This window comes from Rhizobium aethiopicum (genome assembly GCF_014197535.1).
GTDB lineage: Bacteria > Pseudomonadota > Alphaproteobacteria > Rhizobiales > Rhizobiaceae > Rhizobium > Rhizobium aethiopicum_A.
Map to the genome: position 1 here is coordinate 342,465 of NZ_JACIFV010000003.1, position 57,210 is coordinate 399,674.

A 57,210-nucleotide genomic window follows, 5' to 3' on the forward strand; every position below is an offset into this window, starting at 1 on the left:
GTGACGGCGCCTATGAACTGCGTTTTACGCCGCTGAATTCTCCCTCGGCTGCCGCCAGCAACCAGTTCAAGGTCAATGCGCTCAAGACATCCGTCGTCATGGAAGGCTACGTGATGCCATCGGAAGATCCGGTGCGGGCGATCGGCGTCCTGATGTTCAACTGCCCGGAGGGAGACGCGACCGGCGCCGACCTCGATGCATGCACCATCTGGCAGGGCGCCGTCTACAGTATGAATGCCAAGGGCGAGATGGACAATCTGCAGCCGGAGGGTGCGGCGGCGGCCGAAAAGATCGTGCTTCCCGGCCTTGGTCCCGCCATTCGTGAATCGAGCGCCTGGGGCGAGGGCAAGGTTTCGGTGGCGCCCTGGGATGTGCTGACTTTCAAGGAGTGTGCGACATGAGTGATGCACCTGTTGTTCTCGTAACCGGCGGAAGCCGAGGTATTGGCGCCGCGGTCTGCCGGCTCGCCGCGCGCCAGGGCTGGCGCGTCGCCGTGAATTACGCCTCCAGCCGACAGGCGGCGGAGGCTGTCGTTGCGGCGATCACTGAGGCCGGCGGCGAGGCCGTGGCGATCCAGGGCGATGTCGGCACGGCTGCCGATATCGTCGCGATGTTTGCCGCGGTCGATCGCCATTTCGGCCGGCTCGACGGGCTGGTCAACAATGCCGGCATTGTCGATTATCCCCAGAGGGTCGACGAGATGGCGATCGAGCGGATCGAAAGGATGCTGCGCGTCAATGTGACCGGCTCCATTCTGTGCGCGGGAGAGGCCGTTCGCCGCATGTCGAGCCGTTACAGTGGGCGGGGCGGGGCGATCGTCAACGTTTCGTCGATGGCGGCAATCCTCGGCTCGGCGACGCAGTATGTCGATTATGCGGCCTCGAAGGCGGCGATCGATACCTTCACCATCGGGCTCGCGCGTGAGGTCGCAGCGGAGGGTATTCGTGTGAATGCCGTCAGACCCGGCATCATCGAAACCGATCTTCATGCTTCGGGCGGGCTGCCGGACCGGGCGCGCGAAATGGCGCCGTCGGTGCCGATGCAGCGTCCAGGCACCGCCGAGGAGGTGGCGGACGCTATCCTCTATCTTCTTTCTCCTTCCGCCTCCTATGTCACGGGCGCGATCCTCAATGTGAGCGGCGGCCGCTAGAAGGACGGGGCAAAACACAGCATGCAGTATATTCTCGAATTCCTCGGCCTGATGGCCGTCTTCTCGATCTTCCTCGTCGTGTCGGGCGCCGATTTCGCCGCCATCATGACCCGCCTCGGCATGGGCTGGTTTGCCGGCGTCTCCTATTTCTTCACGGTCAAGACGATCCGTGACCGCTTCATTGCCAGCGGCAAATGGTTCAACCGCATTACCGGAGCGGCACTCGTCGCCTTCGGCTTCCGCCTGGCGCTATCGCGCGCAGCCGACTAAACGAAAAATTCAAAGGGAAAGAAGCAATGTCTTATGATGTGATCATTATCGGAACCGGCCCGGGCGGCTACGTCTGCGCGGTCAAGGCAGCCCAGCTCGGCCTCAAGGTCGCCGTCGTCGAAAAGCGCGCGACCTATGGCGGCACCTGCCTGAACGTCGGCTGCATTCCGTCGAAGGCGCTGCTGCATGCTTCCGAAATGTTCCATCAGGCCGGCCACGGATTAAGCGCGCTTGGCATCGACGTGCCGGCGCCGACGCTCAACCTCGGCAATATGATGGCTCATAAGGATGCGACGGTGAAGTCGAACGTCGACGGCGTCGCCTTCCTGTTCAAGAAGAACAAGATCGACGCTTTCCAAGGTACCGGCAAGGTCGTTTCGGCCGGCAGGGTTTCCGTCACCGCCGAGGATGGGACGGCGCAGGAAATCGAAGGCAAGAACATCGTCATCGCCACCGGCTCCGACGTCGCCGGCATTCCCGGCGTGCAGGTCGAAATCGATGAAAAGACCATCATCTCGTCGACAGGCGGCATTGCGTTGGAAAAGGTGCCGGAAACGCTGATCGTCGTCGGCGGCGGCGTCATCGGCCTCGAACTCGGCTCGGTGTGGTCGCGCCTCGGCGCCAAGGTCACCGTCGTCGAATATCTCGACACCATTCTCGGCGGCATGGACGGCGAGGTCTCCAAGCAGTTCCAGCGCATGCTCGCCAAGCAGGGCATCGATTTCAACCTCAGCGCCAAGGTCACCGGCGTCGAGAAGGGCGGCAAGGGCGCCAAGGTCACGTTCGAGCCGGTCAAGGGCGGTGACGCGGTGACGCTCGACGCTGAAGTCGTGCTGATCGCCACCGGCCGCAAGCCCTACACCGCAGGCCTCGGCCTGGAAGAGGCAGGCGTGGCCCTCGACAATCGCGGCCGCGTCGAGATCGACGGACACTTCAAGACCAATGTCGCCGGCATCTATGCGATCGGTGACGTGGTGAAGGGTCCGATGCTGGCGCACAAGGCGGAAGACGAGGGTGTGGCGCTCGCCGAAATCCTCGCCGGTCAGCATGGCCACGTCAATTATGAGGTCATTCCGAGCGTCGTCTACACCCAGCCGGAAATCGCTTCGGTCGGCAAGACCGAGGACGAGCTGAAGGCGGCGGGCGTTGCATACAAAGTCGGCAAGTTCCCGTTCACGGCAAACGGCCGCGCCCGCGCGATGCTGGCGACCGACGGCTTCGTCAAGATCCTCGCGGACAAGGAGACGGACCGCGTGCTCGGCGGCCATATCGTCGGCTTCGGCGCTGGCGAGATGATCCACGAGATCGCCGTGCTGATGGAATTCGGCGGCTCGTCGGAAGATCTCGGCCGGACCTGCCATGCACATCCGACGATGTCCGAAGCGGTCAAGGAGGCTGCACTCGCGACCTTCTTCAAGCCGATCCATATGTAATCTTACATCTTCGTAATGAAGCGCGCAGCCGCTTGCCGAGAGGCAAGCGGCTGTTTTAGTTGTCTCATATCGCAGAGTTCGAGCATCCGGGGGAGATCAGGAATGCAGCAGCCGTCCATCCTGAGTTACAGTCTCAGCCAACGTTTCCTCCACTGGGCGGTGGCGTTGCTGATCTTCTTCAATCTGCGGTTTCCCGACGGGATGAATATCTGGCACCATCTCGTTCGCAGGGGCGAGGTGCCGACGCCCGAGCAGATTGCCTCGGCGAATATTCATGCCTATGTCGGCATCGCCATTCTGCTGCTTGCCGTCCTCAGGCTCTGCCTGCGTTTTATGCAGGGTGTGCCGCCCGAAGTTTCGCAGGAGCCGGCGATCTTTCGTCTCGGGGCAAAGTCCGCCCATGCCGGGCTTTATATCCTGCTCTTCGCGCTGCCGCTTTCCGGCATCGCCGCTTACTATTTCGGCATCAATCCCGCCGGCTTCGTTCACGCGGATGTCTTGAAGGTCATTCTTTGGGGGCTGATCGCTGCCCACGTCGCAGGCGCGCTCGTCCATCAGTTCTATTGGAAAAGCAATGTGCTGCGCCGCATGACCCTCGGCTGACGAAAACGAGTTCAGTTCACGGCGGTGACGGTGAAGCCCTGCTTGCGCAGTAATTCGATGACGCCGTCCTTGCCGGGCAGATGCAGGGCGCCGACGGCCATGAAGACGTTGCCGCCGTCGAGAATGGGGGCGGCGCGTTCCGCCATCACCCTGTTTCGATCGAGGATGACCCGCTGTTCGAAGGTGGCATAGTCGCTGCTTTCGCCTTCGTTCTCCGGTGTCACTGTCTTCAGCATCGGCATGGTCATGCCGATATCGCCGGAGAGGTAGAGATCGGTCATCGTTTCGACGACATCATTCATCTTGGCTCCGAGTTCCAGCGTCTCGATCAGCGACTTCATATGGAATTCGACCGGCAGATCGGCCATGGCCTGGATCTGCTCCGCAAGGGTTTCCAGCCCCTTGACCTCTTTGCCTTCGGCAACGGCGTCGCTGGCGATTTTCTGGTCGAGAAACTGCACGCCTCTGGCCTTGCGGGCGAGTTCGCAGACCGGAAGGGCGACGGCGCTGGAGATCATCCATGGCCGCATGCGGGAGACGGCGCTGAGCGGGATGCCGCGCTGCTTGAGGCCGGCTTCCAGGCGCTTGTAGTCCTCGGCAGAGAGCAGCTTATCGATCGTCGTGCCGTCGGTGAACATCGTCAGTTCCGGCCGTGCGAGCAGGGCGGCGGTCGCCTTGCGCTCATCGAGGATCTCGTCGGATTCGATGATGATCGTCTTGGCTGCGTCGTGGGCCGCCTGGGCGCGCGGCGGCAGGGCAAGCACGCGGGGATCGGTCACATGCATGCTGCCAAGCAGCCATGAGGGGGCAAGTCCGGGCTTTTCGATCTTCCAGAAGATGCCCTTGCCGTTCGGCGTTGCCTCGGCTTCCTTGACCGCCGCAGCATATCGGGCGGGGTCGCTCTGCTGCAAGTCGACTATGAGATTGCGGCCGGTGCAGGCTGTGTCTTCGGCCGCCGCCGGCCTTGCGGCGAGGAGGGCGACAAACAGAGCCGCAACAAGCAGCATGTGGAAGGCTGCAATCAGCCAGAGCAGCAGATTGCCCGGTGCTGCGAGGAAAAAAACCCGGCGGTTGATCGAAGTCGTCATCATGGTGTTCCCCACATGCCCTATCGCTTCTGCTCTACGCTCGGCTTGCGCATAATCCTTTAAGAGATTGCGTTAACGAAAACTTAGCGCATCGCTTCAGGCGGATTCATGGGCGCTAAGCTTGTCGACAATATGGGATGCCGTCGTCACAAGCGCTGCGCGTTTTGGACGACATCCATCAAGCGCGCGGATGGGCTCGATCATACACCTCAAGCAACCGCGATGCATCGACGCCGGTATAGACCTGTGTTGTCGAAAGGCTGGCGTGGCCGAGCAGTTCCTGGATGGTGCGCAGATCGCCGCCGCCGGCAAGCAGATGGGTGGCGAAAGAGTGACGGAGCGCATGCGGCGTCGCCGTCTCCGGCAGGCCGAAGGCGCCGCGGAGCTTCTGCATGGCCCGCTGGATGATCGCCGCCTGCAGCTTGCCGCCGCGGGCACCGCGAAACAGCGGCTCACCGCTTTCGAGATGATAGGGGCAGAGCGCGCGATATTTCTCGACCGCATCGAAAACAACGGGCAGAAGCGGCACCAGCCGTGTCTTGTTGCCCTTGCCGGTGATGCGCAATGTCGTCGCGCCCTTTTGCAGGTCGGCGGGAACGAGAGCCAGCGCTTCGGAAATGCGCAGGCCGCAGCCGTAGAGCAGGGTCATGACAGCCGCATCGCGCGCGGCGATCCAGGGTTCGTCATGCAGTTGGGCTTCATCGCTGACGATGGTGATCGCCTGCGTGTCCGACAGCGGTTTGGGCAGCGACTTCGGCTGTTTCGGCGAACGGATCGCGCCGGCGCCGGCGGCATTGACCAGGCCCTTCTTTTCCAGGTGACGCAACAGCGAACGAAGGCCGGCGAGATTGCGGCCGAGCGAACGGGCGCCGGAGCCTTGCCTGCGCCGAGCAGCCAGGAAGGCGCGGAAATCGGCGGGGCGCAATTCCCTGATATCGCCGAGCGTTGCCGGGCCGGCGAGATGAACGGTCAGGAAGGTCAGAAACTGGCGGGTGTCGCGCTCATAGGCATCGAGCGTATGCTCGGAAAGACGGCGTTCACGAGCGAGGTTTTCGAGCCACGCAGCGCGTTCCGCCATCAGGCGCGGGTCGGCGATTACAAGCAGTTCATTCACGTTGCTGGCCTTGAATTTGCCTTTAAGTCCGCCAATTTGAAGCAGGAACGGTTATGGAATTGCTAATGCCGGCCAAGCCTTTGTCATCCTTCGATCATATTGTACTGCGATAGCTTACAGCCCATAGACAGGATCTTTCATGGCACGGCGCGATTCCATGACGGCTTTCGGACAACTCGCGGAAGCGATCGCTCTTGTTTCGCAGGGAAAGCCCGGTCACATCGTCGATACGCTGATTGCCGAACGCGGCCAAAGGATCGTGAAACATCCGCTTTGGCCGATCATGCGACCGTTCCTCTACACGCTTCTGCGCTACAACAAGGCGATCGAATTCGCCAATGCGGTTGCCAACATGCCGGGTTTCCAGTCGTTCGAATATCTGAGCGACGTGTTGAAGCTCGACATCGGCGTCGCCAACGGCGAACGCATTCCTGAGAGCGGCGGCTTCATCCTCGTCAGCAATCACCCCACAGGCATTGCCGATGGGGTTGCCGTATTCGACCTGCTGAAAACGCGCCGGCCCGATATGATGTTCTTTGCCAATCGCGATGCGATCCGCGTCAATCCGCGTTTTGCTGAAATGGTCATCCCCGTCGAATGGCGGGAGGAGCACAAGAGCAAGCTCAAGGCGCGCGAGACGCTGCAATTGACGAACCACGCAGTGCGGGAAGGCAAGGCCACCGTGCTCTTTCCATCGGGCCGCATCGCCTATTGGGCCAATGGCCGGCTCAATGAGCGCCCATGGAAAACGTCGGCGGTTGGGCTGGCGCGCAAATACAATCTGCCGATTCTTCCGGTCCACATGACGGCCCGCAATTCCGGCCTTTTTTATTGGCTGGCGAAGTGGTCGACGGAGCTGCGCGACATGACGGTTTTCCACGAACTCTTGAACAAGCGCGGCGACCGTTTCGATTTCGTGATCGGCAGTCTCATTCCCGCCGAACATCTCGATGGCGATGTCAACGAGGTGACGAAGGCGCTGGAGAAACATACGGTCCACGACATGGCCCGCGATGGGGACGCGACCTTCGTGCCGGTCGCCGGGCCGGCTGCGGCGATGCCGCGCGAGATGTCGGTTCTGGCCGTCTAGAACCGTGACGATCGACATTCGCATCTTCCGTGATCGTTTGCCGGAGGCGATGACGGGACTTGCGCACGACGCCCGGCAGGAAGGCCATCTCCATATAGGCCGGCTTATCGATGAGTGGGCAGCAGGCGACATCCGCTTCGCGCGTGACGGCGAAAGGCTGCTCGGCGCCTTTGCCGGCGAAACACTCGTTGGTGTTGGTGGCATGACCATCGAACCCGCCATGCCGGAAGCGTTGCGGATGCGGCGTTTCTACGTTCGCCCGGCGATGCGCGGTCGCGGCGTCGGCCGGATGCTTGCTCTGGCACTTCTGGATCACGCGCGACGCTTCTGCCGTTGTGTCACCGTGCATGCGGGAAACGACGGTGCGGCGAAATTTTGGGAGTCGCTCGAGTTTCGTCCCCTTGACCAGGATGGCTATACCCATGTTCTCGATCTGCGCGGTTGAGGCGAGATCGCACACCATCATGCGCCGATCTCCTGGAGGCGGACGGCCTGGCGGGCCAAAAGCCGCTCGACATCGGCAATGTCGAGCGCTGAAAGTCTAGGCCCCGGCTTGCGCAAGGCGGGGGACTTGATGACGCCGCGCTTGGCAAGCACGTATTTGCGGCAGGCAAGACCGATGCCTTGCTGCTGTTCATAGCGGGCGAGCGGCAGATAGGCATCGAAGATTTCGTGGGCGCGCTCGGGATTGCCGGCACTATAGGCTTCGACGACGCCGACCATCATCTCGGGATAGCAGAAGCCGGTCATAGCGCCATCGGCTCCGCGGCCCATCTCCTCCGGCAGAAAAAGCCCGCCATTGCCGCAGAGGATGGAGATGCGCCGCATACCGCCCTTGTCGCTGGCTGCGCGAAGCGCGGTGATTTTCGACAGGCCCGGCCAATCCTCGTGTTTGAGCATGACGCAATTGGGCACGTCCCTGACGATGCGCTCGATGACCGCGGGTGCGATCGTCACATTGGTGGTGAGCGGGTAGTCCTGCAGCACGAAGGGCGTATCACCCAGAGTTTCACCAACCGACTGGTAGAAGGCGAAGACCTGATCGTCGGTCCTGATGGTCCAGGGCGGCGCAACCATGACGCCGGCGGCACCTTCGCCCATGACGGCCTTGGCGAGCTCACTCATCGGGGCAAGTCCGGGCGCCGACACGCCGACGACCACCGGCAGGCGCCCGTCAAGGCGCTTCAGCACACGCTCGACCACGCGCCGCGATTCCTCAGCAGTCAGCTTCGGGGCCTCGCCGAGCTGGCCGAGCACCGTCAGGCCGGTGACGCCGGCGCCTTCATAGAAATCGACCATGCTGTCGATGCTTTCGAGATCGAGCGCGCCGTCGTCGGCGAAGGGAGTTACCGCGATAACGTAGACGCCTTTGGCATTCTCGGTCAGTCTGGCCATTCAGTCTCCGATTCAGCTGTCGAACAAATCTTCCGGCAATCTTGGCGGCCAATTGCTTGCCCCGCAACCTTTTCGTCAAGGCGCGGTCCGTCTTGGCGAGTCGTTATCCACGTTGTCGCTCGACGAACCATCGCGTCTTTGCGGTTCCAATTCCATCGATTTGCGGGCATGGTCTCGCGCGATGAGCATAGATTCGTCCGATCTCTTTGGCGCGCTTTTCGAAGCACCGCCCGTGAACCGAACGGTTCCGGTGCTGGTGCCGATGCCGGCGCCGAAACCCTATTCCTACTCGGTGCCTGAGGGCATGGCGATCGAGCCCGGCTCGGTCGTGCAGGTGCCACTCGGGCCGCGGCAGGTGATCGGCGTCGTCTGGGACGGCGGCGAAGATGGCGTTGATCCGAAGAAGCTGCGGCCGATCAGCCATGTCTTCGATTGCCCGCCGCTTTCCAAGGAGATGCGCGATTTCATCGATTGGGTGGCGAGCTACACGCTCTCCCCGCCCGGTCTCGTTGCGCGCATGGCGCTCAGGGCGCCGAACGCCTTCGAGCCGGAGCCGATGGTGGAGGGGCTGAAATTCGTCGGCGGCGAACCTGAGCGGATGACACCGGCGCGTGCGCGCGTGCTCGCGGCCGCTTCCGACGGCCTGTCCTGGACGCGCAGCGGTCTGGCGCATGCGGCCGGCGTTTCGACGAGCGTCGTCGATGGGCTGATCACGCTCGGCATTTTCGAAACGGTGTTCCTGCCGCCGCCGCCTGTTGTGGCGATGCCGGATCCCGATTTTGCCGCCGCGCGCCTCGAAGGGCCGCAGAAAGAGGCGGCCGTGGAAATCGTCTCCGACGTCTGCCGGGGCGAATTTTCGGTGTCGCTGATCGACGGCGTGACCGGCTCCGGCAAAACGGAAGTTTATTTCGAGGCGATCGCCGAGACGCTGAAACGCGGCAAGCAGGTGCTGATCCTGCTGCCGGAGATCGCGCTGACGGCCAGTTTCCTGGAGCGTTTTCAGGACCGCTTCGGGGCAAAGCCGGCCGAATGGCATTCCGATCTCGCCCCGCGCATGCGCGAAAAGGTCTGGCGCCAGGCGGTGACCGGCGAGGTGCGCGTCGTCGCCGGCGCCCGCTCGGCGCTCTTCCTGCCTTTCGAGGATCTCGGCCTCATCATCGTCGACGAGGAGCATGATCCCGCTTACAAGCAGGAGGATCGCGTCTTCTATAATGCTCGCGACATGGCCGTCGTGCGCGGCCGCATCGGCGATTTTCCCGTCATCCTGGTCTCTGCGACGCCGTCGGTCGAAAGCCAGGTCAACGGGCAGAACGGCCGCTACAGCACCGTCCACCTGCCCACGCGGTTCGGCGACGCGGCGCTGCCGGACCTGCATCTCATCGATATGCGCAGGCACGCGCCGGAGCGGGGCGGCTTCCTGTCGCCGGTGCTGATCCGGGCGATCGGCAAGACCGTGGAGAGGCGCGAACAGGCGCTGCTCTTTCTCAATCGGCGCGGTTATGCGCCGCTGACGCTCTGCCGGGTCTGCGGTCACCGCTTCCAATGCCCGCAATGTTCGAGCTGGCTGGTCGAGCATCGCTTCCGCAAGCAACTGCAATGCCATCAATGCGGCCATGCCGAGCGCACGCCCGAAGCATGCCCGGAATGCGGGACGCTCGATCATCTGGTCGCCTGCGGCCCCGGCGTCGAGCGCATCGCCGAAGAGGTGGAGCGACATTTCCCCGAGGCGCGGACGATCGTTCTCTCCTCGGACATGATGGGCGGGGTGAAGCGGCTGCGGCTGGAGCTTGATGCGATTGCCAAGGGTGAGGCCGATATCGTCATCGGCACACAGCTCGTCGCCAAGGGTCATAATTTTCCGCTGATGACGCTGGTCGGCATTGTCGACGCCGATCTCGGCCTTGCCAATGGCGATCCGCGTGCGGCCGAGCGCACCTTTCAGCTTCTGTCGCAGGTGACGGGGCGCGCGGGGCGCTCCGGCCTCAAGAGCCATGGGCTGCTGCAGACTTACCAGCCGCAGCATCCGGTCATGCAGGCTATTGTTTCCGCTGATTCCGATGCTTTTTACGAGCGCGAAATCACCGAGCGCGAACGCGCGGCATTGCCACCCTTCGGCCGGCTCGCCTCGATCATCGTTTCGGCCGAAACGCGCCATGACGCCGAGAATCATGCGCGCGGCATGCGCAACGCAGCACCCCAGGTCTCCGGCATCTCGGTGCTCGGCCCGGCGGAAGCGCCGCTTGCCCTGGTGCGCGGCCGCCATCGCTTCCGCCTTTTAGTCCACGGACGGCGCAACTCCGACATGCAGGGGTTTTTGCGGGCGATGCTGTCGCAGTCGCCGAAGGAGCGCGGATCGGTGCAGGTGCAGCTCGACATCGATCCCCAGAGTTTTCTTTAAAATAGTACACCGCCATTTCCTCCTTTTCCGGCCCATGCCATAAAACACCGAATCATCCGGGCGATTTGGGGCTGATGCATGGAATTCTATTTTCCGACCGAACTCGGCGAGCAACTCGCCTTCTGCTCTGCCGCTTTTACGGCGCTGGCTGGCTTCACCATGATGTTTGCGCCAGGCCATGCTTTTCGTCTTCTCGGCCTGCAGGTGCAGGAGGGGCGGTCTGAAGGATATGGCGAGGGACGCTCGATGGGCGGTTTCTATCTCGGCTTCGGACTCGCGGCGATCATGCTTGCCCAGACGACGATCTACATGGCCTTCGGCGCTTGCTTTGCGATGGCTGCCTTTGCGCGGATCATATCGATCCTGTCCGATAAGGGGAGCAATCTGGTCAACTATTTACTTCTGGTTGTGCAGATCGTGCTGGCTGCGCTGCCGCTGCTCTATGTATTCGGCTTCATTCAAACGTGAATTTCACCGCCGGCGGGCCGCCTTCGCGGCCTGTCCGCAAGCCTTTGCGCACTTTTGCGAACAGAAATTCATGCGAAAGGCGTATTCGGACGTTACGCGTGTTGCGAGTCCGAACATCCTATGTTAGACGGACCCCGAATTTCGGAAGAAGCAAGAGGCTTCTCTTGTGATTTCTGGGGGAAATCAAAACGAATTCAAGATCATAGGTTCGGCGCCCGCCGAGAGCCGGATTTTGGATTGAAATCAGGGAAATTTGTGCCAGTGGCAGACACGTCCCAGCTTACTTCTGGTGTTGCCGAGCGCTATGCCTCGTCGCTTTTCGAGCTGGCGCTCGAACAGGGCGTCGTCGACAGCGTAACCGCCGATCTCGACCGTTTCCAGGCGATGCTGGATGAAAGCGCCGAACTGAAGCGCTTCGTCGCGAGCCCGGTTTTCTCCGCCGAGGACCAGCTGAAGGCGATCATCGCCATCAGCGAGAGGGCCGGCATCAGCGGCTTCTTCGCCAATTTCTTGAAGGTCGTGGCGCGCAACCGCCGCCTGTTCGCCCTGCCGGGCATGATCAAGGCCTTCCGCGTCATCGCCGCGAATCACCGCGGTGAAATCTCCGCCGAGGTCACCTCGGCCCATGCTCTGACCGCAGAGCAGGAAAATGAATTGAAGGCGGCGCTGAAGGGCGTCACCGGCAAAGACGTGGCGATTGCCGTCACGGTTGATCCGTCAATTCTTGGTGGTCTGATCGTCAAGGTCGGGTCCCGTCAGATTGATACGTCTCTTCGTACCAAACTCTCTACCCTTAAGCTTGCATTGAAAGAGGTCGGCTGATGGATATCCGCGCCGCGGAAATTTCCGCAATTCTCAAAGACCAGATCAAAAATTTCGGCAAAGAGGCAGAAGTCTCGGAAGTCGGCCAGGTTCTCTCCGTCGGTGACGGTATTGCTCGCGTTTACGGTCTGGACAACGTCCAGGCCGGTGAAATGGTCGAGTTCCCCGGCGGCATCCGCGGCATGGCTCTGAACCTTGAATCTGACAACGTCGGTGTCGTTATTTTCGGCTCCGACCGCGACATCAAGGAAGGCGACACCGTCAAGCGGACCGGCGCCATCGTCGACGTTCCGGTCGGTCCGGAACTGCTCGGCCGCGTCGTCGACGCGCTCGGCAACCCGATCGACGGCAAAGGCCCGATCAACGCGACCCGCCGTTCGCGCGTCGACGTCAAGGCTCCCGGCATCATTCCGCGCAAGTCGGTTCATGAGCCGATGTCGACCGGCCTCAAGGCCATCGACGCCCTCATCCCGGTCGGCCGCGGCCAGCGCGAGCTCGTCATCGGCGACCGCCAGACCGGCAAGACCGCGATCCTGCTTGATGCCTTCCTCAACCAGAAGGCCATCCACGACAACGGTCCGGAAGGCGAGAAGCTTTACTGCGTCTACGTCGCCGTCGGCCAGAAGCGCTCCACCGTTGCCCAGTTCGTCAAGGTTCTCGAAGAGCGCGGCGCACTGAAGTATTCGATCATCGTTGCCGCGACCGCTTCCGACCCGGCGCCGATGCAGTTCCTCGCTCCGTTTGCCGGCTGCGCCATGGGCGAATATTTCCGCGACAACGGCATGCACGCGCTGATCGGTTACGACGACTTGTCGAAGCAGGCCGTATCCTATCGCCAGATGTCGCTGCTGCTGCGCCGTCCGCCGGGCCGCGAAGCCTATCCGGGCGACGTTTTCTACCTGCATTCGCGCCTGCTCGAGCGCGCTGCGAAGATGAACGACGACAAGGGCGCCGGTTCGCTGACCGCTCTGCCGGTTATCGAAACGCAGGGCAACGACGTGTCGGCCTTCATTCCGACCAACGTGATCTCGATCACGGACGGCCAGATCTTCCTCGAAACCGACCTGTTCTATCAGGGTATCCGTCCGGCCGTTAACGTCGGTCTCTCGGTTTCCCGCGTCGGCTCGTCGGCACAGATCAAGGCGATGAAGCAGGTCGCCGGCTCGATCAAGGGCGAACTTGCCCAGTATCGTGAAATGGCCGCCTTCGCCCAGTTTGGTTCTGACCTCGACGCTGCAACGCAGCGCCTCTTGAACCGCGGCGCACGCCTGACCGAACTCCTGAAGCAGCCGCAGTTCTCGCCGCTGAAGACGGAAGAGCAGGTCGCCGTGATCTTCGCCGGCGTCAACGGCTACCTCGACAAGCTGCCGGTCGCTCAGGTCGGCAAGTTCGAACAGGGCCTGTTGTCCTATCTGCGTTCGGAAGGCTCCGCCATCCTCGATGCGATCCGCACGGAAAAGGCTATCAGCGATGACACGAAGGGCAAGCTCGTTGCTGCTCTCGACAGCTTCGCCAAGTCTTTCCAGTAATCGGGCCCTAAGTTAGGACGGATCACGGATGCCTTCACTCAAGGATCTGAAAAACCGGATCGCCTCCGTCAAGGCGACGCAGAAGATCACCAAGGCGATGAAAATGGTCGCCGCGGCGAAGCTTCGGCGTGCGCAGGAGGCGGCCGAGGCCGCACGGCCTTATTCGCAGCGCATGGGTGCGGTTCTGGCGAACATCGCCAAGGCCGTCACCGATGCGGATGGCGCACCGGCGCTGATGACCGGCAGCGGCCAGGACAAGGTCCATCTTCTGGTGGTCTGCACGGCCGAACGCGGTCTCTGCGGCGGCTTCAATTCGCAGATTGCCCGCTTTGCACGCGACCATGTCCGCAAGCTGCTGGCCGAGGGCAAGACGGTGAAGATCTTCACCGTCGGCAAGAAGGGTTACGACATCCTTCGCCGCGAATTTGCGCCGTTGATCATCGAGCGCAAGGAACTGCGCGAAGTCAAGAAGATCGGTTTCGAGAATGCCGACCAGATCGGCAAGCGCATCATCGACATGTTTGCCGCCGGCGAGTTCGACGTCTGCACGCTGTTCTACTCCGAATTCAAGTCGGTCATCTCACAGGTTCCGACCGCGCAGCAACTGATCCCGGCCAAGGCTCCGGAAGCGGTCGCTGAAGATGCCGCTCATGCCGGCGCCGTCTATGAATATGAGCCGGATCCGGCGTCGATCCTCGACGATCTGATCCCGCGCAACATCTCCGTCCAGATCTTCCGCGCGCTTCTTGAGAACGTCGCAGGCGAGATGGGCGCCAAGATGAGCGCTATGGACAATGCCACGCGCAATGCCGGTGAGATGATCAACAAGCTGACGCTGAACTACAACCGTCAGCGTCAGGCTCAGATCACCAAGGAACTGATTGAAATCATTTCGGGCGCGGAAGCGCTCTGAATTAGGGAAAGAGGGTAAGAAAATGGCTGAGGCAGCTACCCGCTCTGTCGGCAAAATCACCCAGGTTATCGGCGCCGTCGTCGACGTTGCTTTCGAAGGCGAACTGCCGGCGATTTTGAACGCGCTTGAAACCGACAACAACGGCAACCGCCTGGTTCTCGAAGTCGCTCAGCATCTGGGCGAAAACGAAGTCCGCACGATCGCGATGGACTCGAGCGAAGGTCTCGTTCGCGGCCAGCAGGTCACCGATACCGGCGCTCCGATCATGGTTCCGGTCGGCAACGAAACGCTCGGCCGCATCATGAACGTCATCGGCGAGCCGGTCGACGAAGCAGGTCCGCTGGTCACCGCGCACAAGCGCGCCATCCACCAGGATGCGCCGGCATATGTCGATCAGTCAACGGAAGCACAGATCCTTGTCACCGGCATCAAGGTCGTCGACCTTCTGGCACCCTATGCGAGGGGCGGCAAGATCGGCCTGTTCGGCGGCGCTGGCGTCGGCAAGACCGTTCTGATCATGGAACTGATCAACAACGTTGCCAAGGCGCACGGTGGTTACTCGGTCTTCGCAGGCGTGGGTGAGCGTACCCGTGAAGGCAACGACCTTTACCATGAAATGATCGAATCGAACGTCAACAAGCATGGCGGCGGCGAAGGCTCCAAGGCCGCGCTGGTTTACGGGCAGATGAACGAACCGCCGGGCGCCCGCGCCCGCGTCGCTCTGACCGGCCTGACCGTCGCTGAACATTTCCGCGATCAGGGCCAGGACGTTCTGTTCTTCGTCGACAACATCTTCCGCTTCACCCAGGCTGGTTCGGAAGTGTCGGCTCTGCTCGGCCGTATTCCTTCGGCCGTGGGCTATCAGCCGACGCTGGCAACCGACATGGGTCAGATGCAGGAACGCATCACGACGACGACGACGGGCTCGATCACCTCGGTCCAGGCGATTTACGTTCCGGCCGACGACTTGACCGACCCGGCACCGGCAACCTCGTTCGCCCACCTGGACGCAACGACGGTTCTGTCGCGCTCCATTGCTGAAAAGGGCATTTATCCGGCCGTCGACCCGCTCGACTCCACCTCGCGCATGCTTGACCCAATGGTCGTCGGCGAAGAGCACTACGAAGTTGCCCGTAAGGTTCAGTCGACGCTGCAGCGCTACAAGGCCCTGCAGGACATCATCGCCATCCTGGGCATGGACGAACTGTCGGAAGAGGACAAGATTGCCGTCGCCCGCGCCCGCAAAATCGAGCGCTTCCTGTCGCAGCCGTTCTTCGTCGCAGAAGTCTTCACCGGTTCGCCGGGCAAGCTGGTTGCTCTCGAAGACACGATCAAGGGCTTCAAGGGTCTCGTCAACGGCGAATACGACAATCTGCCGGAAGCCGCTTTCTACATGGTCGGTTCGATGGACGAAGCTATCGAGAAGGCCAAGAAGCTCGCTGCTGCTTGATGAGCGACGCTCAGGACGAGATATTCTGCTGCGACTCCCTCAAAGGGGTCGTGGCGGAACTTCCGGAACCGGCCGCGCCGACTGTCTATCGTGCCGATAACGGCGTGCTGATGATGGTCGTCGGACTGGTTCAGACCGAGGAGGGCCTCGGATATCTCGACCAGGCCATACTGCACTGCCCGTTCTGCGGGACAAAATTGCAAGATGCAAAAGCCATAGCCGAGAAGGTAAGTCACTGATGGCTGACAATTTCAACTTTGAGCTCGTTTCGCCGGAGCGTCTGCTGCTGTCGGAGATGGTGACCGAGGTCGTCGTTCCCGCGACCGAGGGCGAGATGACCGTCATGGCGAACCACGCGCCGACGATGACGACGATCAAGCCGGGCGTGGTGAGCGTGCGTTCGGCGTCCGGCAAGAAGCAGGACTACGTGGTGTTCGGCGGTTTTGCCGATATTCTGCCGACGGGTTGCACACTGCTGGCCGAATCCGCCGTTCCGGTCGAGGAACTCCATAAGGACGAGCTGACCCGCCGCATCGAGGCTGCCCGCAAGGAGCTCGAACATGCCGAGCTGCACGAGCACAAGTCGAAGCTCGAGCACTTCATCATGGAACTGACGCATCTTCGCGGCATCGTCCAGGATTGATCACACCGACAGCATCACTGAAAGGCGGCCCTCGAAGGCCGCTTTTTTGTTTTTGCCGTCTTCGAGCGAAGAGCGAAGCCACATCATCGAAGAGCTTGAAAGAAAGAGTGGGCGTTCAAAACCGCTTTTGCCCGGCTTATAACGGAAAGGCCACACTTGCAGCGCCGTCCGCCCCCAAGGCGCGCAAAGGCGCTGCGGCCCTTAATAAACCCATAGTGTTTTTCTGATTTGGGTCGATGTGCTGAAGCACGTCGCGATCTTTCAGATTCGCTTGTCGCGCTTCAGCGTCTTGTTTTGCCATGTCGTTTTCGTGGCCGCACATCTTTGCGCGCCATGCTTTGAACCGGGTAGACTCTCACTAGAAGCCGGTGCCGCCGCGCAACTCGATGACCAGCGTCTTGAACAGAATTTTCAGGTCGAGCAGCAGGCTGAAATTCCTGACATAATAGATATCGCAGGCGATGCGAGCCCGGGCTTGCAGCGGGCGCGCCGTCGGTCCGCGCCAGCCGCGTGTCTGCGCGAGGCCGGTGATACCGGGGCGCATGATGTGGCGATGGTGGTAGTTCGGCACCAATTCTTCGTAGAGCCTGCCGGCTGCGCGCATGTTGATGGCATGACAGCGCGGACCGACCAGTGACATGTCGCCCCTGAGGACGTTCAGAAGCTGCGGCAGCTCATCAATGTTGGTCCTGCGGAGCAGAGCGCCGATGCCGGTCACCCGTCTGTCGCCCTTGACGGTCTGCTGGATGCCGCTGGGATCGCAAGCGTCGGTGTGCATCGAGCGGAACTTGAAGACGGTGATCTTCCGGCCGTTCAGGCCCCAACGGATCTGACGGAAGAATACGGGGCCACCATCGTCGAGTTTGATGAAAAGAGCGATTGCCAGGAAAAGCGGAGCCAGCACGAGGAGAGCGCTGGCCGACATGACGATGTCGATCAGCCGCTTTACCGCCAATCGCAGAGCGGCCTTTCTGTCGGAATCGAAAAAGCTCTCCGGCTGGCGAATGTTGGAGTTCGCTACAACCAGGGTCCGGATTTTGTTCTGACGCTGAGACGAATCGAAGCGTGAACTTATCTTCGAAGTAAAAGCATTCATTACTCAAAGCCCAGAAGTTTAGATGCGATACTGAACAGCGGGGAGACAGATACATGCTTACGTATGGTTTGTCATCGTTATAAATAAGAAATCGCTAAGCATAAAGACGCCAAAAATGGGAGTATTTCGCGTTAACCTTAATGCCTCTAGTTGAGTGGTGTTCGAAATTATACTTCTAAAGGAGTAGCCCGATTACGCGGGCGCGATGTCAGGCGGTTACCCAAATCGATTACCGGTCGTTCCAACAGATAATAACTGAGGCTTGCCACCAGAAGAACCAGCGCCGCCGTCAGTGTGCAGGATTGCAGCCAACCGGTGACCACATTCTCCGAGGAGGCCCCGAACGAGCCGGGGGCGAGTCTCTGAATCAATGTCAGGATGATCTCCTGCCAGATATAAATGCCGAAGGAGATCTTGGCGACGTAGCGGACAGGAGCGTTATCAAGCAGCCTGCCCAGACGCTGCGAATGGCTGAGTGAAATCAGCGTTGTTGCGACCGCCAGTGGAAAGACCGGAAATCCATAGGGGATGTCAAGCCAGCCGTAACCTTCGGGCGAGCCGCCGGGGGATATGAGAAGGCGGTAACCGGCAATCGCAAGGGCGAGGAGTGCCGCGGCGTCGAACCAGGGGGAGCGTCTTGCGGGCAACATCACTTCGATGCCCGCGGCAAGCGCGCCGAGCGCGAAGACGGCAAAGAAGCCGATCGGATTATATTTGGGCATCCATTCCTTCGCCCCACCCTGAAGGCCATTTGCCCAGCCGCGCCCGATATCGTCGAGCGCAAAGAGCCTCAGGATCGTCAGATGGGCAAGAAGGACGACGGCAATGAAGCAGAGCCAGGCGGCGCGGGCGAAGAACGGACGTTGCCGCAGCAGCGGCAAGCGAAACAGCAGGAAAAAGCCGACCGGCAGGAGCACATAGCTGGTCACCTCGAAGGGAATGGACCAGAGCGGCCCATCGGCTTCGACGGGAAAAAACGTGCGCCAATGCCACTGGCTCATGAACAGCAGTCCCGAGACGTAGCGGACGACGAGTTCCGGCGTCAGCGGCAGGGCAAGCAGCGTCAGGCTGAGGACGAAGCTGACGCTGGCGGCGAACCAGAAGCCCGGAGCGATGCGCGCCAACCTGCGGATGGCGTAGTGCCCAAGGCTCGGCATGGCGCCGCCGGCGTCGAGAGCATGCCAGAAGGGGCGGGCAAGGAGAAAGCCGCTGAGCACGAAGAAGATGGCGACGCCGAAATTGCCGAAGCGGAGGATGTTTGCCGTTGGCGCCAATTCATCCGGAATTCTGCGCATATCCAGCCGAAGCGCGAGATGATGCGCGAGCACCAACAAGCAGGCCATCGCGCGCAGAAAGTCGGCTCCGGCCAGTCTGTCCTGTGCTCGCATGTCGTTCCCCGCCCTGCCCGATTCGGCTCAAACCGCCAGGCTCGAAGCATTGCCGCGGAAGACCGCGTCGGCAAGGCCGGGGCGGGCTCATCCGAGGAGTTCGTTGGTATAATAGGTGGAAAAATCCGGCTTCTCCTTGAGCACGACGCCATTCGCATCGACGAGGATGCCGTTCTCGGCCAGGAAGCCGCCGATGGCATCGGCCTTTGCCGGGTCAAGCGTGCCGATCACGCCGGCCTCGGATCTCAGGAAATGGCCTTCGATCAACGCCTTCTGAGATGCTTTTACCAGTTCCGTGTTCATCAGCGCACCGTTGCTTCCTGATATCAGCAGGTCGCAGGCTTCGTCGGGATGGTCGATGGAGTAGACATAGCCTTGACGTGTGGCCTGGATGAAGGCGCGCGCGTGTTCTCGACTGGCCGAGAGATAGGCGTCGCTGGAAACGATGACCGTCGTCTGCTCGTCGGGAATGCCGTAATCGGAATAGTGGAAGCGGCTGATCTTCCGGTTTTCCAGCTCGGCGGCGATGCCCTCCCAGGTGTAGATCTCCAGCGTGAAGTCGATCGAGCCATTGTCCAGCGCCTCATAGGCGGAGGTGCCGAGGGTGACGGTCTTGACGTCGCCTTTGCCGCCGTCATTGCGGATCATCGCCGAGACCAGCGCGCTTTCCCAGGTGCCGCCGAAGCCGCCATAGGTCTTGCCGTCGAGATCTCTAGGGCTCTTGATGTCGTCGCGTCCGCCCTTGAAGATCAAGCGGGCGGTTTCCGTCTGGACGACGCCGTAGACCATCTTCACGTCACCGCCGCCAGCCCGCTGCGTGAGGGCCTCGATCTCGCTGCTGATGCCGAAGTCGGCGACCCCGTTCGACACCAGCGTGCCGGCGCTGGTGTCGGTAAAGGGTAGAATTTCGACGTCTAGGCCGGCGGCCGTGTAGAAGCCCTTCGCCTTGGCGACATAGATGCCGATATGGTTGGTGTTGGGCGTCCAGTCGAGCGCGATACGAACCTTTGCGGGGGCCGATTGGGCGAAGGCGGCGCGGCCGGCGAGGCTTGTTGCAATGGCGGCGAGGATCGTCTGGCGACGAGTGAGAAGCGGCATGGTGACCTCCTCAGGTCTTGAGAGCATGGCGCCGAAAAGTGTGAGCGTTTTCGCACGACATCAGGCTCTAACTCTTTAAATTGGAACAGGATTCGGATTTCAGGCCGGCCGGCCTAAAATCATCCTGTTCTTGCGGATGAAGCAGGGTTTGCAGGATTTCGGTCTCGATTGCCTGGGCCGCGGGTGAACCGAGATCGGCGATGCTTCTCGGGCGGGGCAGGGGAACGCGGAATTCGCGGATGACACGGGCCGGACGGGCAGACAGCACGTAGATCCGGTCGGAGAGGAAAACGGCCTCGCGAACATCGTGGGTGATCAGCAGCGCCGTCCAGCGATGTTCGGTCCACATGCCTTGCAGCCACTCCTGGATCTGCGTGCGGGTCAGCGCATCGAGAGCGCCGAAAGGCTCGTCGAGCAGCAGCATGTCCTGCTTCTGGATGACGGTGCGCAGCAGCGCAGCACGTTGGCGCATGCCGCCGGAAAGAAAGGCGGGGTAGTGATGCTCGAAGCCGGCGAGGCCGAACCGCTCGAAAAGGGGCGCGACAGCGGCGCGGGCCGCCCGACGGCCCATGCCCTTCACTTCCAGGCCGAGCGCGGCATTGTCGATGATCCGGCGCCAGGGCATCAGCGCATCACGTTGCGGCATGAAGGCAAAGGAATGCGGCGTCTGTTCCAGCGCTGCACCGTTGAAAAGCATGGCGCCGGAATCCGGCCGCAGCGCCTGTGTCAGCAGTCTCAGCACGGTCGATTTTCCGGAGCCGGATGGGCCGACGATCGATACGAACTCGCCGTTTGCGACGGTGAGTGAAATGTCGCTCAGAACCTTCATGCCTTCGAAGGACTTCGAGATGTTGCGCAGCTCAAGCATCTGACCGGTCATCGGCGCCGCTCCTGGGATGGCTGCCAGGGCATGACGAAATGCTGGATAACCAGCGTCAGCGCAAAGAGGCAGAGCGTCAACAGAGCGCTGACGATCACGGCGGCGAGCACGAGATCGGAACGGAAATTGTTCTTGGCGTTGAGGATGTAGATGCCGAGGCCGCTTGCTGCGCCGGCATATTCGGCAAAGATTGCGCCGACGACGGCATAGGTGATCGAGATTCGGAGGCCGGCGAAGAAATAGGGCAGCGACGAGGGAAACCGCGCCAGGCGGAAAATGCGCCAGCGGCTCGCCTTCATCGAATTCAAGAGCTCGGCAATGTCGCGATCGGTCGCCTCGTAACCCTGAAGCAGGGCGACGAGCAGCGGGAAGAAGGTGACGAGCGCCACCAGCAATATCTTGGGCACGAGGCCGAAACCGAACCAGAGAACGACGAGGGGTGCGATCGCCACCAGCGGCAAAGTCTGGCTGGCGATGAAGATCGGCAGCAGTGCCCGGCGCATGAAGGGCATGAAATCCATCAGGACCGAAGAGGCAAGGGCGAAGGCGAGCGACAGGGCGAAACCGCCGAGTGTGGCGCCGAGCGTAGGCCAGGTGTTTGATATCAGCCCCTCTCGGTTCAGCCAGCCCTGGACAAGGATGCGCGAAGGCGCCGGCAGAATGGACGGTTTGATGCCGGAAAGATCGACATAGAGTTCCCATGCCGCCAGAAAGGCAAAGCCTGCGAGCAAGGCTGGCATTGCCCGGTACACGGCGAGACAGAGCGTCGCAAAACGCGAATCCGATGGGCGTGGCGAAGTCATCGGCGTTCGATTTCAGGCTTTCTTCGGGCCGTTCGCGCAAACCTGTCGAGGGCATCGGTCTCGATGCCCAGCCTGCCGCGATTGGGGGCGATTGCCTTGACGGCATCGATAGGGATGCCGGCGGAATTGCCGGATGTCGGGTAGAGTGACACTTGCGCGCCGGAATGCATTTGGACCTCGCTCCGCTGGCATTACCCAGATCAGCTTAGAAGGGTCCGGAAGCTTGCGCCTCGCATCTCAGCCCCGGCGACACGGAGCTCCCCTGTTATTTCGGCGAAAACTATCATCGGGGTTTTCTTGCCGCAACCGCAAAATTGCAAAGCCGTCCGGCAGGTCGGGACGGGGCGCAGATGAAAAAACACCCGGACGGAGGTCCTGTCCGGGTGTTTTCCGAGGTTCCGTACCTGCCGGGAACGGAACCCGAGCGCTCGCCTCTCGGCGGCTATATCGGCGAGGGCGATCGGTACGGGGGCGGACGAGCGCCGATGCCATCATTCCAGCTTGTATCGGCCGGATACTCTCGCTGTCGCTTCTTCCTGCGCCTCGCGCTTTACGGCCGCGGGAGCAGGGGTTATAAAACCTCAACTAATATTGAGGTCAATAGGCGATGAATAGGATTTCTGCAGCGCCGCTCGGCAGGCTTCTGACGGTCGGCGAAGTGGCGCAACGCAGTGGCCTTGCCGTCTCGGCGCTGCATTTCTATGAGGCCAAGGGGCTGATCTCGAGTATCCGCACGCGCGGCAACCAGCGGCGCTACGGACGCGATGTGCTTCGCCGGCTCGGCATCATCAAGGTGGCGCAACGTGTCGGCATTCCACTTTCGGAAATCCAATCGGCATTTGCCTCCCTGCCGCAGGGACGCACGCCGACGATTGCCGACTGGCAGACGCTGTCGGCGCGCTGGAAGGATGAACTCGACACGCGAATCAGACGGCTGAGCCTACTGCGAGACCGCCTGACCGGCTGCATCGGCTGCGGCTGCCTGTCGATCGAAAGCTGTCCGTTGCGCAATCCCTTCGATCGGCTCGGCGAGGAAGGGCCAGGCGCACGGCTGCTGGAAAGCGAAATCGAAGTGTGAGCTTTCATGAAAAGCTCTAACCTCTCTGGGAAAGATGATGCCTCCTTTCTTTCGGCCGGCGCGCTCATATGTTAAGGGCGAATGGCGCAACAGGCGGCTTTGTCCGCGAGGAGGACGGCTTCGTGTTCCATCCGAGACTATTCGAAAATCGCAATGTCATCGTGACTGGCGCCGGGCGGGGCATTGGCCTCGAAGTGGCCCGGCAGTTCCTAGACTGCGGTGCGAAGGTGATCGTCCATACCGGACGCAAGCCAGGACGCGACCTGCCGGATTTTCTGCTGACGGCTGAATCCGAAAGGCGGGCGCTGCTGCTGCACGCCGATTTCACCGCCGCTGGCGGCGCTGCGCAATTTGCCGAAAATGCGCTCGCTTTCTTCGAGAAGGTGCATGTGCTCGTCAATAACGCCGGCACCATGCTCGGCCGTTTTCCTGCTGCCACACTGACCGACGCAGATTATGAGGCGATCGTGCGTTTGAACCAGACGTCGGTGGTGGCGCTGACGCGTGCGCTGCTGCCGGCCTTGAAGGCGGCGGAAGGTGCTGCCATCGTCAACACCGTTTCAATTTCCGCGCTGACCGGCGGCAGTCCCGGTTCTTCGATCTATTCCGCCGCGAAAGCCTTCGTTTCCACCTATTCCAAGGCGCTTGCCCGCGAGCTCGCGCCGGATGGCATCCGCGTCAATTGTGTCTCACCCGGAACGATCGAGACGGATTTCCATGAGCGCTATTCCTCCCGCGAAAAGCTGGAGCAGACGAGAAAGTCTATTCCCTTGCAGCGGCTGGGCACAGCGGAGGACTGCGCTCCAGCCTATCTGTTCTTGGCGGCACCCTCCCTCTCCGGATACACTACCGGCCAGGTCCTCGAGATCAATGGCGGCCAGCTTATTTGCTGATTTAGTTAGACCTTTTTTGACATTTCATCACTTTTGGCAAATTCGCGTGTGCGAATATGCTATTGTGCTGATCTGCCTTTTCGCTCCCCTTCCGAGATGTCGAATGCCATTGCCCAAGCCCGAACCGGGAATGTCCGGTCAGGAACTGCACAAACTCGCTGGAAACGCTCGTGAGGCGAGCGATCTGCTGAAGGCGCTGGCGCACCAGACCCGACTTCTGATTCTTTGCATACTCGCGAATGAGGAGCGGACGGTCGGTGAAATCGAAAACATCCTCGGCATTCAGCAGGCAATGGTCTCGCAGCAGCTCGCGCGTTTGAGGCTCGAAGGCCTCGTCAATACGCGCCGTCAGGGCAGGCTGGTCTATTACCGTATCGGCAATACGAGCGTGCTTGCCTTCCTCGAATCGCTGTTCGATCTTTTTCCGGCTGCAGAAAACAATTAGTACCCGCCCTTGCGGAGCACGGTTGCTGCGTCGAAGATAGGCTGATCCGGATGATTTCGCGCCGGATCGGGAGACCGGATGATCGACAAGCTGGAATTTTTCATTGCCCTTGCCAACGAAAAGCATTTCGGCCGCGCCGCCGAGGAGTGCGGGATCTCGCAGCCGACACTCTCGGCCGCCATCCGGCAGCTTGAAGATCAACTTGGCGTCATGCTGGTGCAGCGCGGCTCGCGGTTTCAGGGGCTGACGCCGGAGGGGCAGCGGGTGCTTGAATGGGCGCGGCGCATCGTCGGCGACGCCCGCACCATGCGCGAGGAGATGCGCGCGGCCCGCCGCGGCCTTTCCGGCCACATTCGCCTTGCCGCCATTCCGACGGCGCTCGCCATGCTTTCGCGCATCACCACGCCCTTTCAGGAACGGCATCCCGGCGTGACCTTCTCGATCGTCTCGCGTAATTCGCTGCAGGTGCTGAGCATGCTCGAAAATCTCGAAATCGATGCCGGCATCACCTATCTCGAAAACGAGCCGCTCGGCCGGGTCACCAGCGTTCCGCTCTACGCCGAGCGCTATCATCTGATTACGGCTGCAGGCAGCCCGCTGTCCGATCGCGACAATGTGACCTGGAAGGAGGTCGGCGATCTTAGGCTTTGTCTATTGACCGCCGACATGCAGAACCGGCGCATCATCAACCGGCATCTGACGGAAGCCGGCGCCACGGTGCATCCGACGCTCGAATCCAATTCGATGATCGTGCTGTTCTCGCATGTCAGGACCGGGCGCTGGGCGAGCATCATGCCGCGCAACGTCGCGAAATCGTTCGGTTTTCCAGTGGAAATCCGGATGATTCCGATCGTCGAGCCTGAGGCGCATCATCTGGTCGGTCTTGTCGCGCCTTATCGCGAGCCCTTCACCCCGCTCGTCTCGGCACTGCTGCACGAAGCGAGAGTGCTCGTGCGGGACGAGGAACTCTGATAGAAAAAACCTATCAATCCACGAGATAGCTTTATTGATTGTCGTCGGCTTCCCTGAGATGGTGTCTCGACGATGGCGCCGGCTGGGGGAGGCCTGCCATCCCGAAACGAGCGAGCCGCCGGGAGGGCTGCCTGATGACCATTCATATCGCCGCAGGCGATATCGCAGCGCGTACGCGTACCATCGTCGCCGACCTTCGCTTCCTTGAAGGACCGCTGCTTCCCATTCTTCACGAGGTTCAGCGAGAATTCGGTTATGTGCCGCAGGAAGCCCTGCCTGTGATCGCGGAAGAACTGAACCTCTCGCGCGCCGAAGTGCACGGGGTGATGACATTCTATCACGATTATCGCGACCATCCCGCCGGCCGCCATGTGCTGAAGCTCTGTCGCGCCGAGGCCTGCCAGTCGACGGGCGGCGACGCGCTGGCTGAACGCGTCAAGGCGCTGCTCGGTATCGATTTTCATCAGACGACGCTCGACGGCACCGTGACGCTGGAGCCGGTCTACTGTCTCGGCCTTTGTGCCTGCGCCCCGTCGGCGATGCTCGACGGCGAGGTTTATGGCCGGCTCGACGATCAGCTGGTCGCGGAACTCGTTGCGGAGACACGTCGATGACAGTCAAGATTTATGTTCCGCGCGATGCCGCTGCGCTGGCGCTTGGGGCCGAAAAGGTGGCAAAGGCGATTGCCCAGGAGATCGCCGCCCGCGGCTTCGATGCAGAGATCGTGCGCAACGGCTCGCGCGGAATGTTCTGGCTGGAGCCGCTGGTCGAAGTCGAGGCCGCCGGCAAGCGCATCGGCTACGGGCCGGTGAAGGCAAAGGATGTGCCTGCTCTGTTCGACGCCGGAATGATGAACAGCGGCGGACACCCGCTCTGTCTCGGGGAGGTTGAAGACCTCCCGTTTCTGAAGGAACAGACCCGCCTGACCTTCGCCCGCTGTGGCGTCACCGATCCGCTTTCGCTCGGCGATTACGAGGCGCATGGCGGCCTTGCCGGCCTTCGCCGCGCCGTTTCTATGACGCCCGCCGAAGTGGTCAAGGAAGTCACCGATTCCGGCCTGCGCGGACGCGGCGGTGCCGGTTTTCCCACCGGCATCAAGTGGAAGACCGTTCTCGATGCCAGCGGCGAACGCAAATATATCGTCTGCAACGCCGATGAGGGCGATAGCGGCACCTTTGCCGACAGGATGATCATGGAAGGCGATCCCTTCGTGCTGATCGAAGGCATGGCGATTGCGGGGCTTGCGACCGATGCGACGAAGGGGTTCGTCTACACCCGTTCGGAATATCCGCATGCGATCGCGGTGATGAGCGAGGCGATCGGCATCGCCAGACAGGCCGGCATTCTCGGCCCGTCGGTGCTTGGCTCGGGCCGCGCCTTCGATATTGAGGTGCGCACCGGCGCCGGCGCCTATGTCTGCGGTGAAGAAACGGCTCTCTTGAACAGTCTCGAAGGCAAGCGCGGGATCGTGCGCGCCAAGCCGCCGCTGCCGGCGCATAAGGGCCTGTTCGACTGCCCGACCGTCATCAACAATGTGATCTCGCTCGCATCGGTACCCGTCATCATGGAAAGGGGCGCCGCCTTCTACCGCGATTTCGGCATGGGCCGCTCGCGCGGCACCATTCCGCTGCAGATCGCCGGCAATGTCAGATATGGCGGTCTCTATGAGACCGCCTTCGGTCTTTCACTCGGTGAGATCGTCGACAGGATCGGCGGCGGCACGAGGAGTGGTCGGCCGGTCAAGGCGGTTCAGGTCGGCGGGCCGCTCGGCGCCTATTTCCCGCGGGCGCTGTTCGATACGCCTTTCGACTACGAGGCCTTCGCCGCCAAGGACGGGCTGATCGGCCACGCCGGCATCGTTGTCTTCGACGACACCGCCGACATGCTGAAACAGGCGCGTTTCGCCATGGAATTCTGTGCCGTCGAAAGCTGCGGCAAATGCACGCCCTGCCGCATCGGTTCGACGCGCGGCGTCGAGACGGTCGACAAGATCGCGCGCGGCATCGAGCCGGAGAAGAACCGGGTACTGCTTGGCGATCTCTGCAATACCATGAAATTCGGGTCGCTCTGTGCGCTTGGCGGCTTCACGCCCTATCCGGTGATGAGCGCCATGACGCATTTCCCGGAAGATTTTTCGCCGGCACCGGTCGTGGAGGCGGCTGAGTAATGGTTTTTTATTCGAAGTTGCCCCTCACCCTAACCCGCTCCTCGCCTGCGGGGAGAGGGGACGTGCCACGAGGGCGCGTATCGAGTGAAGGTGGTGCGGCATACCCCTTCGCCCCGCTTGCGGGGAGAAGGTGCCGGCAGGCGGATGAGCGGCATGCCTCAAGGCGCCCGATACTGAAATCTAGCGGAGGTGCAATCCATGTCTCTCATCCATGAAATCGACTACGGCACTCCCGCTTCGAAATCCGAAACCATGGTGACGCTCACCATTGACGGGCAGCAGATCAGCGTGCCGGAGGGCACCTCTATCATGCGGGCCTCGATGGAAGCCGGCATCGAGGTGCCGAAGCTCTGCGCCACCGACATGGTCGATGCCTTCGGCTCCTGCCGACTCTGTCTCGTCGAGATCGAGGGCCGCGCCGGCACGCCGGCCTCCTGCACGACGCCGGTGGCGGCAAACATGGTGGTTCACACGCAGACGGGACGATTGAAGGATATCCGCCGCGGTGTGATGGAGCTTTATATTTCCGATCATCCGCTCGACTGTCTCACCTGCGCTGCCAATGGCGATTGCCAGTTGCAGGATATGGCCGGTGCTGTCGGCCTGCGCGACGTGCGCTACGGCTATGAGGGCGACAATCACGTCCAGGCGCGCAGCAACGGCGACATTAATCTGAAATGGATGCCGAAGGACGAGTCCAATCCATATTTCACCTATGATCCCTCCAAATGCATTGTCTGTTCGCTTTGCGTGCGCGCCTGCGAGGAAGTGCAGGGCACCTTCGCGCTGACGATCGAAGGGCGTGGTTTTGGCTCCCGCGTGTCACCCGGCATGCATGAGAATTTCATGGATTCCGAATGTGTTTCCTGCGGCGCCTGCGTCCAGGCCTGTCCGACGGCGACGCTGACGGAGAAATCGGTGATCGAGATCGGCCAGCCGGAGCATTCGGCCGTCACCACCTGCGCCTATTGCGGTGTCGGCTGCTCCTTCAAGGCGGAGATGCGCGGGGAGGAACTGGTGCGCATGGTGCCGTGGAAGGACGGACAAGCCAATCGCGGCCATTCCTGCGTCAAAGGCCGCTTCGCCTACGGTTATTCCACACACAAGGACCGCATTCTCAACCCGATGATCCGCGAAAAGGTCAGCGATCCCTGGCGGGAGGTGAGCTGGGACGAGGCCTTCGCGCATGTGGCGTCGGAGTTCCGCCGCATTCAGTATCAATATGGGCGCGACGCGATCGGCGGCATTACCTCCTCGCGCTGCACCAATGAGGAAACCTATCTGGTGCAGAAGCTGGTCCGCGCCGGTTTCGGCAACAACAATGTCGATACCTGCGCCCGCGTCTGCCATTCCCCGACTGGCTACGGTCTCGGCCAGACATTCGGAACCTCGGCCGGCACACAGAATTTCGACAGCGTGGAACAATCCGATGTCGTCGTCATCATCGGCGCCAATCCGACGGACGGCCATCCGGTGTTCGGCTCGCGGCTGAAGAAGCGGCTGCGTCAGGGGGCGAAGCTCATCGTCATCGATCCGCGCCGCACTGATATCGTCCGGTCGCCACATGTCGAGGCTTCCTACCACCTGCCGCTGAAGCCGGGCACCAATGTCGCGGTCATGACGGCGTTGGCGCATGTGATCGTCACCGAAGGGCTCTACGACGAGGCATTCATCCGCGAGCGCTGCGACTGGTCGGAATTCGAGGACTGGGCGGCCTTCGTCGCCGAACCGCAACATAGTCCCGAAGCGACGGAGGTTTTCACCGGCGTGCCGGCGGCGGATCTGCGCGGTGCGGCAAGGCTCTATGCCAAGGGCGGCAATGGTGCGATCTATTACGGCCTCGGTGTCACCGAACACAGCCAGGGTTCGACGACGGTCATCGCGATTGCCAATCTGGCGATGGCGACCGGCAATATTGGCCGTCCCGGCGTCGGCGTGAACCCGCTGCGCGGCCAGAACAATGTGCAGGGCTCCTGCGATATGGGTTCCTTCCCGCACGAGCTGCCCGGCTACCGGCATATTTCCGACGATGCCACGCGCGACATCTTCGAAAAGCTCTGGGGTGTGAAGCTCAGCGACGAGCCGGGCCTGCGCATTCCGAATATGCTTGATGCGGCGGTCGACGGCTCCTTCAAAGGCCTTTACGTCCAGGGCGAGGACATTCTCCAATCCGATCCCGACACGAAACATGTCGCGGCAGGCCTTGCGGCAATGGAATGCGTCGTCGTGCAGGACCTGTTCCTCAACGAAACCGCCAACTACGCCCATGTCTTCCTGCCCGGTTCGACCTTCCTCGAGAAGGACGGCACATTCACCAATGCCGAGCGACGCATCAACCGCGTGCGCAAGGTAATGACGCCGCGCAACGGTTATGGCGATTGGGAGGTGACGCAGAAGCTTGCCCAGACCATGGGGCTCGACTGGAATTATGCCCATCCGTCCGAGATCATGGACGAGATTGCCGCGACGACGCCGAGTTTCGCGCTTGTGTCCTACGATTACCTCGACAAGATGGGCTCGGTGCAGTGGCCCTGCAACGAGAAGAACCCGCTCGGCTCGCCGATCATGCATGTCAACGGTTTCGTGCGCGGTAAGGGCAAGTTCATCCGCACTGAATATGTGGCGACCGACGAGCGCACCGGCCCGCGCTTCCCGCTGCTGCTCACCACGGGCCGCATCCTCAGCCAGTATAATGTCGGAGCGCAGACACGCCGGACGGAGAACGTCGTCTGGCACGCGGAAGACCGGCTGGAGATCCACCCGCACGATGCCGAACAGCGCGGCGTCCGCGATGGCGATTGGGTGAAGCTCGCCAGCCGCTCCGGCGACACCACGCTCCGGGCGTTGATCACCGATCGTGTCGCGCCCGGTGTCGTCTATACGACCTTCCATCATCCCAATACGCAGGCCAACGTCATCACCACCGACTTTTCCGATTGGGCGACCAACTGCCCGGAGTATAAGGTGACAGCGGTGCAGGTCTCGCCGTCGAACGGACCGAGCGAGTGGCAGCTCGAATATGACGAGCAGGCACGGCAATCGCGCCGCATCGCCGGCAAGCTCGAAGCGGCGGAGTGACGATGCCGGGGCGATTTGGCGTTGTCGGCGAGGTTCTTCCTTCTCCCCTCGGGGAGAAGAGGAGGCGTCTGTGATGACTTTCGCCACCACGGCCCGTGCTCCCGAAACCGCCCGCCGCAACGGCGTCATGCACAGCGGTTCGCGCATCGTGCCCGAGGAAGTGCCGATCGCCTTTTCCTATGGCGGCAGTTCGCATGCGGTGATGATGGCGACACCGGCGGATCTTGAGGATTTCGCCGTCGGCTTCAGCCTAACGGAAGGAATTATTGCCAAGCCGGCGGAGATATCCGCCGTCGAGATCGTCGCGGGTGGGCAGGGCATCGACGTGCAGGTTAGCCTTGCCGACGACGTCGCCGATCGGCTGCAGGCCCGCCGCCGCAGCATGGCCGGACCGGTTGGCTGCGGGCTCTGTGGGATCGAATCGATCGAACAGGCGGTGCGGCCGGTGCCCGATGTCTCGGCATCGCCGTTGATGCTGTCTCATGCGGATATCGTTCGGGCCGTTTCGCTTCTGAACGAGGCGCAGCCGCTGCATCGGGAGACGCGGGCCGTCCATGGCGCTGGATTCTACCTTCCCGGCGGCGGGCTGATTGCGGTTCGCGAAGATGTCGGTCGCCACAACGCGCTGGACAAACTCTGCGGCGCCGTCATCCGCGCCGGCGAAAGTGGCGGGAACGGCGCGGTCGTCGTCACCAGCCGGCTGTCGGTCGAAATGGTGCAGAAGGCGGCGATCCTCGGCAGCCCCGCACTTATCGCCATTTCAGCGCCGACGGCCCTTGCCATCCGCACGGCCGAAGCGGCCGGCATGACGCTCGTCGCGCTGGTGCGCGGCGAAGATTTCGAGATTTTCACACACCCGCACCGCATCTCGCCCGGAAGTATCGCCGATGTCGCATGATACCAAAACCAAGCTTGTCTATATGGCAAATCAGATCGCCACCTTTTTCAAAAGCCAGCCGCAAAACGAGGCCGCACAAGGCGTCGCCACGCACATCAACAAATTCTGGGAGCCGCGCATGCGGCGGCAATTGTTTGAAATTCTCGAAAAGGAGGAAAACGGTCTGGATGCTCTCGTGCTTCAGGCCGCTCCCATGATCCGCAAGCCGGAGGCGGAGGCAAACCAGGTCCGGTAATCCAAAGTGGCGTCTGCCGGGGGCGCAGCAAACTGCCTGCGCATGCGCCACTGCATACGTCGAAATCTAATCGATTTAAAAACGGAAGTTCGAAGTTTTACAGCCTCCTTTGCGCGCCTGAGGCGGTTGACCGGTCCGGCCGACGAGACCGACCGCTGCAAGCCTAAATTTCCTAACGAGCAATAAAAAACCGCCGGGAGCGGCGGTTTTCCGATATCCAATCGTTCTGGCAGATCAGGCGGCCAGTTCATCCGTCTCGTTTTCCTTGAACATCTTGGCAAGGTTCAGGAAGCAGATCATGCCGTTTTCCGAAGCGATGATGCCCTCGCAGAAAGCGCGGTCGAAGGAGGCGGTCACCTCAGGCACCGGCTGGACCTGGCTGGACGAGATGGTGAGAATATCCGAGACGCGGTCCACGAGCATGCCGATGACCATGCTATGAACTTCGGCGACCACGATGGCGCTGCGTTCGTTGGCAACCGTACTCTTCATGCCGAGCTTATAGGCGAGATCGATGATCGGGATGACCGAACCACGCAGGTTCATGACACCGATAACATCGGCCGGCGAATGCGGGATCGGGGTCGAGGGCGCCCAACCGCGGATTTCGCGGATGGTCGTGGTCTTGACGCAAAATTCCTGATCATGGAGGCGGAAGGCAATGATCTCGAGCGTATCGCCGCTGAAGCTAGTGGAATTGATCGTGGCCATTAGAATTCTTCCCAACTGTCGTAAGCCAAAGCAGAAGCGGGTGCGCCACCATTGGCGCGGACGAGCTTTGCCTTCACACCACGCGATGACTTTGCACTCAAAGCATCGTTACGGTTAGCGACGACATTAACGGAAGAGTGTTGCCCAAATCTAAATCGGGAACGGGAGTGTGAAGCTTTTCCGCCTCGCTCTACTTCAGCCGATCGTCATTTCGATCTGCGAGACGGCCCAATCGACCTGCTCCCTCGTTATAACAAGTGGCGGAGCGAGGCGAATCGTGTGGTCATGGGTGTCCTTGGCGAGAAGGCCGCGCTCCTTCAGCGCATGGCAATATTGCCGCGCGCCGCCGGCTTCGGGCTCCAGCTCGATCGCCATCATCAGGCCACGGCCACGTACATCTCTGACAATGTTGGAGCGGATCGACCTCAAGCCTTCGAGGAAATAATCGCCCATCGCGGCGGCGTTCTCGATCATGCCTTCCTCCACGAGCACCTTGAGGGCCGTGCGCGCCACCGCGCAGGCGAGCGGATTGCCGCCGAAGGTCGAACCGTGCTGGCCAGGCTTCAGCACGCCCAGCACCTCGGAATTGGAAAGGACGGCGGATACGGGATAGAAGCCGCCGGAAAGCGCCTTGCCGATCAGCGTCACATCGGCCTCTATGCCTTCGTGCTCCTCCGCCAGCAGCTTGCCGGTACGGCCGAGGCCGGTCTGGATCTCATCGAGGATCAGAGTGACGTTGTTGTCGGTGCAGAGCTCGCGGATGCGGGTGAAATAACCGGCCGGCGGGATGATGACGCCGGCTTCGCCCTGGATCGGCTCGATCAGGGCTGCCACGGTATTGCCGTTGATCGCGGCCTCGAATGCCTCGGCGTCGCCGAAGGGAATGATGCGGAAGCCCGGCGTGTAGGGGCCGAAGCCGGTGCGGGCGTCGGGATCTGTGGAGAAACTGATGATGCTCAGCGTGCGGCCATGGAAATTGTCGGCGCAGACGATGATTTCCGCATTTCCTTTAGGAACGCCCTTGACCTCGTAACCCCATTTGCGCACCGCCTTGATGGCGGTCTCCACAGCCTCGGCGCCGGAATTCATCGGCAGGATCTTGTGCGAGCCCGTCAGCGCCGCAAGCTCCTCGTAGAGATGGGCGAGCTGATCGTTGCGGAAGGCGCGGGATGTGAGCGTCAGTCTGCCCGCCTGTTCGACCATGGCGGCGAGGATCTTCGGGTGGCAATGGCCCTGATTGACGGCAGAATAGGCCGAGAGGCAATCGAGATAACGATTGCCGTCGGTATCCCAGACATACACGCCTTCGCCACGCGTCAGCACCACGTCGAGCGGCTTATAGTTGTGGGCGCCGAGTCGCTGTTCCGTTGCGATCAGTTTTTCCGAAGTGTTCATGGCGCTTCTCCCTCAGCTTGTCTATGCGGCGCGTGTCGGACGATCGAAGATGCGGCGGCCGAAGAGGCTTGCCGTCAGTTCCACCAGTATACGGGCGCTCTTGCCGCGATCATCGAGGAACGGATTGAGCTCGACGAGATCGAGCGACGAGACGAGGCCGCTGTCGGAAAGCATTTCCATGACAAGATGCGCTTCGCGGAAGGTCGCACCGCCAGGCACCGTCGTGCCGACTCCGGGCGCGATGTCGGGATCGAGGAAGTCGAGATCGAGGCTGACATGCAGCAGGCCGTTGGCCTTGGCGACAACAGCGAGAATCTCGCGCATGATGGCGCCGATGCCCTGCTCGTCGATCGCCCGCATGTCGAAGACGTTGACGCCGTGTTCATGGATTTCCTCGCGCTCGCGCGCATCGACCGAACGGATACCGACTTGGAAGACATTCTTCGGGTCGACGAAGGGCCGGTCCTTCGGGAGGATTTCGGCGAAATCCGCCTCGCCGCAGAAGAAGGCAACAGGCATGCCGTGAATATTGCCGGAGGGTGATGTTGCCGGAGAGTTGAAATCGGCATGGGCATCGAGCCAGAGCACGAAGAGCGGGCGCTCCTTGCTGGCGGCATAACGCGCCATGCCGGAGACGCTGCCCATCGACAGGCTGTGATCGCCGCCGAGAATCAGCGGAAAGCGGCCGGCGGCGGCGACGTCATAGACGCTGCTTTCCAATGCGCGGGTGAAGGCACCGACGATCCTCAGATTATGGGCTTTCGGATGATTCGGCAGATCCATCGCCGGCACGACAGAGAGATCGCCGATATCGGCGACGTCGTGGCCGAGATCAATTAGGGTCTGGTCGACGCCGGCGATCCGCAGGGCGGCAGGGCCCATGGCGGCGCCTCTGCGACCCGAACCTTCTTCCAAGGGTGCGCCGATGAGGGTGACAGATCGCGATTGCGCATTCATTCGAGGGCTCCGTTTGAGGCCTGTTTTCGGCCGATAGTGGGATAAAGGGCTGGCGGCAAAAAGATGGAAAAGTGCCAGAAATGGATTATGATTGCGCAGATTGATAAAGCTATTTTGACAAAGTGTTCGACGTGGACGATCTCGATACCGAACTTCTGAGTGCGCTTCGCCACAATGCTCGCATGTCCGTCTCCTCGCTCGCGGCAATGACCGGTGCATCGCGGGCAACGGTCGCCGCCCGTATCGACCGGCTGGTCGCCGGCGGCACCATCGTCGGCTTCACCATCCGCACCAGTCACGAGACGCGATCCGCCGGCGTGCGCGCGATCGTCATGATCGAGGTGCTCGGCAAGCTCGCCGACCGGGTGGCCGATCAGCTCAGGGGCTTGCCGCAGGTGCGGGCGCTTCACAGCACCAACGGCAAATGGGATTTCGTCGCCGAACTGGAGGACCGCGATCTTGCCGCCTTTGACGAGACGCTGCGTCGAATCAGGTTGATCAACGGCATCAATTCGACCGAGACCAACATTCTTCTTAAAACGAGCAAGACGGGTTTCTAAGCTGCTTTAATATTCCCGTTCATAGACGATGCCCGCTTCGCCGGCGCCATTCCCGCCGGCGGCTCCCCGCAATTTGACGCCGCGGCCGACATCGAGATTGATGATTGCCTTGGCGCCGGCCGAGCCGCCCTGCTGCAATTCGAAATAGGTACGGTCGTTGAGATAGCGGCCGACGCTGACGCTCGTCTGGCCCTTCGCGTCGGTGCTGATGTCGAAATCGTCGACGCCGAGCTGGTTGCGCAGGCCCTCGAAAAGCGAGGTGGAGCGGTTGCCGGCCAGCTGGCTGACCGCATCGGCGAGCTGGGCGATCTGCACCGGCGACAGCTTCGACATCGACTGACCGAAGATCAGCTGCGCCAGCACCTCGTCTTGCGGCAGCTGGGGCGAGGAGGAAAAGGTGATCGAAGGATCGGTGGCAAGGCCTGAGACATCGACCGTCAGGGTCGTCGTGCCGGAGGTGGAGGTCGCTTCCATGTCGAGCGCCGGCGTCAGGTCGCCGGCAAAGGTGATCCTGCTCTTGTCGGAGAAGTTCAGACGGCGGTTGAGAATGGTCAGCCGGCCGCGGCGCATGGTAAAGCCGCCGGTGACGATGGGTGCTGCCGCCGTTCCGCGGATCGTCACGAGACCTCCGAGCTCGGCATCGATGCCGCGGCCGCGCGCGAAGATCTGCGAGGGCGCATCGATTTCGAGGTCGAGCGTGATAACGGAGGACTTCTCGCCCGGCTTTCGCTCGCCGTCAGCGCGCAGCTGCGCCAGCACCGCTCGCGGTGCATTCTTATGCCGGATGTCGATTTCGCGCAGCGAGGTCGGCAATCTCTCCGGGACAGTGATCGAGGTCTTGTCCAGCCGGAGCTTGCCGCTCAGCGTTGCGCTCATGATCGGCCCGCGCAGGCCCACCGTCCCGTTGACAGTCGAGACAACAAGCGTTCCGTCGACATAGACGGCCTTGTCGAGCTTGATCGAGATGTCGGCGGGAAAACCGCCGGCGGGCTGGATGCCGATGGTGCCGCTTGCCGAAATCGTGCCGCCGCCGCCAAGATTGCCGCTGAGGCGCGAGATGACGGCCTGGTTGCCATTGAAGGTGACGGTGGCTGCGAGATTGTTGACGGCAAGATTGCGCCTGACGTCGACGAGCTTGGCGCCTGATGTCGAGACAGTGCCGTTAATGACGGGTGCCGCGGCCGTTCCGCCAATCTTAAGATCGACGCTGGCGACGCCGTCGGCGACAAAGCCCTGCTGTGCGAGCGGGGCACCAAGTACGGCGAAGGGAACATTGCCGTTGAAGCGCATGTCGATGGCGCGGTTGCCCGATATCACGACGCTACCGCCGCCTTTCAGCGACATGCCGGCGTCGCCGGCAAGGCTGGTATCGACCGTCAGCCTGTTGTCGGCAAGCTTGCCGGATGCCCCGATGCTGAATGACGAAAGACCGGCGCCTTTCGTCTGGCTCGTCGCGGCATTTTTCCAGTCGACCTTGAAATCGACGGCGGGCGAGGACAGCGCGCCCGTCGCCTTGGCCGTTGCCGTGATCGTACCTTCGGCTCCGATGCCCGGAACAAAGCCGTTGGCGATGGCGGCCGGAACATTGGCAGCGTTCGCGGTGACGTCGATCGATCGGATCGTAGTGCCTGCAATGGAAAGATTACCGGTGGCTTTCAGCGAAATGCCGCCACTGCCGCTGAGGTCGGCATCGAAATCCAGTCGGTCGCCGGCATATTTTCCCGTCGCCGCCAAGGCAAGGCGGGAGAGGCCGGCGGCCTTGGTGTGGCTGGTCGCGGCATCTTTCCAGTTCAGCTTGAAATCGATGATCGGGTCGGCGGGCGTTCCCGATGTCTGGGCGCTCGCCGACAGTGTGCCTTCGGCACCGAGGCCGGGAACAAAGGCATTGGCGATATTTGCCGGCAGCGCCGGAATATCGGCATTGATCGAAAGATCGCGTATGGCCTTTCCCGCGATCGTTACGCCACCCGCCGCCTTGGCCAACGTGCCCTCCTTGCCGGCAAGGCTGGCATCGAAGTCGACCCTGTCATTGACGAACTTGCCGGAGGCCGCGGCACTCAGGCCCGACAAGCCGCTGCTCCTGGTCTGGGCGGTGGCGGCGTTCTTCCAATCGAGCTTGAAATCGACAGCGGGTTTGGGCAGCGCTCCTGAGGCGGATGCCGTTCCCGACACGGTGCCCTCCGCGGCAAGACCGGGAACGAAGCCGTTGGCAAGGCCCGCGGGCAGATTGGCGAGATCGGCTTTGACGTCAATGTTGCGGACCGAGGTACCCGATATCGCCACATTGCCCGCGGCATTCAGTGAGAGACCGTCCTGGCCGCCAAGATTGGCGTTGAAGTCGAGCTTGTTGTCGGCAAGATGTCCCGATGCGGCAAGCGCGAGGCCGGAAAGATGCGCGCTTCTGGTGTGGCTGGTTGCGGCGTCCGCCCAGTCGAGCTTGAAATCGGCCTTGGGTGCAGCGGGTGTTCCGGCTGCCGAGAGCGTGCCGGATATCATGCCGCCGGCCGCCAGATCGGGGACGAAGGCATTGGCGAGAGCGGCGGGGAGTTTGGCGATTTCGGCATCGACCTTCACGCTGTCGATTGCCGTACCGGCGAGAGCGACATTGCCCGTGGCCTTCAATGAGAGACCTTGATCGCCACCGGCCGCCGCGTTGAAATCCAGCTTGTTATCGGCAAATTTCCCCGATGCGGTCATGTCGAGTGTGGCAAGGCCGGCACGCTTCGTGTGGCTCGTCGCAGCGTCTTTCCAATTGAAATCGAAATTGGCGGTCGGGGCGGAAAGCGAGCCGGCAGCCGAAACCCTCCCCGAGACCGTGCCTTCGGCGGCGAGATCGGCGACGAAGCTGTTTGCCAGGCTTGCCGGGATATTTGCCAGCGTCGCATCGGCCGCGACGGTGCCGATCGTCGTGCCGGTAACGGCGACATTGCCGTTCGCCTTCAGCGAGAGGTGGTTGGCGCCGGCAACCGCGGCGTCGAAATCAAACTTGTTGTCGGCGAACTTTCCGGACGCGGTGACGCCAAGACCGGCGAGGCCGGCCCGTTGTGTGTGGCGCGTCGCGGCGTTTAGCCAATGGAGATCGAAATCGGCGGTCGGGGCTGCAAGCGACCCGCTGGCCGCGACGGTTCCGGAGATCGCGCCTTCCGCTGCGAGATCGGGGACGAAGCCGTTGGCAATCGCTGCCGGGATATTGTCCAGTGTTGCGCCGACCTTGACGTCGCCGATCGTCGTCCCGGCGATATCCATGTTGCCGTTTGCCTTGACCGAGAGTCTGTCGGCGCCGATGGCTGCAGCGTCGAAATCGAGCTTGTTGTCCGCGAATTTGCCGGACGCGGTCACATCAAGAGCCGCGAGGCCGGCGCGCTTCGTGTGGCGCGTCGCAGCACTTTTCCAGGCGAGGTCGAAATTGGCGGTTGGAGCCTTAAGGGAACCGGCGGCAGTCACCTTTCCCGTGATCGCGCCTTCGGCGGCGAGATCGGAAACGAAACCATTGGCGACCTGCGCCGGCAGGTTGAGGATATCGGCGTCGATATCGAACACCGGCGCCGCCGGATCAGCGAGCCCGACGTCGCCGCCAGCCTTGAGGGAAAGGCCGTCGGCCCCGCCGATCGTCGTATCGAAATCGAGCTTCTTGTCGGCAAATTTACCGCTGGCGGTGATGCCGAGCGGTGCCAGGCCCGCGCCCTTAAGCTGCCCTGTCGTCGCATCCTTCCAGTCGAGTTTGAAATCGGCGATGGGTGCTGCCGGCGTTCCCGTCACGGCAATCGTTCCCGAGATCGTGCCGCCGGCCGAAAGGTTCGGCACGAAACCATTGGCCAGCGCTGCTGGCAGTTCATGGATGTCGGCATTCAGCTTCAGCGTCTCGCCGACGGAGCCGGTGACGCTCACCGAACCGGTGCCTGTTTTCAGCGTCAGTCCGTTCAGACTGGCGGTGCCGCCGCCGATCGTGACCTCAGTCGGTGCGGCAAGCTCGACCGGGATGTTGCGGGGGCTGGCCGAGAAGCGGTCAAGGTTTACCGCGATCGTGCCGCCTGGCGCCTGGATATTGCCGGCGGCCAGCACCGGATTGCCGTCATAGGCGGCGTTAAGATCGAAATCGGTTCGGTTCTGCTGCCTGGTGAAATCGAGCGAAAGGCCGGCGAGCCTGTTTTCTCCGGCAGCCAACTCTTCGGCGCGGATTGTGCCGTTTGCCGCAAGGGCGCTGAGATCGCTGACCGTGAGGTCGATATCCGGCTTGACGATCGCCAGCGTATCGCGGCGGATCGAGGCGCCTGATGCAATGAGCTTGAGCGCGATCTTGCCGCCGTCGCTCTCGATGCCGAGCGAACCCTTGAGATCTCCTTCGGCTTTCTGGCCGCCGAGCGCAGCCAGCAAGCCGAGCTTGGGAAAATCGAAGGTCAATGCGCCCGAGGGCGTCAGGGAGGGCGAAAGCTCCAGCTTGCCGGTCAGCCGGTTGCCGCCGACATCGGCGGTCAGTGCGGGAATGCTCGTCTTGCCGTTCTCAGAACGGATGTCGCCGTTGATGCCGATCGGCTGTCCGTCGATCGTGCCGGTGGCCGCAAACTTCCCCTGCGGCGCCTTGGGATCGGCGACACCCGACAGATCGATATTGAGGTTGGCGAGCGCGCGATCAGCCATCTGCAGGCTGGGAGCCTTGATATTGGCGGTCACGGAGATCGCCGGCAGTTCGCCTCCGATCCTCAGCGCGTAACCGGCGCCGCCACTCGCGCTCGTCATCAGCTTGCCGACATCGGGCAGCCGACCTGAAAGATCGGCGTTCAACATCGAACCGTCGAGCGCGACGTTGCCGGCCGCTTCAAGCGTGCCGGATTTCAGGACGAGATTGGACAGCGCGAATTTCGACGGGATCGTGCCGGTCACCTGGCTTTCGAGCAAGATCGGCTGATCGAACCTGCTCGTCGCCGCGGACGGCAGGGCCGCCGGTTCGACACTCACCTTGACATTGCCGGTCAGCGCGCGGTCCGCCAGCCGATAGGAGCCGTTGAGGCTGCCGTTGATATTGGCGCTTTCGACGGTGGTGCCGTTGAAGCCGATGTCGCCCGACGAAATCTGGAGCGGCGAGGCGATGGTGATAGGGCCTTGAACTGCGCGATTGAGGTTCGGTTCGGCAAAGGTCGCGTCGCCGGCTACGAGGCGCAGCTGAACGCTGCCGGAACGGGCGGCAAGATTAAAGGCGTCGCTCTTTGCCGTCAGCTTGACGTTGCCGATATCGGCCTGCGGCAGGGTTGCGCTGTCGAGCGAGCCGCTGAGGCTCAGTCGGGCGGCCTGCGCGTCGCCTGTCAGAGCCAGGTTGAGGCCCGATATCAGGAAGCGCGCTTCGCCTTCGGCGAGCGGCCAGCGGAAATCGACGGGGCCGGATGTGCCGAGCAGATTGGCGTTCAGGCTGTTGTTGCCGGCCGGATCAAGCGCTCCCGATGCGGCGATGACGACGCTGCCGGTGGCGATATTGCCGGTCTGGATATCGATCTTGCCGTGGTCGTCGAAGGTGGCGGCAAGGTCGATATTGGTCTGGCCGGCGAAAAGCGGCCGGAATGCCGCGGGAAGAAGCGAGCTCAGGTCACCGCCACCCTTGAGATCGAGATGGTGCAGCCCCTCTGCGCCAATCGCATGCCGGCCCTCGATTGCAGCGCGCTGTTGCCCGTCGAGCGCAGCCTGTATCTTGCCTGTCCAGTCGGATATCGGTCCCTGGCCGTCGAGGTCGATGTTGACGGCAGGATTGCCAGGCAGGCCGAGGAAGCCCGCCAACAGCCCACCCTTCGGCTCGGCAAGCTGCGCCTTCAGCCGCAGCCGGTTTTCGGCCGGCGCGTAGGCGATATCGGCAGTAAGGCGCGCATCCGGAACCGCGTGGCGGCTGACATTGACCATCGCTTCGCCGCCGTCGCCATCCGCCGAAAGGCTGCCGTCGGCGGCGAGCGCGAAGGCCCGCCCGGCAAAAGCTTCGGCCAGTTTGATATCGGGCAGGGCCACATGGTCGACATCGATCTTGACCGGAAGTGCGAAGCCGCCGGAATTTTCGGCGCCGGGCCGCGAAGGCAGGGTGCGCACCGGCTTGCGCAGCACGTTGATCGTGTCGATCTGGAAACGTTTGGCGTGGAATGTTCCCGTCAGCAGCGCCAGCGGGTTCCAATCGATTGCCACACCGTGGATTTCCGCAAAAACGCCCCTCGTGTCGGATAGGGAGATTTCGGCGGCGCGAAGCCCGCCGGTCAAAAGGCCTTCCGGTTCGCGCACCTCGATCGTCATGTCGCGGTTGGAAAGGGTGGAGGCGATCCTTTCGGTGACGATGCGGGCGCCAAAGGAGGTGAAGCCGAAGATCGCGAGCGCCGCCACAGCGAGAATCAAAATGGCGCCTACGGCATAGCCGGTGACCCGCACAATCCAGTTGACGATTTTTGCCAGCGTTTGCATCGGCGCGGACTACCCCGTTTTCATGCGGCCCATCGATCGGAAAGAACCAAAAGCGGCAACCCTAGAAGGATTGGCCGATGCCGGCATAAATTCCATAATCTGTGCCATCTTCGTACTTGTTCAGCGGCACGGCAAAATCAAGCCGCAGCGGCCCGAAAGGTGTGGCATATCGTATTCCCGCGCCGGCGCCCGCGCGGATATCGGAAAAACCCGGGAAGGTGCTGTCCGATACGGTGCCGACATCGATGAAGGGCACGAGGCCGATCGTATCTGTGATCTTGAAGCGGGCCTCCAGCGACCCCGTCACATAGGAGCGGCCGCCGGTGGCATCGCCATTGTCATTGTAAGGCGAAATTTCCTGATAACTGTATCCCCGCACCGAACCGCCGCCGCCGGCGAAAAAGCGCTGCGTGGCAGGAATGTCCTCGATCCCGCCGCCGCCGATCAGCACGCCGGCGGCGACCTTGCCGGCAAGCACGAGGCGATCTTCAGCGCCGAACGGTAGATAGCCGGAGATCGAGCCCTCGAACGCCGCATAGGGTGTGGCGTTGAATACCTCGTAGCCGGGCTTTGCCGAGGCTGTCGCGCGATAGCCTTCGGTCGGATTGAACTTGTCGTCGCGTGCGTCACGATCATATTGAAGCGGGAGGGCGATGGTCAGATAGTCATTGGTGCCAAAGGCGTCGTCATCGCGCTCCCAGCTGACTTCGCCGCTCGCCGACACCGTGTCCTTCTCGGTCAGTTCATAGGAAAGGCCCAACGAGGCGGTGACGAGCGTCGCGTTATAAGCGTCCGGATTCTGGGTCTTGGCGACGATACCGGCCTTCAGCGTGGCGGCCGGGAAGAAGGCGCCGGGCTTGGTGAAGAGGATGCCGGCGGAATAGTCGAGGCTGCCGACATCGGTGGCTTCGCCGAGCCGCGAGACCGAGCCTTCGATCCTCAGCGTCTCGGCCTCGCCGAACAGGTTGCGGTGGCCCCAATAGCCCTGGATGCCGAGGCCGTCGGTGGTGGAATATTGCGCGCCGACGCCGAAATAGCGCCTCTTGCCTTCGGACACCTCGATCGTCATCGGCAGCGTACCATCAGGCGCCAGCGCATCGCCCTCATGAATGGTGACGCTCGAAAAGACGCCGAGGGCGCGAAGCCGCTCGCCGGCCTTCTTCAGCCTTTCCGGCGAATAGGCGTCCCCTTTGTTCAGCCGGGAATAACGCTGGATAAAACCTGGCCGCACGGTTTTTTCGCCGGTGACCCCGACATCGCCGATCGGGGCGACAGGCCCGCCTTCGGCAGCAAGCACGATGTCGACCGTATCGCTCCTGTGATCGGCGACGACCTTGCGTTCGGTCAATTTGGCAAAGGGCCGGCCTTCGCTTTTCAACTGTTCGACAATCTTGTCGCCGGCCTTAATGATGGCGAGCGAGCCGGCCTCGGCGCCGGGGGCAAGGTCGTAATCGGCGGGATTGCGATCCGCGGCGTCGCCGCCGAATTGCACCTCTCTGACCCTGAAAACAGGGCCGGGTGTTATATTGACGGTGACGGGGACCGGCCCGGAGCGGTCGAATGTCGGATTGGGCGGCAGGTCGTCGATATCCTTGCCATCGATGGCGATCGTCACCACGCCGCCGTAACGGGCTTTTTCATACAGGGTGGCGATCAGCCGCTCGCGGTCGTCACGGGCCTTGACGACGATGCCGAGATCGCCGGAGACGGGCTGTTTCTGGTCGCTGACGAGGCGGGAGCTGTTTTCGAGCGCTTCCTTAAGATCGGGATCGGCGGTGTCGGCCTTGAGGTCGACGTGATAGCGCACCGGATCGGGCACCTGTTCGCTCTCGTCCTCCTCCTTGCCGAAGATGGTGATGCCGAAAAGCTTGAAGGCGTAAGCATCGCCGATCAGGACCGGTGAGAAAGCAGCTGCCGCTGCGACCACCATCATGGTGCCTGTTCGCCGATACGCAGTACCTATTTTCGGACTTGTCCCTCTAATCCGCATCCGCTGCTTTTGGTTACGCCTACATGAAGCTTCGTTGCCCAGCCGTGAACAGCTTAGCGGCAAAATCGCGCAGGGTGTACCATTTTAAATTGCCCACGCGCTAATTCAGTACAAAAAATCCCGGATGTGTGTCCGGGATTTCCTGATTTTGCGTCTTGCCAGCGCTGTCAGCGCGGGCAAGCGTCGATATAACGGCGACCATAACGGTCGCGATAGTAGCACTGGCCGGGCTGTTCCGCGACGCTACCGATCAAGGCCCCCGACACGCCGCCGATGGCGGCACCGACCGCAGCACCTCGGACATTGCCGGTGACTGCACCGCCAATGACTGCGCCGGATGCAGCACCGATTCCGGCGCCCTGCTGCGTCGGTGTGCAGCTTGCGACCGACAGGCCGATCAATGCGAGTATGACAGCTTTTTTCATCTCTTTTCTCCTGGGTTATCGCCCAATGGGCATAGGCCGTCCCTATTGTTTTTTTGGCACGCTAGCTCGAAAACTATGTCGGAAGAAAGGGTTGTCCACTCCTGTCCGGATTTTTTTGCTTTGAAGGGGTGTTGCGGGCCTTGCGGAATTTGCGCCTATGTCGGGCGCTTTTGCCGCATGGCCCCATTGATTGTGGCGCACGTATTTTTTTGTCTGGAATCATTCAAAAAACTGGGCCTTTTGCCGCAGTTGATGTTAAACCAAAGGGTAAGCATTGACGCGCGGACGTCCGATCGGCAAGAACGGCCGCGTGATACTGGAGCATATGATGGATTTCGAAGCATTTTTCAAAAACGAGCTTGACGGGCTTCATGCCGAGGGCCGCTACCGCGTTTTTGCCGATCTCGAACGTCACCGCGGCAACTTCCCACGTGCGACGCGCCATACGGCCGATGGCGAGAAGGAAGTCACGGTCTGGTGCTCCAACGACTATCTCGGCATGGGCCAGAACCCGAAGGTCATCGAGGCGATGAAGGCCGCCATCGACCACTGTGGCGCGGGTGCGGGAGGCACCCGGAATATTTCTGGCACCAACCATTACCACGTCCTGCTCGAGCGTGAGCTTGCCGATCTGCACGGCAAGGAATCGGCACTGATCTTCACCTCAGGCTATGTCTCCAACTGGGCCGCACTCGGCACGCTCGGCGCGAAAATTCCCGGCCTGATCATCTTCTCCGATGCGCTCAACCATGCCTCGATGATCGAGGGCATTCGTCATGCCAAATGCGACAAGGTGATCTGGAAACACAATGACGTCGCCGATCTCGAAGCCAAGCTTGCGGCCTCCGATCCGAAGGCGCCGAAGCTGATCGCCTTCGAGAGCGTCTATTCGATGGATGGTGACATCGCCCCGATCAAGGAGATCTGCGATCTGGCCGACAAATACGGCGCGATGACCTATCTCGACGAGGTGCATGCGGTCGGCATGTACGGCCCCCGCGGCGGCGGCATTGCCGAGCGCGAGGGACTGATGGATCGGCTGACGGTGATCGAGGGCACACTCGGCAAGGCCTTCGGCGTGATGGGCGGCTATATCGCTGCCTCAGCGGCGTTGTGCGACTTCATCCGCTCGTTTGCCTCCGGCTTCATCTTCACCACGGCGCTGCCGCCGGCATTGGCCGCTGGTGCGGTCGCCTCGATCCAGCATCTGAAGGTCAGCCAGTTCGAGCGCGCCCGCCATCAGGACCGGGTGCGCAAATTACGCTCGCTGCTCGATCAGCGCGGCATTCCGCATATGCACAATCCCAGCCACATCGTGCCGGTGATGGTCGGCGATGCCGCCAAGTGCAAGTGGATCTCCGACCTCTTGCTCGACAATTGCGGCGTCTATGTCCAGCCGATTAACTATCCCACAGTGCCGAAGAAGACCGAGCGGCTGCGCATCACCCCGACACCGCTGCATTCCGACGCCGATATCGCCCATCTCGTGGACGCCCTGCATTCGCTCTGGTCGCGTTGCGCGCTGGCAAGGCACGTCGCCTGATCTTTCAACGATCGCCCGGGTTCTAATCCCGCGAATCAGAACCTCGATCGGAGGTTCCGACGGCGATTGTTCGTTCCACATTCATTAGCTGGTAAGGTTATCCAGCGCCGCCCTGTCGCTCTGCCGATGAATGATGCATTGCAATCCGCTCTCATGGATTCGCATCGGCTTTTTCCACGCCTTCCTTCCTGCAATTCACGCCTCGCTGTTCCGTCTCTCGAATTGCATGAGAAAACCTTTTCTCACTTGACAATAAGATTGGTAAAAGCTTTTCTCAAGCCAATTCAGAAGGAGGACGTTCTGAACATATCGGGAGGAAAAAGAGGCAGGATCACCATCCATGAGGTCGCGTCGGCTGCTGGCGTGAGCATTTCGACGGCGTCGAAGGCGCTCAACGACACCGGCCGGATGGGAGCGGAAACCCGCGAACGGGTGAAGCGGATTGCCGGCGAAATCGGATATCGGCCGAATGCGCTGGCAAGAGGGCTTCTCAGCAAACGCAGCTTCACCGTCGGGCTGCTGACCAACGACACTTACGGCCGTTTCACGCTGCCTGTGATGGCGGGTATTTCGGACGCTCTCGTCGATCATGGCGTTTCGGTTTTCCTGTGCGCCATCGAAGACGATCCGGCGCTCGCCCAGATCCACGTCGATGCGATGCTGGACAAGCAGGTCGACGGCATCATCGCCACGGGAAAGCGCCTGGACAGGCGTCTGCCTGTCGACCTGTCGAATTTGCATGTGCCTGTCGTCTACGCCTTCACCGAGGGGACGCAGAACAGCGTTACCTTTCGTTCGGACGACGAGCAGGGTGCGAGGCTGGCGGTCGAATGGCTCGCGACGATCGGGCGGCGGCGGATTGCGCATATTACCGGGCCGGAGGACTTCTTCTCGGTGCGGGAGCGGGCCGGGGCCTATCATCAGGTGGCGGGCCACCGCGAGCCGGTGCTCTATGGCGTCTGGTCGGAAAACTGGGGCCATGAGGCGGTGGAACAGCTTTGGGAGAGGCCGGGGGAAAAGCCGGATGCGCTCTTCTGCGGCAACGACCAGATCGCCCGGGGCGCCGTAGATGCGCTGCGCGAGCGCGGCGTCAAGGTGCCGCAGGACGTCTCGGTGATCGGCTTTGACAATTGGGAGATTGTTGCGGCCCAGACGCGGCCGCCGCTGACGACGGTAGATATGGAGCTGAAGGAGCTCGGGCGGCAGGCCGGATTGACGGTGCTGGCGCTTGCGGAAGGACGGCCTGTCGAGCCGGGAGTGAGGAAGTTGCCCTGCCGGCTCGTCGTCCGGCGGTCATGCGGGGGTAGGACCCCCGAGGAATAAGAATCAGGGAAATGAGCAAAGGCGCGAGGAGATGCGCCATATTGGGAGGAGTGTCATGATCAAGCGTCTATTGGCGGCGACCGGCATCGCTACTTTGTGCCTGGTGTCGGCTGCATCGGCTGCCGAAAACGTCGAAATGTGGGTCCGGTCGGGGATCGGCGACGCCTTCAAGAAAGTCGTCGAAGCCTATAATTCCAGTCATGAGAACAAGGTCGTGATGACCGAAGTGCCGTTCTCCGAACTGGTGCAGAAATATGCGACGGCAATTGCCGGCGGACAGGCGCCGGATGCGCTGTCGATGGACCTCATCTACAATCCAGCCTTTGCGGCGGCCGGGCAGCTGGAAGACCTGACGGACTGGGCGAAGTCGCTGCCCTATTTCAACTCGCTGTCGCCGTCGCATGTCCGCCTCGGCACCTATCAGGACAAGATCTACGGCCTGCCGCTCTCTGTGGAAACCTCGGTCTTCGCCTGGAACAAGGATCTCTACAAGAAGGCCGGCCTCGACCCGGAAAAGGCGCCTGATAACTGGGATGAAATCACCGCCAATGCCGAGAAGATCCGGGCTCTCGGTGACGATACTTATGGCTTCTATTTCTCCGGCGGCGGCTGCGGCGGCTGCATGATCTTCACCTTCACGCCGCTCACCTGGGGTGCCGGCGCCGATATCCTGTCGGCCGACAGCAAGAAAGCGACGCTCGATACGCCTCAGATGCGCAAGGCCGTCGACATCTACCGCAACATGGTCAAGAAGGACCTGGTGCCGGCGGGTGCGGCCAGCGACAACGGTACGAACTTCCTGACCTTCACCAACGGCAAGATCGGCCAGCAGAGCCTCGGCGCCTTTGCCATCGGCACACTGGTGACCCAGCATCCCGAGATCAATTTCGGCGTGACCCTCATTCCCGGCGTCGACGGCAAGCCTTCCTCCTTTGCCGGTGGCGACAATTTCGTCATCACCAAGGGAACGAAGAAGATCGACGCGGTGAAGGAATTCCTCGAATATATCTATTCGATGGACGGCCAGAAGATCATGGCGAAATATGGCAGCCTGCCGACACGCGGCGATATCGCCGACAAGGTGCTGGAAGGTCTCGATCCGCGCATGCAGGTCGGCCTGAAGGCGATCAGTGTCGCCAAGACGCCCTATACGCTGCAGTTCAACGACCTGATCAACAGCGCCAACGGTCCGTGGGCAAGCTTCACCAACGCGGCGATCTTCGGCGACGATGTCGACGGTGCGTTCTCCAGCGCCCAGTCGGAAATGCAGTCGATCATCGATAGCGGCCAATAACTCTCCCAAGGCCGCGGCCGGGGAGCGGTGGCAGCTTCCCGGCCAACTTCCATAGACAGATGCGGAGCGTTTGATGACCGGTTCCGGTTCAGAGACCCTATTGCCTCGGCGGAGGCGGCGGCGCAGATCCAACTGGCGCGGCCCTCTCTACATCGCGCCTGCCATGGCGCTGGTCATCGTCTTCTTCGTCATGCCGGTTCTTTTCACCGGATGGATGAGCCTGCACAACTGGCCGCTGATGGGAGCGTCGCGCTGGATCGGCCTCAACAATTACTACCGCATGGTCAACGACACTCGCTTCATGACGGCGCTGAATTTCACCGCCTATTACACCGTGATCGTCACCATCGCGATCTTCGCCGTCGCCTTTCCGCTGGCGATCTTCGTCGAGAAGGAACGGCAGTTCGTCAGCGCCTACCGGACGATCATCTTCCTGCCTGTCGTGGTCGGCCTTGCCACGGCCTCGCTGCTCTGGGTCTGGCTCGCCAATGTCGATAGCGGCTTCATCGGCCCCGCCCTGAAAGCGCTCGGTCTTGTGGAAAAGAGCCCCAATCTTCTTGCGACCTTCGACACCGCCTTCCTGACTGTTGTGGTGATGGTCGTCTGGAAGATCGCCGGCTTCACCATGATCATTCTGCTGACCGGGCTGCAGGCCATTCCGTCCGATCTGACCGAGGCGGCCCGCATCGACGGCGCCGGCCGCTGGCAGCGTTTCCGGCATCTGACGCTGCCGCTGATGCGCAAGACGATCGCGCTGGCGCTGATCGTCTCGGTCACCGGCTCGATCCTCGCTTTCGACCAGTTCTACATCATGACGGCGGGTGGACCGCAGAACAAAATGATCTCGGTGGTCTATTACATCTTCAACCAGTCCTTCGTCTCCTTCAATCTCGGATATGGCGCAGCGCTCTCGATAGCCCTTCTCGCCATCCTGGTCGCCATCAGCATCGTGCAGCTCTGGCTGCTTCGCGTCGGGGAGGAGCGTTCATGACGACATCAAGGCAACGCCGCGCCCGCAAGGCCATCCGCACGAAGTCGGCCTATCATCTGACAGGCATCGCCATTTCGATCTTCTTTCTGGCGCCCTTCGCGATCACGCTGCTCGCCTCCTTCCGGCCGGGTGCCGAAGCCAGCCTGCCGCCCTTGCCGCCGTGGCCGACATCCGGCGTCAGCTTCGACGCCTATGCGCTACTCGATACGTTCGGCGCCGGCATCTGGCAGCACATGATCAATTCGCTGCTCGTTTCGGTCGCTACCGTGGTGCTCACCGTCCTCGTCAGCCTGCTCGCCGGCTATGGCTTCTCGCGTTATCGCTTCCCGATGAAGAATGCACTCTTCGTGCTGATCATCGCCACTTTGATGATCCCGTTCCAGTCGATCCTGACGCCGCTCTTCATCATCCTGGCAAAACTCGGCCTCAACAATTCACTGCTCGGGCTGACGCTCGTCTATGCGACGCTGCAGCTGCCCTTCTCGGTCTTCATGATGCGCAATGCTTTCGATGCCGTGCCGAAGGAAATCGAGGAGGCCGCGCGCATCGACGGCGCGCGCGATCTGAAGCTCCTGGCGCGGGTTCTCCTGCCGCTGTTGTTGCCCGGTGTCGCGACGGTGGCGATCTTTGCCTTCCTCAATGCCTGGAACGAGTTTCTTGCCGCGCTCGTGCTCCTCTCGAGCAATGAGAAATACACCCTGCCGGTGCTGATGACGGCGGTTCGCGCCGGACGGCTCGGCGCCATCAACTGGGGAGCGGTGCAGGCCGGTGTCGTCGTCATGACGATCCCCTGCCTGATCGTCTTCCTGCTCCTGCAACGCTACTACATGCGCGGGCTGATGGCCGGCGCGGTGAAATGATCCCAAGAACAGGATGATTTTAGGCCGTCGGCCTAAAATCTGAATCCTGTTCTAAATTAAATAGTTAGAACATGATGTCGTCCGAAAACCGCTCACACTTTCCGGCATCATGCTCAAGGTAGAGCCCATGACCAAATCAAGCAACGACCGCCAGTTTCGTCCCGTCGCCGTTCCCGATGTCGAGCTCGGCGGCTTCTGGGGCAAATGGCAGGACGCCGTCTGCAATTCCACCGCTGAAACCTTGCTCGACCGCTGCGTCGAGGCCGGTATGCTGAAGGCGATCGACGTCAGCCAGCCGAGCCCCGGCGTCGTCATTCCGATCCAGCCCTGGGGCGGCACGACGCAGATGTTCTGGGATTCGGATCTTGGCAAGTCGATCGAGACCATCGCCTATTCGCTTTATCGCCGGCCGAACCCGAAGCTGGAGGCGCGCGCCGATGAGATCATCGACATGTATGAGAAGATGCAGGACAAGGATGGTTATCTGAACGCCTGGTTCCAGCGCGTCGAGCCATCCCGCCGCTGGACCAACCTGCGCGACCATCACGAGCTCTATTGCGCCGGCCATCTGATGGAAGCCGCGGTCGCCTATTATCAGGCGACCGGCAAGCGAAAGCTGCTCGATATCATGTGCCGCTACGCCGATTACATGATCAAGGTTTTCGGCCATGGCGAGGGTCAAATACCAGGCTATTGCGGCCATGAGGAAATCGAGCTGGCGCTGGTCAAGCTTGCCCGCGTGACCGGCGAGAAGAAATATCTCGACCTCTCGAAATTCTTCATCGACGAACGCGGCACCGAGCCCCACTTTTTCACGGCGGAGGCCGCTCGCGACGGCCGCAGCGCTGCCGACTTCCATCAGAAGACCTATGAATATGGACAGGCGCACCTGCCGGTACGCGAACAGACGAAGGTCGTCGGCCATGCCGTGCGCGCCATGTACCTCTATTCCGGCATGGCCGACATCGCCACCGAATATAAGGACGACAGCCTGACGGCGGCGCTCGAAACGCTCTGGGACGATCTGACCACCAAGCAGATGTACATCACCGGCGGCATCGGCCCGGCCGCCTCCAACGAAGGCTTCACCGATTATTACGATCTGCCCAACGACACGGCCTATGCGGAAACCTGCGCCTCCGTCGGCCTGGTCTTCTGGGCAAGCCGCATGCTCGGGCGCGGGCCGGACCGGCGTTACGCCGACATCATGGAGCAGGCGCTCTATAACGGCGCGCTGCCGGGTCTTTCCACCGACGGCAAGACCTTCTTCTATGACAATCCGCTGGAAAGTGCGGGCAAGCACCATCGCTGGAAATGGCACCATTGCCCGTGCTGCCCGCCGAACATCGCCCGTCTGGTGACGTCGATCGGCTCATACATGTATGCGGTTGCCGACGATGAGATCGCCGTGCATCTCTATGGCGAAAGCACCGCCCGGCTGAAGCTTGCCAATGGCGCCGAGGTGGCGTTGGAGCAGAGCACCAACTATCCGTGGGACGGCGCCGTTGCCTTCACGGCCAGGCTGACAAAACCGGCTCAGTTTGCACTGTCGCTGCGCATTCCGGACTGGGCGGAGGGCGCAACCCTCAGCGTCAACGGGACGATGCTCGAGCTCGGCGCCCATGTCCGCGACGGGTATGCCAGGATCGACCGCGAATGGGCGGACGGCGATCGCGTCGCCCTCTACCTGCCGCTGGCGCTTCGCCCGCAATATGCAAACCCGAAAGTGCGCCAGGATGCCGGCCGTGTCGCCTTGATGCGCGGCCCCCTCGTCTATTGTGTGGAAACAACGGACAATGGCAAAGACCTCAACGCCATCGTTCTGCCTCGCGAACTCCCGGCCGCCGAAACCGTCCTGCTGAAGGACCTCAATGATGCCGTCGCACTCGATCTCAAGGTTGAGCGTGAGGAAACATCGAATTGGGGCACTTCGCTCTATCGCAAGGCGCCGGCCGAAAGGCGGGTCGCCACCGCGCGCTTCGTGCCCTATCATCTCTGGGACAACCGCGCGCCCGGAGAGATGCTCGTCTGGGTCCAGGCGGACAAGTAGGTCGTTTGGGGATGACGAACGGTATGGGTAACAAGAGCGTCGTCCTTCAGGACGTGCGAAAAAGCTATGGCAATCTGCCGGTGGTCCACGGCATCGACCTGACGATCGAGGAGGGCGATTTCGTCGTCTTCGTCGGTCCGTCCGGCTGCGGAAAATCGACGCTGCTTCGCATGATCGCGGGTCTTGAGGACGTGACCGATGGGGAGATCGAGATCAAGGGACGTGTTGTCACCGACCTCGATCCATCCGAGCGCGGCATCGCCATGGTCTTCCAATCCTACGCGCTCTATCCGCATATGAGCGTGCGCGACAACCTGGCCTTCGGACTGAAGATGGCGCGTACGAATGCCGCCGAGATCGAGACGCGCGTCAAGGCAGCCTCCGCGATCCTGAAGATCGACCATCTGCTCGACCGGCGGCCCGGCCAGCTTTCCGGCGGCCAGCGCCAGCGTGTGGCGATCGGGCGAGCGATCGTGCGCGAGCCCGATGTTTTCCTGTTCGACGAACCGCTGTCCAATCTCGATGCGGAACTGCGCGTTTCCATGCGCATCGAGATCGCCCGCCTTCATCGCGAGCTCGGCAACACGATGATCTATGTCACGCATGATCAGACCGAGGCGATGACGCTCGCCGACAAGATCGTCGTGTTGCGCGACGGCCGCGTCGAGCAGGCCGGGACACCGCGGGAAATCTACGAGAATCCTTCGAATACATTCGTGGCGGGCTTCATCGGCTCGCCGAGGATGAATCTCCTGAATGCCCGATGGAGCGAAGACGGCCTGGTCGACGTTGCCGGCGGGCGCGTCGAAAGTGGCCTGCTGCCGAAAGACAGGCCGGCCGGTGCGGCCGTGACGCTCGGTCTGCGGCCGGAGCATCTGAAAGTGGCGCCCGAGCTGACTGGCGGCCTTACGGCAAGGGTCGATTTTTCCGAGTATCTCGGCGGAACGCAGTATCTCTACTGCCAGCTCTGCGATGGCCAGTCGCTCACCGTCGAGCACCGGTCGCCGACCAGCATTGCGGCCGGCGAAGAGGTCAGCCTGCAGTTCGAGCCGTCGAATTGCCGATTGTTCGATGAGGGCGGCAATCGGCTGCGATAGAGCGGTTCAGGTTTTCACGGAAGTGCTGAACCGCTCTAACTTTTTGGATTTACGCAATTCCCGGCAAAAGCGCTTTGCGCTTTGCCTGGGAAAACCGCTTCGCACTTTTCCTGGAATTGCTCTGCAGCCGCCCGAGCCCTCACCCGACGAGATCGAGTTTCATCAGCTTTGCCGCCCGTTGCCGGGCTTGCCTGTCGGCGTTGAAAACGTCGTCCATGCCGGCAGCCGGCGGCAGGCCGGCCAGTTCGTCCATGACCCTCTCGGTGACCTCGGCCATGGCGAGGAAGGACAGGCGCCCTTCGATGAAGGCTTCGAGCGCTACTTCCTTGGCGCCGTTCAGCACCGCGCCCTGAACGCCGCCGCGCGTCATCGCAAGGCGCGCCAGCCGCAAGGCGGGGAACCGCACCTCATCCGGCGCCTCGAAATCGAGCCGCGCGAGTCTGGCGAAATCCAGCCGCTCGACCGGCAAGTTCGGCCGGCGCGGGAAGGACAGCGCGTAACCGATGGCGGTGCGCATGTCAGGCGCGCCGAGCTGCGCCAGCACCGAACCGTCGGTATAACCGACCATGGAATGGATGATCGACTGCGGATGGAAAATCACCTCGATCTGTTCGGGCCTCAGCCCGAAAAGGTGGCGGGCTTCGATCATCTCCAGCGCCTTGTTGAACATCGAGGCGCTGTCGATCGAGATCTTCAAGCCCATCGACCAGTTCGGATGGGCGCGCGCGGTTTCCACCGTCACATCGGCCATCTCCTTCAACGAAGCGGTACGGAAAGGGCCGCCCGAGGCGGTCAGGATGACACGCTCGACGGCATGGCGCTGGTTTTCTTCCAGCACCTGGAAAATCGCATTGTGCTCGCTGTCGACGGGAAGCAGTTTTCCGCCGCCGGCGCGGATCGCAGCGATGAAGAGATCGCCGGCCGAGACCAGACATTCCTTGTTGGCAAGGGCGATATCGGCGCCACGGCGTGCAGCGGCAAGCGTCGGCGCCAGACCCGCAGTGCCGACGATTGCCGCCATCGCCCAGTCGGCATCGCGGTCGGCCGCTTCCATCAGGCCGGATTTTCCCGACGCGACCGCGATGCCGCTGCCGAAAAGTTCGCTCTTCAGCGCTTCATAATGCCGGTCGTTTGCCGTCACTGCCAGCCGCGCACCGAAGGATCTGGCCTGCCGGGCGAGCAGCTCGACATTGCCGTTGCCTGTCAGAACGGAAATTTCGAAGTTCTCCCGCCCGCCCAGATGTTCGACAACATTGAGGGTATTGCGGCCGATCGACCCGGTTGAGCCGAAGATGCTGAGGCGCCGCGGCGCGGTTTTGCCGGTCATCATTTGGAATTTCGCGAAAATGTCTCTCGTAGGCTCAGGCTCTACTAGGGTTTGGAGGGTGCGGCAAGTGTGCGGTGCAGCAGATATCAGCCCTTCGGGGGTTTACAGAGCGGCGGTGGGATGTGATCCTTATGACATTCCCGAAGGGATGTGATTCCCATGCGGCCTGTCTTGGGCGCATGGGCTATCGGGGCGCTGCGGCGGCCATTGAAAAACGGGCACTTGGCTGCCCTCGGCTTTTTCGGCCAACATTAAATCGAGGATGACATCGGGATGAACGGCTTGGCCGTGCTGCCCGTTCGCGTTCGCTGCGAGCACTTTGGTGCGGTATCGTGCCGTTCGATGAGCCGGCACGTGTCAGGTCAAAACGATCGGATCACATGACGACATTCAGAATAGCCATCCTTCTTTTCGCCATCCTGCCTCCGCTGAGCGCGGCTGCGAAGGCGGACGACCTGCTGATCTGGTCGCCTGCCAAGGTCTCGGATCGGTCGTACAAGGCGACGATGGGTTTTCGTCTGCCGGCCGAATGGGAGACGAGCGCCGGCGCCGACCTCGCATTGGCAGCAACAAAAGCCGGTGCGCCGCTGCCAGATTCCGAACAGGCCATGCTCTGGGGCAGGATCAGCAAGACGACCGTTACGCCGGCGGGTCAATCGCAGCGGGGCGCCAGGGTCAGCGTCGATACGCTGCGCGGCAGCGGCGCTCTGACGCTCAGCCGCTCGCGCAGCTGGATCCTGTCGGACTCGCTCGACATGCAATCGAGCCGCTCCCTCAGCGTCCGTTACGACCCGGTCGATGCCAGGGAGACTTCGGTAACGGCATCGCAGGCGCTGAAGCTGATCTATCCCTGGACCGGAACCTCGCTTTCGGCCGGCGCAGGCGTCAGCAATGCCAGCGGCGACTTCTCGAGCACGGTGGCGGTCAACCAGGCGATCCTGCCGAATCTCAACCTCGATGCCTCGGTCAGCAATCCGTTCTCGCCCGATGAGGCCGGCAGCGTCAATCTCCGCTATCGCGTCAGCTGGTAACGCAGGAAACCAAACGGGGCCGATGGCGTTTCTTCTTCAGATCTTTCGGAGGAACGGAATATGGTTTTCAAAGAGCCGACATTTCACGGACTTGCGCCCGAAATGGAAGCGGAGATCGCCAATCGCGCATCTCTCGAGGCCGCCGTCGCCAATGCATTGGCAATCGCCGGCGGCATCGATGCCTCGGATGTGGAAGTGACGATGGAGGAAGGTCAGGTCGTATTGACAGGCACGGTCGGTACGGTCGGGGAGATCGAACGGGCAACCGCTGTCGCCAGGGCGGTCGAAGGCGTCAATGCGGTGCAGAACCGAATCCTGCTCAGCGGGTCTGCCGTCGGCAGCCCGCATTGATATTATCGAAACCTGTCTCGCTTGCGAGCGCGCCGGCCTTGCCGGCGCCTTTACGCCGGCGCTTGGCCGATCAACCGGCGAAGCGCTCGACGAGGAAGGATGAACCGGCCGGTCGATCGGTCTTCGCTGTGGCCACCGGCCCCTGCGGCTGATAGGCGATGGCGAGCAGCAGAGCGCTGACGGCGACATAGGCGATTGCCAAAAGAGTCATCTTGATACGCATGATGCGTTCTCCCGTTTTCGCGATAAACGCGGCCGATGTCGCGAAGTTCCTCATGGCGAAATCAGAGGAAAAGCCCGACCAGGGGAGGAGCGGCCGGGCTTTTCGTGCCTAGACACTGCCTTATCGGCAGATCCGGGTCTCCTTGATGATCGTATGGCCGTGACGGCGGATTCTTTCCGTCTTGGTGAAGCAATCCTCGGAGACGCGGCGCATCATGTGATGGCGGTAGTAGGGCCGGTGGCGATAATAGGGGCGCTCCGAATCGGTATAATAAGGACGCGGGTTATCGGTGGTGATAGTCACGCTGGCCGCCTGGGACGGCATGGCGGAAAGGACGGACGCTGCAGCGAGCGTGCAAGCAAGAATGAACTGTTTCATGACGAGCCTCTCTTTCTGAGTTGGTCATAGTTTCAACTCGCCGGAAGCGCCGCCGGTTCAATCACATAGCGTTACCGATTGTGTCGAAGGCAGAAACCTTTGCGGCTGCGGATCGTTAGCGCAGGGAACAGCCGGAGGCCACGATCGTGGGACAGATTGCAAGGATCATCGCCATTGTTGCCGGTCTTGCCGGCGGCACGGTGTTTTCGCAGGCGCCGGAATTTGCGCAACAATATCGCCAGCGGATCGGCGGCGCGATCGATGAGCTGCGTGTCATCGTCGAAGACTTCAACCGCCAAGCCGCTCAGCACCAGCTCGACCGCCAGCAGGCGCTGAACGCCTATGCGCAATCTTCCGACGATTTCCTGCGCGACCGCGGCATTTCCATGCAAAGCACGATCACCCGTTATGAAACGCTGCAGTCGCAGCAACTGAAACTCGGCACCGCCGCTCCTGTCGCCAAGCCCTTCGTGCTGCTGAGGAATGCGGATGATGTGGTTTTCGCCAATACCTGGCGCGACTTCGTGCCTGGCCTGCCGGTCAGCTTCGCCGGACTGGTCTGGGGCGCGATCGGTTTTGTCGGCGGATCGGTTGCGGCGGCGCTGCTGGGATGGGGGGCGCGACGCGTTGGCCGCGGACGACGAGCCTATCGTCAGCTGCCGTGAGCCAATACCGGAGGTCAGGCGCCCTGCTGCCCATCTTCAAGACGAGATCAGTGCTTCCATTCCTCCGGCAGCATGTGCCGAAGCAGACGAATTAAAGCAAGCGGCCGCCGCAAGATGCTCTGCCCAGCTCAATGAAGAACGGCGATGGTCGTTCCGCCAGCTTCATCCGCGGCGCGAATAATCGCCGCCCTCAGTTGCTCAGGTTTAGCGTGA

Annotated in this window: 52 protein-coding genes, 1 pseudogene and 1 riboswitch (1 of these 54 cut by a window edge); of the genes and pseudogenes, 35 read left to right on the forward strand and 18 right to left on the reverse strand. The window is 61.7% G+C overall.

Annotation, left to right across the window (positions count from 1 at the left end; translation table 11 throughout):
• The 5 genes and pseudogenes from GGD53_RS07105 to GGD53_RS07125 all read left to right on the forward strand — a co-directional run.
• A protein-coding gene (locus tag GGD53_RS07105) for a hypothetical protein (protein WP_184454796.1) crosses the window boundary here: on the forward strand, positions 1–401 show its 3' portion. 130 nt of this gene lie to the left of the window's left edge; the window shows 401 of its 531 coding nt (coding positions 131–531); its start codon lies off the left edge, out of view; the stop codon is at positions 399–401.
• A complete protein-coding gene (locus GGD53_RS07110; protein ID WP_184454797.1) occupies positions 398–1,150 on the forward strand; it encodes an SDR family oxidoreductase in 753 nt (250 codons plus the stop codon). Before GGD53_RS07105 ends, GGD53_RS07110 begins: the two co-directional genes overlap by 4 nt.
• Before the next feature lie 120 nt (positions 1,151–1,270).
• A pseudogene (locus tag GGD53_RS32355) lies at positions 1,271–1,420 on the forward strand (LysE family translocator); the annotation flags it as partial.
• A gap of 26 nt (positions 1,421–1,446) precedes the next feature.
• Entirely contained in the window at positions 1,447–2,853 is a 1,407-nt protein-coding gene (gene lpdA, locus GGD53_RS07120; RefSeq protein WP_184454799.1) for a dihydrolipoyl dehydrogenase, read from the forward strand.
• A gap of 102 nt (positions 2,854–2,955) precedes the next feature.
• On the forward strand, positions 2,956–3,456 hold the full coding sequence (locus tag GGD53_RS07125; RefSeq protein WP_184454800.1) for a cytochrome b: 501 nt from the start codon (positions 2,956–2,958) through the stop codon (positions 3,454–3,456).
• Positions 3,457–3,467: 11 nt separating this feature from the next.
• Here the strand turns inward: GGD53_RS07125 and GGD53_RS07130 are convergent, their stop codons facing one another.
• Together GGD53_RS07130 and GGD53_RS07135 are read right to left on the reverse strand one after the other, a co-directional pair.
• Complete coding sequence (locus GGD53_RS07130) at positions 3,468–4,544, reverse strand: TraB/GumN family protein (protein ID WP_184454850.1); 1,077 nt, start codon at positions 4,542–4,544, stop codon at positions 3,468–3,470.
• 178 nt (positions 4,545–4,722) lie between these two features.
• Positions 4,723–5,658 carry a tyrosine-type recombinase/integrase gene (locus GGD53_RS07135; RefSeq protein ID WP_184454801.1) on the reverse strand — a complete coding sequence of 312 codons (936 nt, stop codon included), beginning with the start codon at positions 5,656–5,658 and terminating at the stop codon, positions 4,723–4,725.
• A 139-nt stretch (positions 5,659–5,797) separates the two neighbouring features.
• Here GGD53_RS07135 and GGD53_RS07140 point away from each other — a divergent pair, with 139 nt between their 5' ends.
• Together GGD53_RS07140 and GGD53_RS07145 are read left to right on the forward strand one after the other, a co-directional pair.
• On the forward strand, positions 5,798–6,748 hold the full coding sequence (locus GGD53_RS07140) for a GNAT family N-acetyltransferase (protein ID WP_184454802.1): 951 nt from the start codon (positions 5,798–5,800) through the stop codon (positions 6,746–6,748).
• A 4-nt stretch (positions 6,749–6,752) separates the two neighbouring features.
• Entirely contained in the window at positions 6,753–7,193 is a 441-nt protein-coding gene (locus GGD53_RS07145) for a GNAT family N-acetyltransferase (protein ID WP_184454803.1), read from the forward strand.
• Positions 7,194–7,210: 17 nt separating this feature from the next.
• Here the strand turns inward: GGD53_RS07145 and GGD53_RS07150 are convergent, their stop codons facing one another.
• Positions 7,211–8,143, reverse strand: a complete 933-nt coding sequence (locus tag GGD53_RS07150) for a dihydrodipicolinate synthase family protein (RefSeq protein ID WP_184454804.1) — start codon at positions 8,141–8,143, stop codon at positions 7,211–7,213.
• A gap of 181 nt (positions 8,144–8,324) precedes the next feature.
• Between GGD53_RS07150 and GGD53_RS07155 the strand changes: the two genes are divergently transcribed.
• The 8 genes from GGD53_RS07155 (at position 8,325) to GGD53_RS07190 (ending at position 16,366) form a co-directional block, all read left to right on the forward strand.
• The gene (locus GGD53_RS07155; protein WP_184454805.1) at positions 8,325–10,541 is read left to right on the forward strand and encodes a primosomal protein N'; all 2,217 of its coding nucleotides are present in this window, start codon (positions 8,325–8,327) and stop codon (positions 10,539–10,541) included.
• A gap of 78 nt (positions 10,542–10,619) precedes the next feature.
• Positions 10,620–11,009 carry a DUF4345 domain-containing protein gene (locus GGD53_RS07160; protein WP_184454806.1) on the forward strand — a complete coding sequence of 130 codons (390 nt, stop codon included), beginning with the start codon at positions 10,620–10,622 and terminating at the stop codon, positions 11,007–11,009.
• Between the two features lie 255 nt (positions 11,010–11,264).
• Positions 11,265–11,831, forward strand: a complete 567-nt coding sequence (locus tag GGD53_RS07165) for a F0F1 ATP synthase subunit delta (RefSeq protein WP_184454851.1) — start codon at positions 11,265–11,267, stop codon at positions 11,829–11,831.
• The gene (atpA, locus tag GGD53_RS07170; RefSeq protein WP_064683772.1) at positions 11,831–13,360 is read left to right on the forward strand and encodes a F0F1 ATP synthase subunit alpha; all 1,530 of its coding nucleotides are present in this window, start codon (positions 11,831–11,833) and stop codon (positions 13,358–13,360) included. Before GGD53_RS07165 ends, atpA begins: the two co-directional genes overlap by 1 nt.
• A 28-nt stretch (positions 13,361–13,388) precedes the next feature.
• Positions 13,389–14,273: a F0F1 ATP synthase subunit gamma gene (locus GGD53_RS07175; RefSeq protein WP_184454807.1), complete on the forward strand. Its 885-nt coding sequence runs from the start codon at positions 13,389–13,391 to the stop codon at positions 14,271–14,273.
• A gap of 22 nt (positions 14,274–14,295) precedes the next feature.
• Positions 14,296–15,723 (forward strand): F0F1 ATP synthase subunit beta, encoded by a 1,428-nt coding sequence (atpD, locus tag GGD53_RS07180; protein WP_184454808.1) that lies wholly within the window; start codon positions 14,296–14,298, stop codon positions 15,721–15,723.
• Positions 15,723–15,962, forward strand: a complete 240-nt coding sequence (locus GGD53_RS07185; RefSeq protein ID WP_064696517.1) for a hypothetical protein — start codon at positions 15,723–15,725, stop codon at positions 15,960–15,962. Before atpD ends, GGD53_RS07185 begins: the two co-directional genes overlap by 1 nt.
• Positions 15,962–16,366, forward strand: a complete 405-nt coding sequence (locus GGD53_RS07190; RefSeq protein ID WP_088390872.1) for a F0F1 ATP synthase subunit epsilon — start codon at positions 15,962–15,964, stop codon at positions 16,364–16,366. Before GGD53_RS07185 ends, GGD53_RS07190 begins: the two co-directional genes overlap by 1 nt.
• Before the next feature lie 136 nt (positions 16,367–16,502).
• On the opposite strand, the gene GGD53_RS07195 is transcribed toward GGD53_RS07190, so the two are convergent.
• The 6 genes from GGD53_RS07195 to GGD53_RS07220 all read right to left on the reverse strand — a co-directional run bounded on the left by GGD53_RS07195 (position 16,503) and on the right by GGD53_RS07220 (position 21,631).
• A complete protein-coding gene (locus GGD53_RS07195; protein WP_184454809.1) occupies positions 16,503–16,667 on the reverse strand; it encodes a hypothetical protein in 165 nt (54 codons plus the stop codon).
• Between the two features lie 57 nt (positions 16,668–16,724).
• A complete protein-coding gene (locus GGD53_RS07200) occupies positions 16,725–17,462 on the reverse strand; it encodes a sugar transferase (RefSeq protein WP_184454810.1) in 738 nt (245 codons plus the stop codon).
• Positions 17,463–17,629: 167 nt separating this feature from the next.
• Positions 17,630–18,850 (reverse strand): acyltransferase family protein, encoded by a 1,221-nt coding sequence (locus GGD53_RS07205; protein WP_184454811.1) that lies wholly within the window; start codon positions 18,848–18,850, stop codon positions 17,630–17,632.
• 87 nt (positions 18,851–18,937) lie between these two features.
• Positions 18,938–19,948 carry an ABC transporter substrate-binding protein gene (locus tag GGD53_RS07210; RefSeq protein WP_184454812.1) on the reverse strand — a complete coding sequence of 337 codons (1,011 nt, stop codon included), beginning with the start codon at positions 19,946–19,948 and terminating at the stop codon, positions 18,938–18,940.
• A gap of 67 nt (positions 19,949–20,015) precedes the next feature.
• A complete protein-coding gene (locus tag GGD53_RS07215) occupies positions 20,016–20,828 on the reverse strand; it encodes an ABC transporter ATP-binding protein (protein ID WP_184454813.1) in 813 nt (270 codons plus the stop codon).
• Entirely contained in the window at positions 20,825–21,631 is an 807-nt protein-coding gene (locus GGD53_RS07220) for an ABC transporter permease (RefSeq protein WP_184454814.1), read from the reverse strand. The genes GGD53_RS07215 and GGD53_RS07220 overlap by 4 nt, the downstream gene beginning before the upstream one ends.
• A 160-nt stretch (positions 21,632–21,791) precedes the next feature.
• Positions 21,792–21,905, reverse strand: a riboswitch (TPP riboswitch).
• Positions 21,906–22,238: 333 nt separating this feature from the next.
• Between GGD53_RS07220 and soxR the strand changes: the two genes are divergently transcribed.
• The 9 genes from soxR (at position 22,239) to GGD53_RS07265 (ending at position 31,397) form a co-directional block, all read left to right on the forward strand.
• Complete coding sequence (gene soxR / locus GGD53_RS07225) at positions 22,239–22,709, forward strand: redox-sensitive transcriptional activator SoxR (protein WP_184454815.1); 471 nt, start codon at positions 22,239–22,241, stop codon at positions 22,707–22,709.
• A 122-nt stretch (positions 22,710–22,831) separates the two neighbouring features.
• On the forward strand, positions 22,832–23,602 hold the full coding sequence (locus GGD53_RS07230; protein ID WP_184454852.1) for an SDR family oxidoreductase: 771 nt from the start codon (positions 22,832–22,834) through the stop codon (positions 23,600–23,602).
• A 103-nt stretch (positions 23,603–23,705) separates the two neighbouring features.
• Complete coding sequence (locus GGD53_RS07235; protein ID WP_184454816.1) at positions 23,706–24,047, forward strand: ArsR/SmtB family transcription factor; 342 nt, start codon at positions 23,706–23,708, stop codon at positions 24,045–24,047.
• Positions 24,048–24,125: 78 nt separating this feature from the next.
• The gene (locus GGD53_RS07240) at positions 24,126–25,019 is read left to right on the forward strand and encodes a LysR family transcriptional regulator (RefSeq protein ID WP_003582744.1); all 894 of its coding nucleotides are present in this window, start codon (positions 24,126–24,128) and stop codon (positions 25,017–25,019) included.
• Between the two features lie 134 nt (positions 25,020–25,153).
• Positions 25,154–25,633: a formate dehydrogenase subunit gamma gene (locus GGD53_RS07245; protein ID WP_184454817.1), complete on the forward strand. Its 480-nt coding sequence runs from the start codon at positions 25,154–25,156 to the stop codon at positions 25,631–25,633.
• Positions 25,630–27,186, forward strand: coding sequence for a formate dehydrogenase beta subunit (locus tag GGD53_RS07250; protein WP_184454818.1), 1,557 nt, complete (start codon positions 25,630–25,632; stop codon positions 27,184–27,186). Before GGD53_RS07245 ends, GGD53_RS07250 begins: the two co-directional genes overlap by 4 nt.
• Positions 27,187–27,384: 198 nt before the next feature.
• The gene (gene fdhF / locus GGD53_RS07255) at positions 27,385–30,264 is read left to right on the forward strand and encodes a formate dehydrogenase subunit alpha (protein WP_184454819.1); all 2,880 of its coding nucleotides are present in this window, start codon (positions 27,385–27,387) and stop codon (positions 30,262–30,264) included.
• Positions 30,265–30,337: 73 nt separating this feature from the next.
• Positions 30,338–31,162, forward strand: a complete 825-nt coding sequence (fdhD, locus tag GGD53_RS07260) for a formate dehydrogenase accessory sulfurtransferase FdhD (protein WP_184454820.1) — start codon at positions 30,338–30,340, stop codon at positions 31,160–31,162.
• A complete protein-coding gene (locus GGD53_RS07265) occupies positions 31,152–31,397 on the forward strand; it encodes a formate dehydrogenase subunit delta (protein WP_184454821.1) in 246 nt (81 codons plus the stop codon). Before fdhD ends, GGD53_RS07265 begins: the two co-directional genes overlap by 11 nt.
• A 234-nt stretch (positions 31,398–31,631) precedes the next feature.
• Here GGD53_RS07265 and GGD53_RS07270 read toward each other — a convergent pair whose 3' ends face one another.
• The 3 genes from GGD53_RS07270 to rocF all read right to left on the reverse strand — a co-directional run bounded on the left by GGD53_RS07270 (position 31,632) and on the right by rocF (position 34,460).
• Positions 31,632–32,108 (reverse strand): chemotaxis protein CheW, encoded by a 477-nt coding sequence (locus GGD53_RS07270; protein WP_064707940.1) that lies wholly within the window; start codon positions 32,106–32,108, stop codon positions 31,632–31,634.
• A 195-nt stretch (positions 32,109–32,303) separates the two neighbouring features.
• Positions 32,304–33,503 (reverse strand): ornithine--oxo-acid transaminase, encoded by a 1,200-nt coding sequence (gene rocD / locus GGD53_RS07275; protein ID WP_184454822.1) that lies wholly within the window; start codon positions 33,501–33,503, stop codon positions 32,304–32,306.
• 21 nt (positions 33,504–33,524) lie between these two features.
• A complete protein-coding gene (rocF, locus tag GGD53_RS07280) occupies positions 33,525–34,460 on the reverse strand; it encodes an arginase (RefSeq protein ID WP_184454823.1) in 936 nt (311 codons plus the stop codon).
• A gap of 122 nt (positions 34,461–34,582) precedes the next feature.
• Here rocF and GGD53_RS07285 point away from each other — a divergent pair, with 122 nt between their 5' ends.
• The gene (locus GGD53_RS07285; protein WP_184454824.1) at positions 34,583–35,020 is read left to right on the forward strand and encodes an Lrp/AsnC family transcriptional regulator; all 438 of its coding nucleotides are present in this window, start codon (positions 34,583–34,585) and stop codon (positions 35,018–35,020) included.
• 6 nt (positions 35,021–35,026) lie between these two features.
• Here GGD53_RS07285 and GGD53_RS07290 read toward each other — a convergent pair whose 3' ends face one another.
• From GGD53_RS07290 to GGD53_RS07300, 3 genes are all read right to left on the reverse strand, one after another.
• The gene (locus GGD53_RS07290) at positions 35,027–41,449 is read right to left on the reverse strand and encodes a translocation/assembly module TamB domain-containing protein (RefSeq protein ID WP_184454825.1); all 6,423 of its coding nucleotides are present in this window, start codon (positions 41,447–41,449) and stop codon (positions 35,027–35,029) included.
• 61 nt (positions 41,450–41,510) lie between these two features.
• Positions 41,511–43,439, reverse strand: a complete 1,929-nt coding sequence (locus GGD53_RS07295) for an autotransporter assembly complex protein TamA (RefSeq protein WP_184454826.1) — start codon at positions 43,437–43,439, stop codon at positions 41,511–41,513.
• A 167-nt stretch (positions 43,440–43,606) separates the two neighbouring features.
• Positions 43,607–43,864: a YMGG-like glycine zipper-containing protein gene (locus tag GGD53_RS07300; protein ID WP_011427043.1), complete on the reverse strand. Its 258-nt coding sequence runs from the start codon at positions 43,862–43,864 to the stop codon at positions 43,607–43,609.
• 328 nt (positions 43,865–44,192) lie between these two features.
• Here GGD53_RS07300 and hemA point away from each other — a divergent pair, with 328 nt between their 5' ends.
• The 7 genes from hemA to GGD53_RS07335 all read left to right on the forward strand — a co-directional run bounded on the left by hemA (position 44,193) and on the right by GGD53_RS07335 (position 53,022).
• Positions 44,193–45,407 carry a 5-aminolevulinate synthase gene (gene hemA, locus GGD53_RS07305; protein WP_184454853.1) on the forward strand — a complete coding sequence of 405 codons (1,215 nt, stop codon included), beginning with the start codon at positions 44,193–44,195 and terminating at the stop codon, positions 45,405–45,407.
• A 306-nt stretch (positions 45,408–45,713) separates the two neighbouring features.
• A complete protein-coding gene (locus tag GGD53_RS07310; RefSeq protein ID WP_184454854.1) occupies positions 45,714–46,730 on the forward strand; it encodes a LacI family DNA-binding transcriptional regulator in 1,017 nt (338 codons plus the stop codon).
• A gap of 55 nt (positions 46,731–46,785) precedes the next feature.
• Entirely contained in the window at positions 46,786–48,024 is a 1,239-nt protein-coding gene (locus GGD53_RS07315; RefSeq protein ID WP_184454827.1) for an ABC transporter substrate-binding protein, read from the forward strand.
• Between the two features lie 73 nt (positions 48,025–48,097).
• Complete coding sequence (locus tag GGD53_RS07320; protein ID WP_184454828.1) at positions 48,098–49,015, forward strand: carbohydrate ABC transporter permease; 918 nt, start codon at positions 48,098–48,100, stop codon at positions 49,013–49,015.
• Positions 49,012–49,875 (forward strand): carbohydrate ABC transporter permease, encoded by an 864-nt coding sequence (locus tag GGD53_RS07325; RefSeq protein WP_184454829.1) that lies wholly within the window; start codon positions 49,012–49,014, stop codon positions 49,873–49,875. Before GGD53_RS07320 ends, GGD53_RS07325 begins: the two co-directional genes overlap by 4 nt.
• Before the next feature lie 127 nt (positions 49,876–50,002).
• Positions 50,003–51,925 carry a glycoside hydrolase family 127 protein gene (locus GGD53_RS07330; protein WP_184454830.1) on the forward strand — a complete coding sequence of 641 codons (1,923 nt, stop codon included), beginning with the start codon at positions 50,003–50,005 and terminating at the stop codon, positions 51,923–51,925.
• Between the two features lie 11 nt (positions 51,926–51,936).
• Positions 51,937–53,022, forward strand: coding sequence for an ABC transporter ATP-binding protein (locus tag GGD53_RS07335; RefSeq protein ID WP_184454831.1), 1,086 nt, complete (start codon positions 51,937–51,939; stop codon positions 53,020–53,022).
• Between the two features lie 139 nt (positions 53,023–53,161).
• Here GGD53_RS07335 and dxr read toward each other — a convergent pair whose 3' ends face one another.
• Positions 53,162–54,352, reverse strand: coding sequence for a 1-deoxy-D-xylulose-5-phosphate reductoisomerase (gene dxr / locus GGD53_RS07340; protein WP_184454832.1), 1,191 nt, complete (start codon positions 54,350–54,352; stop codon positions 53,162–53,164).
• Positions 54,353–54,729: 377 nt separating this feature from the next.
• On the opposite strand from dxr, the gene GGD53_RS07345 reads away from it, so the two are divergent.
• Positions 54,730–55,380 carry a hypothetical protein gene (locus GGD53_RS07345; protein WP_184454833.1) on the forward strand — a complete coding sequence of 217 codons (651 nt, stop codon included), beginning with the start codon at positions 54,730–54,732 and terminating at the stop codon, positions 55,378–55,380.
• Between the two features lie 60 nt (positions 55,381–55,440).
• Positions 55,441–55,731 carry a BON domain-containing protein gene (locus tag GGD53_RS07350; protein WP_184454834.1) on the forward strand — a complete coding sequence of 97 codons (291 nt, stop codon included), beginning with the start codon at positions 55,441–55,443 and terminating at the stop codon, positions 55,729–55,731.
• Between the two features lie 70 nt (positions 55,732–55,801).
• Here GGD53_RS07350 and GGD53_RS07355 read toward each other — a convergent pair whose 3' ends face one another.
• Together GGD53_RS07355 and GGD53_RS07360 are read right to left on the reverse strand one after the other, a co-directional pair.
• A complete protein-coding gene (locus GGD53_RS07355; RefSeq protein WP_184454835.1) occupies positions 55,802–55,954 on the reverse strand; it encodes a hypothetical protein in 153 nt (50 codons plus the stop codon).
• A 120-nt stretch (positions 55,955–56,074) separates the two neighbouring features.
• Positions 56,075–56,332, reverse strand: coding sequence for a hypothetical protein (locus GGD53_RS07360; RefSeq protein ID WP_184454836.1), 258 nt, complete (start codon positions 56,330–56,332; stop codon positions 56,075–56,077).
• Between the two features lie 146 nt (positions 56,333–56,478).
• On the opposite strand from GGD53_RS07360, the gene GGD53_RS07365 reads away from it, so the two are divergent.
• Positions 56,479–56,997, forward strand: a complete 519-nt coding sequence (locus GGD53_RS07365; RefSeq protein ID WP_184454837.1) for a DUF2937 family protein — start codon at positions 56,479–56,481, stop codon at positions 56,995–56,997.
• The last annotated feature ends 213 nt before the right edge of the window (positions 56,998–57,210 follow it).

Bases quoted from the DNA above. Each gene is read 5' to 3' on its own strand.
- GGD53_RS07110 (WP_184454797.1), top strand. From the start codon at position 398: ATGAGTGATGCACCTGTTGTTCTCGTAACCGGCGGAAGCCGAGGTATT.
- lpdA (WP_184454799.1), top strand. From the start codon at position 1,447: ATGTCTTATGATGTGATCATTATCGGAACCGGCCCGGGCGGCTACGTC.
- GGD53_RS07125 (WP_184454800.1), top strand. From the start codon at position 2,956: ATGCAGCAGCCGTCCATCCTGAGTTACAGTCTCAGCCAACGTTTCCTC.
- GGD53_RS07130 (WP_184454850.1), bottom strand. From the start codon at position 4,544: ATGACGACTTCGATCAACCGCCGGGTTTTTTTCCTCGCAGCACCGGGC.
- GGD53_RS07140 (WP_184454802.1), top strand. From the start codon at position 5,798: ATGGCACGGCGCGATTCCATGACGGCTTTCGGACAACTCGCGGAAGCG.
- GGD53_RS07150 (WP_184454804.1), bottom strand. From the start codon at position 8,143: ATGGCCAGACTGACCGAGAATGCCAAAGGCGTCTACGTTATCGCGGTA.
- GGD53_RS07155 (WP_184454805.1), top strand. From the start codon at position 8,325: ATGAGCATAGATTCGTCCGATCTCTTTGGCGCGCTTTTCGAAGCACCG.
- GGD53_RS07160 (WP_184454806.1), top strand. From the start codon at position 10,620: ATGGAATTCTATTTTCCGACCGAACTCGGCGAGCAACTCGCCTTCTGC.
- atpA (WP_064683772.1), top strand. From the start codon at position 11,831: ATGGATATCCGCGCCGCGGAAATTTCCGCAATTCTCAAAGACCAGATC.
- GGD53_RS07175 (WP_184454807.1), top strand. From the start codon at position 13,389: ATGCCTTCACTCAAGGATCTGAAAAACCGGATCGCCTCCGTCAAGGCG.
- atpD (WP_184454808.1), top strand. From the start codon at position 14,296: ATGGCTGAGGCAGCTACCCGCTCTGTCGGCAAAATCACCCAGGTTATC.
- GGD53_RS07185 (WP_064696517.1), top strand. From the start codon at position 15,723: ATGAGCGACGCTCAGGACGAGATATTCTGCTGCGACTCCCTCAAAGGG.
- GGD53_RS07190 (WP_088390872.1), top strand. From the start codon at position 15,962: ATGGCTGACAATTTCAACTTTGAGCTCGTTTCGCCGGAGCGTCTGCTG.
- GGD53_RS07195 (WP_184454809.1), bottom strand. From the start codon at position 16,667: ATGGCAAAACAAGACGCTGAAGCGCGACAAGCGAATCTGAAAGATCGC.
- GGD53_RS07200 (WP_184454810.1), bottom strand. From the start codon at position 17,462: ATGAATGCTTTTACTTCGAAGATAAGTTCACGCTTCGATTCGTCTCAG.
- GGD53_RS07205 (WP_184454811.1), bottom strand. From the start codon at position 18,850: ATGCGAGCACAGGACAGACTGGCCGGAGCCGACTTTCTGCGCGCGATG.
- GGD53_RS07210 (WP_184454812.1), bottom strand. From the start codon at position 19,948: ATGCCGCTTCTCACTCGTCGCCAGACGATCCTCGCCGCCATTGCAACA.
- GGD53_RS07215 (WP_184454813.1), bottom strand. From the start codon at position 20,828: ATGACCGGTCAGATGCTTGAGCTGCGCAACATCTCGAAGTCCTTCGAA.
- GGD53_RS07220 (WP_184454814.1), bottom strand. From the start codon at position 21,631: ATGACTTCGCCACGCCCATCGGATTCGCGTTTTGCGACGCTCTGTCTC.
- soxR (WP_184454815.1), top strand. From the start codon at position 22,239: ATGAATAGGATTTCTGCAGCGCCGCTCGGCAGGCTTCTGACGGTCGGC.
- GGD53_RS07235 (WP_184454816.1), top strand. From the start codon at position 23,706: ATGCCATTGCCCAAGCCCGAACCGGGAATGTCCGGTCAGGAACTGCAC.
- GGD53_RS07240 (WP_003582744.1), top strand. From the start codon at position 24,126: ATGATCGACAAGCTGGAATTTTTCATTGCCCTTGCCAACGAAAAGCAT.
- GGD53_RS07245 (WP_184454817.1), top strand. From the start codon at position 25,154: ATGACCATTCATATCGCCGCAGGCGATATCGCAGCGCGTACGCGTACC.
- GGD53_RS07250 (WP_184454818.1), top strand. From the start codon at position 25,630: ATGACAGTCAAGATTTATGTTCCGCGCGATGCCGCTGCGCTGGCGCTT.
- fdhF (WP_184454819.1), top strand. From the start codon at position 27,385: ATGTCTCTCATCCATGAAATCGACTACGGCACTCCCGCTTCGAAATCC.
- fdhD (WP_184454820.1), top strand. From the start codon at position 30,338: ATGACTTTCGCCACCACGGCCCGTGCTCCCGAAACCGCCCGCCGCAAC.
- GGD53_RS07265 (WP_184454821.1), top strand. From the start codon at position 31,152: ATGTCGCATGATACCAAAACCAAGCTTGTCTATATGGCAAATCAGATC.
- GGD53_RS07270 (WP_064707940.1), bottom strand. From the start codon at position 32,108: ATGGCCACGATCAATTCCACTAGCTTCAGCGGCGATACGCTCGAGATC.
- rocD (WP_184454822.1), bottom strand. From the start codon at position 33,503: ATGAACACTTCGGAAAAACTGATCGCAACGGAACAGCGACTCGGCGCC.
- rocF (WP_184454823.1), bottom strand. From the start codon at position 34,460: ATGAATGCGCAATCGCGATCTGTCACCCTCATCGGCGCACCCTTGGAA.
- GGD53_RS07290 (WP_184454825.1), bottom strand. From the start codon at position 41,449: ATGCAAACGCTGGCAAAAATCGTCAACTGGATTGTGCGGGTCACCGGC.
- GGD53_RS07295 (WP_184454826.1), bottom strand. From the start codon at position 43,439: ATGCGGATTAGAGGGACAAGTCCGAAAATAGGTACTGCGTATCGGCGA.
- GGD53_RS07300 (WP_011427043.1), bottom strand. From the start codon at position 43,864: ATGAAAAAAGCTGTCATACTCGCATTGATCGGCCTGTCGGTCGCAAGC.
- hemA (WP_184454853.1), top strand. From the start codon at position 44,193: ATGGATTTCGAAGCATTTTTCAAAAACGAGCTTGACGGGCTTCATGCC.
- GGD53_RS07315 (WP_184454827.1), top strand. From the start codon at position 46,786: ATGATCAAGCGTCTATTGGCGGCGACCGGCATCGCTACTTTGTGCCTG.
- GGD53_RS07320 (WP_184454828.1), top strand. From the start codon at position 48,098: ATGACCGGTTCCGGTTCAGAGACCCTATTGCCTCGGCGGAGGCGGCGG.
- GGD53_RS07325 (WP_184454829.1), top strand. From the start codon at position 49,012: ATGACGACATCAAGGCAACGCCGCGCCCGCAAGGCCATCCGCACGAAG.
- GGD53_RS07330 (WP_184454830.1), top strand. From the start codon at position 50,003: ATGACCAAATCAAGCAACGACCGCCAGTTTCGTCCCGTCGCCGTTCCC.
- GGD53_RS07335 (WP_184454831.1), top strand. From the start codon at position 51,937: ATGACGAACGGTATGGGTAACAAGAGCGTCGTCCTTCAGGACGTGCGA.
- dxr (WP_184454832.1), bottom strand. From the start codon at position 54,352: ATGATGACCGGCAAAACCGCGCCGCGGCGCCTCAGCATCTTCGGCTCA.
- GGD53_RS07345 (WP_184454833.1), top strand. From the start codon at position 54,730: ATGACGACATTCAGAATAGCCATCCTTCTTTTCGCCATCCTGCCTCCG.
- GGD53_RS07350 (WP_184454834.1), top strand. From the start codon at position 55,441: ATGGTTTTCAAAGAGCCGACATTTCACGGACTTGCGCCCGAAATGGAA.
- GGD53_RS07355 (WP_184454835.1), bottom strand. From the start codon at position 55,954: ATGCGTATCAAGATGACTCTTTTGGCAATCGCCTATGTCGCCGTCAGC.
- GGD53_RS07360 (WP_184454836.1), bottom strand. From the start codon at position 56,332: ATGAAACAGTTCATTCTTGCTTGCACGCTCGCTGCAGCGTCCGTCCTT.